Annotated in this window: 48 protein-coding genes and 2 pseudogenes; 24 read left to right on the forward strand and 26 right to left on the reverse strand. The window is 69.2% G+C overall.

Annotated elements, in window-relative coordinates:
* The coding region (locus tag J0695_RS16250) for a glycosyltransferase family 2 protein (protein WP_372445780.1) at positions 1–445 on the reverse strand (445 nt) is incomplete at its 3' end.
* Between the two features lie 104 nt (positions 446–549).
* Between J0695_RS16250 and J0695_RS16255 the strand changes: the two genes are divergently transcribed.
* From J0695_RS16255 to J0695_RS16285, 7 genes are all read left to right on the forward strand, one after another.
* The gene (locus J0695_RS16255; protein WP_206962766.1) at positions 550–1,977 is read left to right on the forward strand and encodes a tyrosine-protein kinase domain-containing protein; all 1,428 of its coding nucleotides are present in this window, start codon (positions 550–552) and stop codon (positions 1,975–1,977) included.
* Positions 1,974–2,933 carry a GDP-L-fucose synthase family protein gene (locus J0695_RS16260; protein WP_206962767.1) on the forward strand — a complete coding sequence of 320 codons (960 nt, stop codon included), beginning with the start codon at positions 1,974–1,976 and terminating at the stop codon, positions 2,931–2,933. Before J0695_RS16255 ends, J0695_RS16260 begins: the two co-directional genes overlap by 4 nt.
* Positions 2,900–3,418, forward strand: a complete 519-nt coding sequence (locus tag J0695_RS16265; RefSeq protein ID WP_206962768.1) for an arsenate reductase/protein-tyrosine-phosphatase family protein — start codon at positions 2,900–2,902, stop codon at positions 3,416–3,418. The genes J0695_RS16260 and J0695_RS16265 overlap by 34 nt, the downstream gene beginning before the upstream one ends.
* A 118-nt stretch (positions 3,419–3,536) precedes the next feature.
* Positions 3,537–5,396 carry a molecular chaperone DnaK gene (gene dnaK, locus J0695_RS16270; RefSeq protein WP_206962769.1) on the forward strand — a complete coding sequence of 620 codons (1,860 nt, stop codon included), beginning with the start codon at positions 3,537–3,539 and terminating at the stop codon, positions 5,394–5,396.
* Complete coding sequence (grpE, locus tag J0695_RS16275) at positions 5,393–6,064, forward strand: nucleotide exchange factor GrpE (RefSeq protein ID WP_206962770.1); 672 nt, start codon at positions 5,393–5,395, stop codon at positions 6,062–6,064. Before dnaK ends, grpE begins: the two co-directional genes overlap by 4 nt.
* Before the next feature lie 36 nt (positions 6,065–6,100).
* On the forward strand, positions 6,101–7,291 hold the full coding sequence (dnaJ, locus tag J0695_RS16280; protein ID WP_206962771.1) for a molecular chaperone DnaJ: 1,191 nt from the start codon (positions 6,101–6,103) through the stop codon (positions 7,289–7,291).
* Position 7,292: 1 nt separating this feature from the next.
* Positions 7,293–7,748, forward strand: coding sequence for a heat shock protein transcriptional repressor HspR (locus J0695_RS16285; RefSeq protein ID WP_206962772.1), 456 nt, complete (start codon positions 7,293–7,295; stop codon positions 7,746–7,748).
* An 82-nt stretch (positions 7,749–7,830) separates the two neighbouring features.
* On the opposite strand, the gene J0695_RS16290 is transcribed toward J0695_RS16285, so the two are convergent.
* Positions 7,831–10,203, reverse strand: a complete 2,373-nt coding sequence (locus tag J0695_RS16290; RefSeq protein ID WP_206962773.1) for a PA14 domain-containing protein — start codon at positions 10,201–10,203, stop codon at positions 7,831–7,833.
* Between the two features lie 318 nt (positions 10,204–10,521).
* Between J0695_RS16290 and J0695_RS16295 the strand changes: the two genes are divergently transcribed.
* Positions 10,522–11,628 carry a sugar ABC transporter substrate-binding protein gene (locus tag J0695_RS16295; protein ID WP_206962774.1) on the forward strand — a complete coding sequence of 369 codons (1,107 nt, stop codon included), beginning with the start codon at positions 10,522–10,524 and terminating at the stop codon, positions 11,626–11,628.
* A 41-nt stretch (positions 11,629–11,669) separates the two neighbouring features.
* Positions 11,670–12,347 (forward strand): DUF4232 domain-containing protein, encoded by a 678-nt coding sequence (locus tag J0695_RS45430; protein ID WP_206962775.1) that lies wholly within the window; start codon positions 11,670–11,672, stop codon positions 12,345–12,347.
* Here the strand turns inward: J0695_RS45430 and J0695_RS16305 are convergent.
* A complete protein-coding gene (locus J0695_RS16305; protein WP_242552742.1) occupies positions 12,322–13,335 on the reverse strand; it encodes an NADP-dependent oxidoreductase in 1,014 nt (337 codons plus the stop codon). The two genes, J0695_RS45430 and J0695_RS16305, sit on opposite strands and share 26 nt — an antisense overlap.
* 71 nt (positions 13,336–13,406) lie before the next feature.
* On the opposite strand from J0695_RS16305, the gene J0695_RS16310 reads away from it, so the two are divergent.
* Complete coding sequence (locus tag J0695_RS16310) at positions 13,407–14,414, forward strand: GlxA family transcriptional regulator (RefSeq protein WP_206962776.1); 1,008 nt, start codon at positions 13,407–13,409, stop codon at positions 14,412–14,414.
* A 64-nt stretch (positions 14,415–14,478) separates the two neighbouring features.
* Here the strand turns inward: J0695_RS16310 and J0695_RS16315 are convergent, their stop codons facing one another.
* The 9 genes from J0695_RS16315 to J0695_RS16355 all read right to left on the reverse strand — a co-directional run bounded on the left by J0695_RS16315 (position 14,479) and on the right by J0695_RS16355 (position 21,579).
* Positions 14,479–14,733: a hypothetical protein gene (locus J0695_RS16315; RefSeq protein ID WP_206962777.1), complete on the reverse strand. Its 255-nt coding sequence runs from the start codon at positions 14,731–14,733 to the stop codon at positions 14,479–14,481.
* Positions 14,720–14,944, reverse strand: a complete 225-nt coding sequence (locus tag J0695_RS16320) for a hypothetical protein (RefSeq protein ID WP_206962778.1) — start codon at positions 14,942–14,944, stop codon at positions 14,720–14,722. Before J0695_RS16320 ends, J0695_RS16315 begins: the two co-directional genes overlap by 14 nt.
* A 15-nt stretch (positions 14,945–14,959) precedes the next feature.
* On the reverse strand, positions 14,960–15,805 hold the full coding sequence (locus tag J0695_RS16325) for a peptidoglycan-binding protein (protein ID WP_206962779.1): 846 nt from the start codon (positions 15,803–15,805) through the stop codon (positions 14,960–14,962).
* 11 nt (positions 15,806–15,816) lie between these two features.
* Positions 15,817–16,461, reverse strand: a complete 645-nt coding sequence (locus J0695_RS16330; RefSeq protein ID WP_206962780.1) for a hypothetical protein — start codon at positions 16,459–16,461, stop codon at positions 15,817–15,819.
* Between the two features lie 63 nt (positions 16,462–16,524).
* Positions 16,525–16,686, reverse strand: a complete 162-nt coding sequence (locus J0695_RS16335; RefSeq protein WP_206962781.1) for a hypothetical protein — start codon at positions 16,684–16,686, stop codon at positions 16,525–16,527.
* Positions 16,683–19,061: a hypothetical protein gene (locus J0695_RS16340; protein WP_206962782.1), complete on the reverse strand. Its 2,379-nt coding sequence runs from the start codon at positions 19,059–19,061 to the stop codon at positions 16,683–16,685. Before J0695_RS16340 ends, J0695_RS16335 begins: the two co-directional genes overlap by 4 nt.
* Complete coding sequence (locus J0695_RS16345; protein ID WP_206962783.1) at positions 19,048–19,896, reverse strand: hypothetical protein; 849 nt, start codon at positions 19,894–19,896, stop codon at positions 19,048–19,050. The genes J0695_RS16340 and J0695_RS16345 overlap by 14 nt, the downstream gene beginning before the upstream one ends.
* Before the next feature lie 8 nt (positions 19,897–19,904).
* Positions 19,905–20,633 (reverse strand): hypothetical protein, encoded by a 729-nt coding sequence (locus J0695_RS16350; protein ID WP_307798658.1) that lies wholly within the window; start codon positions 20,631–20,633, stop codon positions 19,905–19,907.
* A gap of 358 nt (positions 20,634–20,991) precedes the next feature.
* The gene (locus J0695_RS16355) at positions 20,992–21,579 is read right to left on the reverse strand and encodes a hypothetical protein (protein ID WP_206962785.1); all 588 of its coding nucleotides are present in this window, start codon (positions 21,577–21,579) and stop codon (positions 20,992–20,994) included.
* A 52-nt stretch (positions 21,580–21,631) separates the two neighbouring features.
* Here J0695_RS16355 and J0695_RS16360 point away from each other — a divergent pair, with 52 nt between their 5' ends.
* A complete protein-coding gene (locus J0695_RS16360) occupies positions 21,632–22,021 on the forward strand; it encodes a DUF3592 domain-containing protein (protein ID WP_206962786.1) in 390 nt (129 codons plus the stop codon).
* Positions 22,022–22,086: 65 nt separating this feature from the next.
* Here J0695_RS16360 and J0695_RS16365 read toward each other — a convergent pair whose 3' ends face one another.
* The 6 genes from J0695_RS16365 to J0695_RS16390 form a co-directional block, all read right to left on the reverse strand.
* Positions 22,087–22,365: a hypothetical protein gene (locus J0695_RS16365; protein ID WP_372445781.1), complete on the reverse strand. Its 279-nt coding sequence runs from the start codon at positions 22,363–22,365 to the stop codon at positions 22,087–22,089.
* 113 nt (positions 22,366–22,478) lie between these two features.
* The gene (locus tag J0695_RS16370; RefSeq protein ID WP_206962787.1) at positions 22,479–22,787 is read right to left on the reverse strand and encodes a hypothetical protein; all 309 of its coding nucleotides are present in this window, start codon (positions 22,785–22,787) and stop codon (positions 22,479–22,481) included.
* 93 nt (positions 22,788–22,880) lie between these two features.
* On the reverse strand, positions 22,881–23,477 hold the full coding sequence (locus J0695_RS16375) for a phage tail tube protein (RefSeq protein WP_206962788.1): 597 nt from the start codon (positions 23,475–23,477) through the stop codon (positions 22,881–22,883).
* 124 nt (positions 23,478–23,601) lie between these two features.
* The gene (locus tag J0695_RS16380) at positions 23,602–24,003 is read right to left on the reverse strand and encodes a hypothetical protein (protein ID WP_206962789.1); all 402 of its coding nucleotides are present in this window, start codon (positions 24,001–24,003) and stop codon (positions 23,602–23,604) included.
* A 248-nt stretch (positions 24,004–24,251) separates the two neighbouring features.
* Positions 24,252–24,440 carry a helix-turn-helix domain-containing protein gene (locus J0695_RS16385; RefSeq protein WP_206962790.1) on the reverse strand — a complete coding sequence of 63 codons (189 nt, stop codon included), beginning with the start codon at positions 24,438–24,440 and terminating at the stop codon, positions 24,252–24,254.
* Entirely contained in the window at positions 24,437–24,943 is a 507-nt protein-coding gene (locus J0695_RS16390; protein WP_206962791.1) for a hypothetical protein, read from the reverse strand. Before J0695_RS16390 ends, J0695_RS16385 begins: the two co-directional genes overlap by 4 nt.
* A 593-nt stretch (positions 24,944–25,536) precedes the next feature.
* Between J0695_RS16390 and J0695_RS16400 the strand changes: the two genes are divergently transcribed.
* Positions 25,537–25,935 carry a helix-turn-helix domain-containing protein gene (locus J0695_RS16400; RefSeq protein ID WP_206962811.1) on the forward strand — a complete coding sequence of 133 codons (399 nt, stop codon included), beginning with the start codon at positions 25,537–25,539 and terminating at the stop codon, positions 25,933–25,935.
* Positions 25,936–25,978: 43 nt separating this feature from the next.
* Positions 25,979–26,383 (forward strand): hypothetical protein, encoded by a 405-nt coding sequence (locus J0695_RS16405; protein WP_206962792.1) that lies wholly within the window; start codon positions 25,979–25,981, stop codon positions 26,381–26,383.
* On the opposite strand, the gene J0695_RS16410 is transcribed toward J0695_RS16405, so the two are convergent.
* From J0695_RS16410 to J0695_RS16420, 3 genes are all read right to left on the reverse strand, one after another.
* Complete coding sequence (locus J0695_RS16410; protein WP_206962793.1) at positions 26,325–26,951, reverse strand: hypothetical protein; 627 nt, start codon at positions 26,949–26,951, stop codon at positions 26,325–26,327. The genes J0695_RS16405 and J0695_RS16410 overlap by 59 nt on opposite strands.
* Before the next feature lie 138 nt (positions 26,952–27,089).
* Positions 27,090–27,983, reverse strand: coding sequence for an RNA polymerase sigma factor SigJ (gene sigJ / locus J0695_RS16415; RefSeq protein WP_206962794.1), 894 nt, complete (start codon positions 27,981–27,983; stop codon positions 27,090–27,092).
* 26 nt (positions 27,984–28,009) lie between these two features.
* Positions 28,010–28,282: a hypothetical protein gene (locus tag J0695_RS16420; RefSeq protein ID WP_206962795.1), complete on the reverse strand. Its 273-nt coding sequence runs from the start codon at positions 28,280–28,282 to the stop codon at positions 28,010–28,012.
* 128 nt (positions 28,283–28,410) lie between these two features.
* On the opposite strand from J0695_RS16420, the gene J0695_RS16425 reads away from it, so the two are divergent.
* Together J0695_RS16425 and J0695_RS16430 are read left to right on the forward strand one after the other, a co-directional pair.
* Positions 28,411–29,571 (forward strand): sensor histidine kinase, encoded by a 1,161-nt coding sequence (locus tag J0695_RS16425; protein WP_242552743.1) that lies wholly within the window; start codon positions 28,411–28,413, stop codon positions 29,569–29,571.
* A complete protein-coding gene (locus J0695_RS16430; RefSeq protein ID WP_206962796.1) occupies positions 29,568–30,236 on the forward strand; it encodes a response regulator in 669 nt (222 codons plus the stop codon). The genes J0695_RS16425 and J0695_RS16430 overlap by 4 nt, the downstream gene beginning before the upstream one ends.
* 12 nt (positions 30,237–30,248) lie before the next feature.
* On the opposite strand, the gene J0695_RS16435 is transcribed toward J0695_RS16430, so the two are convergent.
* Together J0695_RS16435 and J0695_RS16440 are read right to left on the reverse strand one after the other, a co-directional pair.
* A complete protein-coding gene (locus tag J0695_RS16435; protein ID WP_206962797.1) occupies positions 30,249–32,228 on the reverse strand; it encodes a PA14 domain-containing protein in 1,980 nt (659 codons plus the stop codon).
* Positions 32,229–32,442: 214 nt separating this feature from the next.
* The gene (locus tag J0695_RS16440; protein ID WP_372445782.1) at positions 32,443–33,423 is read right to left on the reverse strand and encodes a helix-turn-helix transcriptional regulator; all 981 of its coding nucleotides are present in this window, start codon (positions 33,421–33,423) and stop codon (positions 32,443–32,445) included.
* Positions 33,424–33,842: 419 nt separating this feature from the next.
* Here J0695_RS16440 and J0695_RS16445 point away from each other — a divergent pair, with 419 nt between their 5' ends.
* Entirely contained in the window at positions 33,843–34,166 is a 324-nt protein-coding gene (locus tag J0695_RS16445; protein ID WP_206962799.1) for a Rieske (2Fe-2S) protein, read from the forward strand.
* Between the two features lie 116 nt (positions 34,167–34,282).
* Here the strand turns inward: J0695_RS16445 and J0695_RS16450 are convergent, their stop codons facing one another.
* Positions 34,283–34,678, reverse strand: a complete 396-nt coding sequence (locus J0695_RS16450; protein ID WP_206962800.1) for a pyridoxamine 5'-phosphate oxidase family protein — start codon at positions 34,676–34,678, stop codon at positions 34,283–34,285.
* A 103-nt stretch (positions 34,679–34,781) separates the two neighbouring features.
* Between J0695_RS16450 and clpB the strand changes: the two genes are divergently transcribed.
* Positions 34,782–37,397, forward strand: a complete 2,616-nt coding sequence (gene clpB / locus J0695_RS16455) for an ATP-dependent chaperone ClpB (protein WP_206962801.1) — start codon at positions 34,782–34,784, stop codon at positions 37,395–37,397.
* Positions 37,398–37,612: 215 nt separating this feature from the next.
* The gene (locus J0695_RS16460; RefSeq protein ID WP_206962802.1) at positions 37,613–38,155 is read left to right on the forward strand and encodes a type III secretion system chaperone family protein; all 543 of its coding nucleotides are present in this window, start codon (positions 37,613–37,615) and stop codon (positions 38,153–38,155) included.
* Between the two features lie 12 nt (positions 38,156–38,167).
* On the opposite strand, the gene J0695_RS16465 is transcribed toward J0695_RS16460, so the two are convergent.
* Together J0695_RS16465 and J0695_RS16470 are read right to left on the reverse strand one after the other, a co-directional pair.
* On the reverse strand, positions 38,168–39,313 hold the full coding sequence (locus J0695_RS16465) for a putative hexosyltransferase (protein WP_372445784.1): 1,146 nt from the start codon (positions 39,311–39,313) through the stop codon (positions 38,168–38,170).
* 138 nt (positions 39,314–39,451) lie between these two features.
* Positions 39,452–39,901, reverse strand: a pseudogene (locus tag J0695_RS16470) (aminotransferase class I/II-fold pyridoxal phosphate-dependent enzyme); the annotation flags it as partial.
* A gap of 23 nt (positions 39,902–39,924) precedes the next feature.
* Between J0695_RS16470 and J0695_RS16475 the strand changes: the two are divergent.
* The 6 genes and pseudogenes from J0695_RS16475 to J0695_RS16500 all read left to right on the forward strand — a co-directional run.
* Positions 39,925–41,370, forward strand: coding sequence for a recombinase family protein (locus J0695_RS16475; protein ID WP_206962803.1), 1,446 nt, complete (start codon positions 39,925–39,927; stop codon positions 41,368–41,370).
* 387 nt (positions 41,371–41,757) lie between these two features.
* Positions 41,758–41,934 carry a hypothetical protein gene (locus J0695_RS16480; protein WP_206962804.1) on the forward strand — a complete coding sequence of 59 codons (177 nt, stop codon included), beginning with the start codon at positions 41,758–41,760 and terminating at the stop codon, positions 41,932–41,934.
* A gap of 138 nt (positions 41,935–42,072) precedes the next feature.
* Entirely contained in the window at positions 42,073–43,611 is a 1,539-nt protein-coding gene (locus tag J0695_RS16485; protein ID WP_372445783.1) for a DnaB-like helicase N-terminal domain-containing protein, read from the forward strand.
* Positions 43,612–43,905: 294 nt separating this feature from the next.
* Complete coding sequence (locus J0695_RS16490; RefSeq protein ID WP_206962806.1) at positions 43,906–44,736, forward strand: DUF2637 domain-containing protein; 831 nt, start codon at positions 43,906–43,908, stop codon at positions 44,734–44,736.
* Positions 44,737–45,070: 334 nt separating this feature from the next.
* A pseudogene (locus J0695_RS43915) lies at positions 45,071–45,571 on the forward strand (MobC family plasmid mobilization relaxosome protein); the annotation flags it as partial.
* A gap of 94 nt (positions 45,572–45,665) precedes the next feature.
* Positions 45,666–46,243 (forward strand): relaxase/mobilization nuclease domain-containing protein (locus J0695_RS16500; RefSeq protein WP_242552745.1); only part of this gene is annotated, 578 nt, incomplete at its 3' end.

Raw genomic sequence — 46,243 nt, forward strand, 5'->3', positions numbered from 1 at the left:
GCGCGGCCGACGCCACCACGACGTACTCGGGCCGCGCCCGGGTCGCGCCGACGATCACCGCGTCCCCGCCGCCCGCCCCGCCGCCCGCCGAGCCGACGGCCGCCGCGGTGTCCAGGAGGACGGAGAGCGCGTCCGCGTCCAGCACCACGTCGTCGTTGAGCCAGAGCTGGTGGTCGAAGTGCGGGGCGCCCGACATCCGGCTGTTGCGGCTGGCCAGGCGCATGCCGTGACCCCAGTAGACGTCCGGGCCGACCTCCATCACCTCGACGCCGGGGTGCGCCGCGCGGACCGCTCCCGCCGTGCCGTCGCTGCTGCCCGCGTCCACGAGGTGGGTGCGGACCACCGCGGAGACGGAGTGCTGTCCGGCGAGGGCGGTGAGCGCGGAGAGGGTCTTCTCGCGCCGGTTGTGGCTGGTCATCAGTACCGCGATCTGGGGTGGCTCCACGGGGACTCCTCGCCTTGAGCACCCCATCATTGCCGGACAAATGACTCATAAGTGTCTAGCCTGGCCGGGCGCGCTCCCCCGAACGACCCGATGAGGTGCACAGCTTGGAACTCCGGAGCATTCTGCGAGCACTGGCCCGCAGCTGGCCCGCCGTCGTGGCCTGTGTCCTGCTCGGCGCCGCCGCCGGCTGGGCCGCCACCGCCATGACCACGCCCGTCTTCCAGGCGCAGGTCCAGCTCTTCGTCTCCGCCCGGTCGACCGGAGGAGGTGAATCGGGCAACGACACCGCCCAGCTCCAGCAGGGCAGCAGCTTCTCGCTGGCACGCGTCCAGTCGTACGCCGCCATCGTGACGAGCCGTCAGGTCACCGCCCCCGTCGTGAACACGCTCCACCTGGACGCCACTCCGGAGGAGCTGGCGGGCCGTATCACCGCCGAAGCGCCGCTCGGCACCGTCCTCATCGACATCACCGTCAGCGACACCGACGCCCGCAGGGCCGCCGAGACCGCCGACGCCGTGGCCGTCCGTTTCGGCGACGTGGTGGAGCGGCTGGAGACCCCGGACGGCTCGGACAAGTCCGCCGTCAAGCTGGGCGTCACCCAGACCGCCGCCGTCCCCACCGCCCCCGTCAGCCCGCGGCCCGGCCTCAACCTCGCCGCAGGGCTCCTCGTCGGGCTGCTGCTCGGCACCGGGCTCGCGCTGCTCAGGGAGATCCTGGACACGACCTTCAAGTCGGCCAACGCACTGGCCGAGTTCACCGGGCTCCCGCTGCTCGGATCGATCCCGTACGAGAAGCCGGACGACGGCCGGCCGCTCACCTCAGGCACGGTCGGGCACTCGGCGCGCGCCGAGGCCTTCCGTCATCTGCGCACCAATCTGCAGTTCGCGCAGATCGACGACCGGCCGCGGGTCGTCGTCGTCACCAGCTCGCTGCCGGGCGAGGGCAAGACCAGCACCGCCGCGGGCCTCGCGCTCTCCCTCGCCGAGACCGGCACCTCCGTCTGTCTGGTCGACGCAGACCTGCGGCGGCCGTGCGTGGCCCGCTCCTTCGGGCTCGTCCAGGACGCGGGGCTGACCAGCGTGCTCATCGGCCAGGCGCGCACCGACGAGGTGATGCAGCAGGCCGCGGGCCGCCTCGCCGTCCTCACCAGCGGACCGATGCCGCCCAACCCCACCGAGCTGCTCGCCTCCGAGCGGATGGGCGAGATCCTGCGCGAACTCGCCGACCGCTACGAGCTCGTGATCGTCGACAGCGCTCCGCTCCTGCCGGTCGCCGACACGGTGGGGCTCGCGCCGCTCGCCCAGGGCACGATCCTGGTCGTACGGGCAGGAAAGACGCCCCGCGACCGCGTCGTCGCCGCCGCCGAAGCCCTGCGTACGGTGGGCGGCCGCACCCTCGGAACGGTCTACTCCATGGCGCCGCTCACCAAGCGCGCCGGCTACGGATACGGCTACGGCGACCCGTCGGCCGGACAGCAGCTCGCCGCCCCGCCGCGCCCGCGCGCGGGCGCCGTGAAGGAGGAGGCCCGATGAGCGGTGCGACGGGGCGACTGGACCGGACCGCCCGCGTCCATGTCGCCGGTCACCGCGGCCTGGTCGGCTCGGCCGTCGTACGGGAGCTGCGCCGCGAGGGCTTCGGCGACCTGCTCCTGCGCACCTCGGGTGAGCTCGACCTGCGCGACCGCGAGGCCGTGCGCGCCCTGTACGCCGCCGAGCGCCCCGCCGTCGTCATCCTGGCCGCCGCCCGCGTCGGCGGCATCGCGGCCAATGCCGCGCGCCCTGTCGACTTCCTCTCCGACAACCTCCGCATCCAGCTGAACGTCCTGGACGCGGCCCGCGAGTACGGCGTCGGGCGGCTCCTCCTCCTCGGCTCCAGCTGCATCTACCCCAAGCACGCCCCCCAGCCGATCCCCGAATCGGCCCTGCTCACGGGCCCCCTGGAGCCCACCAACGACGCGTACGCCATCGCCAAGATCGCCGGCATCGTGCACATCCAGGCGGTGCGCCGCCAGTACGGCCTCCCGTACATCTCCGCCATGCCCACCAACCTCTACGGCCCGCACGACAACACCGACCCGCGCACCTCGCACGTCCTGCCCGCGATACTCCGGCGCACCCATGAGGCGCAGCTGCGCTCCGCCCCGTCGATCACCCACTGGGGCAGCGGCACCCCGCGCCGGGAGTTCCTGCACGCGGACGACCTGGCGCGGGCCTGCCTCTTCCTCCTGGAGCGGTACGACGGGGACGACCCGGTCAACGTCGGCACCGGCGAGGACCTGGCGCTGAGCGAACTCGCGGAGCTGGTCGCCGGGGTCGTCGGCTACCGCGGGACCATCACCTGGGACACCACCAAGCCGGACGGCACCCCGCGCAAGCTGCTCGATGTGACCCGCATCAGCGCCCTCGGCTGGAAGCCCGAGACCAGTCTGCGCGACGGCATCGAGGAGACATACGCATGGCTGAAGACCGTGACGACGCCCGTGGGCTGACGGTTCTCTTCGTCTGTACGGGCAATATGCACCGCTCCGTCCTCGCGGAGCGCCTGCTCGCCCCACGGCTCCCCGGCGCCCGGGTGAGCAGTGCGGGCACCGAGGCGGGGGAGGTGGTGGGAATGGACCCCGCCACCCGTTCTGTTCTCCGTCAACTGGGCGGGGACGACCGGGAGTTCGTGTCGCGGCGGCTGACCGCCGCGCTGGTGGCCGGGTCGGACCTCGTACTCGGGATGGAGCGGGAGCACCGGGAGGCGGCGGTGCGCCTCTCGCCCGTGTCGATGCGCCGGTGCTTCACGTTGAAGGAGTATCTGCGGCTGGACGGCGACGCGGGGCGCCGGGGCACGGTGGCCCCCGTACCGGCCGCGGCGGACGGGGTCGCGGATCCGTGGGGGCAGCCGTATGACGTGCTGCACGCCTGCGCGGAAGAGGTCGACGGGCTGACGGCGAACATCGCCGCCCTCCTGACCAGGGGAAACGCCTAGTTGCGCGTAAGGGATGAATAAGAGTTGAGTGGGGTCGACTCAGCTCTGTTGACGGGCGCGGATCTCTCGTGCATCCTTGAGTCAGTTCCACTCAAGTCAGTCAGCTGGAGGATTCACCATGGCACGTGCGGTCGGCATCGACCTGGGCACCACGAACTCAGTCGTCAGCGTTCTCGAAGGCGGCGAGCCCACCGTCATCACCAACGCAGAGGGCGCCAGGACCACGCCGTCCGTCGTCGCCTTCGCCAAGAACGGCGAGGTGCTCGTCGGCGAGGTCGCGAAGCGCCAGGCAGTCACCAACGTCGACAGGACGATCCGTTCGGTCAAGCGCCACATGGGCACTGACTGGAAGATCGAGATCGACGGCAAGGGCTTCAACCCGCAGCAGATGAGCGCCTTCATCCTGCAGAAGCTCAAGCGTGACGCCGAGGCGTACCTGGGCGAGAAGGTGGCCGACGCGGTCATCACCGTCCCGGCGTACTTCAACGACTCGGAGCGCCAGGCGACCAAGGAGGCCGGCGAGATCGCGGGTCTCAACGTCCTGCGTATTGTCAATGAGCCGACGGCGGCCGCCCTGGCCTACGGGCTCGACAAGGACGACCAGACCATTCTCGTCTTCGACCTCGGTGGCGGCACCTTCGACGTCTCGCTGCTCGAGATCGGCGACGGCGTCGTCGAGGTCAAGGCCACCAACGGTGACAACCACCTCGGTGGTGACGACTGGGACCAGCGCGTCATGGACTACCTGGTGAAGCAGTTCGCCAACGGTCACGGCGTGGACCTGTCCAAGGACAAGATGGCGCTCCAGCGTCTCCGCGAGGCCGCGGAGAAGGCGAAGATCGAGCTGTCGTCCTCGACCGAGACGTCCATCAACCTGCCCTACATCACGGCGTCCGCCGAGGGCCCGCTGCACCTGGACGAGAAGCTCACTCGCGCCCAGTTCCAGCAGCTCACGGCCGACCTGCTGGACCGGTGCAAGAACCCGTTCCACAACGTGATCAAGGACGCGGGCATCGCGCTCTCCGAGATCGACCACGTCGTTCTCGTCGGTGGCTCGACCCGTATGCCCGCCGTCGCCGAGCTCGTCAAGGAGCTCACCGGCGGCCAGGACGCCAACAAGGGTGTGAACCCGGACGAGGTCGTCGCCATCGGCGCCTCGCTCCAGGCCGGTGTCCTGAAGGGTGAGGTCAAGGACGTACTGCTCCTCGACGTCACGCCCCTGTCTCTCGGTATCGAGACCAAGGGCGGCATCATGACCAAGCTCATCGAGCGGAACACGACGATCCCGACCAAGCGGTCCGAGATCTTCACCACCGCCGAGGACAACCAGCCGTCCGTCCAGATCCAGGTCTACCAGGGCGAGCGCGAGATCGCGGCGTACAACAAGAAGCTCGGTATGTTCGAGCTGACCGGTCTGCCGCCGGCCCCGCGTGGTGTCCCGCAGATCGAGGTCGCCTTCGACATCGACGCCAACGGCATCATGCACGTCGCTGCCAAGGACCTCGGCACCGGCAAGGAGCAGAAGATGACCGTCACCGGTGGCTCCTCGCTGCCGAAGGACGAGGTCAACCGGATGCGCGAAGAGGCCGAGCAGTACGCGGACGAGGACCACAAGCGCCGCGAGGCCGCCGAGTCCCGCAACCAGGGCGAGCAGCTCGTCTACCAGACCGAGAAGTTCATCGCGGACAACGCGGACAAGGTCCCGGGCGACGTCAAGGCCGAGGTCGAGGAAGCCATCACCGAGCTGAAGGAAAAGCTCAAGGGTGAGGACACCGCCGAGATCCGTACGGCGACCGAGAAGGTTGCCGCCGTCTCGCAGAAGCTCGGCCAGGCGATGTACGCCAACGCCGACCAGGGTGCCGCCGCTGCCGGTGACGCCCCGGGCACCGAGCAGGCCGCCGACGCCGCGGACGACGTCGTGGACGCCGAGATCGTGGACGACGAGAAGCCCGACTTCGGTAAGGGTGGCGCCGCATGACCGAGGAGACTCCGGGCTTCGACGAGAAGTCCGACGTCCCCTCCGGCGCCAACCCCGGTGACGCCGAGTCGAAGGCTGCCGAGTCCGACCTCGCCTCCGCTGCCGCGGAGAAGGAGTCGGGCCCGGCGGCCCCGGCCGGGGACGTATCCCAGGACGTCGCTCTGACTGCTCAGCTGGACCAGGCACGCAGCGCGCTCGCCGAGCGCACCGCGGACCTCCAGCGGCTGCAGGCGGAGTACCAGAACTACCGCCGCCGTGTGGAGCGGGACCGGATCACGGTCAAGGAGATCGCTGTCGCGACCCTCCTGACCGAGCTCCTCCCGACCCTCGACGACATCGGCCGCGCCCGTGAACACGGCGAGCTGGTGGGCGGGTTCAAGTCGGTCGCCGAAGCGCTGGAGACGGTCATCGCGAAGATGGGCCTCCAGCAGTTCGGCAAGGAGGGCGAGCCCTTCGACCCGACGATCCACGAAGCCCTGATGCACTCGTACGCGCCCGACGTCACCGAGACGACGTGCGTCGCGATCCTGCAGCCGGGGTATCGCATCGGCGAGCGCACCATCCGTCCCGCGCGTGTCGCGGTGGCCGAGCCCCAGCCGGGCGCGGCGGCGAAGACGGACGAGGCTTCGTCGTCCGACGAGGACAGCAGTGGCTCGGACGAGGGCTGAAAACACAGCAGTTGACCGGAAGGAGGGACGTCGGGGATGAGCACCAAGGACTTCGTCGAGAAGGACTACTACAAGGTTCTCGGCGTCCCGAAGGACGCCACCGAGGCCGAGATCAAGAAGGCGTACCGGAAGCTCGCCCGCGAGTTCCACCCGGACGCCAACAAGGGCAACGCCGAGGCGGAAGAGCGCTTCAAGGAGATCTCCGAGGCGAATGACATCCTCGGGGACCCCAAGAAGCGCAAGGAGTACGACGAAGCGCGTGCTCTCTTCGGCAACGGCGGGTTCCGGCCCGGACCCGGCGCAGGCGGCGGGAACTTCAACTTCGACCTGGGAGACCTCTTCGGAGGCGCCCAGGGCGGGGGGCAGGGCCAGGGCGCCGGCGGCTTCGGCGGCGGCCTCGGGGACGTCTTCGGAGGCCTCTTCAACCGGGGCGCAGCAGGCGGTACGGGCACGAGGGTGCAGCCGCGCCGCGGCCAGGACATCGAGTCCGAGGTGACGCTCAGCTTCACCGAGGCGGTGGACGGGGCGACCGTTCCCCTCCGTATGTCCTCGCAGGCACCGTGCAAGGCGTGCTCCGGCACCGGCGACAAGAACGGCACACCCCGCGTGTGCCCGACCTGCGTCGGCACGGGCCAGGTCTCGCGCGGCAGCGGTGGCGGGTTCTCCCTCACCGACCCGTGCGTCGACTGCAAGGGCCGCGGCCTCATCGCCGAGAACCCCTGCGAGGTCTGCAAGGGCTCGGGGCGCGCCAAGTCGTCGCGGACCATGCAGGTCCGTATCCCGGCCGGCGTGACCGACAGCCAGCGGATCCGGCTGCGCGGCAAGGGCACTCCCGGAGAGCGGGGCGGCCCGGCGGGCGACCTGTACGTGGTCGTGCACGTCGACGCCCACCCGGTCTTCGGCCGCAAGGGCGACAATCTCACCGTCACGGTGCCGGTCACCTTCACGGAGGCGGCACTCGGCGGCGAGGTCAAGGTTCCGACGCTGGGCGGCCCGGCGGTCACGCTGAAGCTCCCGGCAGGCACCCCCAACGGGCGCACGATGCGCGCCCGCGGCAAGGGCGCCGTGCGCAAGGACGGCACCCGCGGGGACCTGCTGGTCACCGTCGAGGTGTCCGTACCGACCGAACTGGACGACAAGGCGCGCGAGGCGCTGGAGTCGTACCGCGAGGCGACCGCGGAGCAGGATCCGCGGGCGGAGCTGTTCGAGGCCGCGAAGGGAGCATGAGATGGACGGCCGACGACGTACCAACCCTTATGAACTGACCGACGAGTCACCGGTGTACGTCATCTCGGTCGCCGCTCAGCTCTCGGGTCTGCACCCGCAGACCCTCCGCCAGTACGACCGCCTGGGCCTGGTCTCTCCCGACCGCACGGCCGGGCGGGGTCGGCGCTACTCGGCCCGCGACATCGAACTGCTGCGTACGGTGCAGCAGTTGTCGCAGGACGAGGGCATCAACCTGGCCGGCATCAAGCGCATCATCGAGCTGGAGCACCAGGTCGCCGCCCTGCAGTCCCGTGTCGCCGAGCTTTCCTCGGCGGTCGACGGTGCGGCGGCGGCGATGCAGCAGCGCGAGGCGCAGGTGCACGCTTCCTACCGGCGCGATCTGGTGCCGTACCAGGATGTGCAGCAGGCGAGCGCGCTGGTGGTGTGGCGGCCGAAGCCGAAACGGTTGCCGGAGTAAGGCAGTTGGGCATGACATGGCATGGCTGAGGGCCGTCACCCGGGTGGGTGGCGGCCCTCAGCCATGTCTGCCGGACACCAGGTCAGAGCCAGGAGTCCCAGATGCCGTAGGCCTGCTGCCTGACGACCTTCTCGCTGCCCGCCGAGTCGGTGTACACGGCCCGGTAGTAGTACAGCCCGAGCCGGTTTCCGTTCACCGTCGCGTCCATATGGGAGGCCGGGGCGTCGACCTTGCCCGTGGCGAACACGGTCCAGGCGCCGGCGGCCGCGTCCCACCGCTCCCAGCGGTAGTCGGTGTAGTCACCGCAGGGGATGTCGTCGAAGGCGACCCCGCAGCGGACATGGAGATCCGGGTACTGGTCCTCGCGGACCTCCGTGCCGCTCCAGCCCGGCGGCCGGGTGTCGGGCAGCGTGACCGTGATGTCGGAGGTGTGGAATTTCTCCGGCCCGAGGTACTCGAGCTGGGCGTCGGTCGCGGCGATCCGGTAGACGTGCTCCTGCCCGTCGGGGACCGTCGGGCAGAGGATTTCGGTCGGGGCCAGTGACTGCCCCTGCCAGCAGTTCTTCGTCCAGACGGTTCCGCCGGTGTCCGGGTCGGTCGTGCCCTGCCACACGTAGTAACCCTGAACGTCGTCGTCGGCGGGCGGCGTCCAGGTCAGACGGACGCCGAGGGGGATCTGCTCGGCGGTCAGGTTCTCGACCGGGGCCGGGCGCACGGTGTCCAGAGTGGTGACCGCGGACGCCTCACTGGGCTGCGAGGCGTGTCCGTACGCGTCGAGTGTCACGATCCGGTAGGTGTACGCCGTCTCCGACTCGCCCGAGCGGTCGGTGCAGTCTCCGTCGGCGACCCGGCTACCGGCGGCGAGGGCGGGGTCCACGCCGTCGGCGAAGTGGGTATTGACGATCGGGGTGCACGGATCCATCGTCGTGCTCCCGGTCACCACGTCGGTGCGCAGGATCCGGAACGAGGGGGGTGCGGTGTCGCTGACCGACCAGGGGTCGGCGGCACGCCACTGCACATTCACGCCCGACCTGAAGGCAGAGGTGACGAGCCGGTACGGGGGAGCCGGCTCGGGGCGGTCGGCCATCGACAGGGCGATCTCCGCCGGGGCCGAGGCGTTGCCCTTGGCGTCCACGGAGCGCACCGCGTAGCGGTAGGTGTCGGTGACCGCGAGACGCTGGCGCGGCACGACGTCCGTCAGCGCGGTCGACGAGCCCTTCACGAGCGCGTCGAGATATCCGCCGGTCGCCGGGTCGTACTGGAGGACCTGGTACGAAGCGGCTCCTGACACGAGGGACCACACCAGGTGAGGCACGCCCGCCCGGTAGTCCACGCGCGCGTCGGCGACGGGCGCGGGCGGCGTCAGGTCGGAGGTGGTGAAGGTGGTGGCGGCCGAGTACGCGGACCAGTTCCCGGCGGCGTCGCGGGCCCGTCCCCGGTAGGTGACCTCGCTGCCGTCGGCCCGGTGACCGGTGTCGCAGATAGCGCCCTTGGAGCCGGTATACACGGTGGTCCAGGCGTGGGAGACGGGGTCGAGGCGCTGCATCTCGTACCCGGTGATACCAGCCTGGTTCGCGGCCGTGGTGACGAGTTCAGGGGCGGCGTACGGCTGGTCGGCCGGGCAGGAGTCCATCTCGACGAACGGTGCTGCGGGCGGGGTCTTGTCGATGGTGGTGACCGGCATGTCCGCCGTGCCGGCGGACTCGCGGCCCGCCTTGTCGTAGGCGCGGGCCTCGTAGTAGAAGACCTGGCCCGTGGGCGGCGGGGTGTCCGCGTACGACGTCGCCGTCGTCTGCGCGACCCTCGTGTACGCCGACGTGCCCTGGAGGCGGCGGTAGACGCGGTAGCCCGCCAGGTCCATCTCCGGGTTCTTCGCCCAGTTCACCGTCGCCTTGCGGGTGGTGGCGCTGTACGCCGCCTTGATCCCGGCGGGGGTGAGGGGCGCGGTCTTGTCGACCGTGGCCGAGGTGCGGGGCGCGTACGAGAACGTGACGTTCGCGTTGCCCGTCCATGCCGCGAAGTCGATCCGCAGGGTGTGCCTGCCCTTGGGGATCGTGAGGTTGAGCGTCTTCTTCTGGGTCGTCGAGACGTTCTTCCAGACGTCGATCTTGCGGACGCCGTCGACGTACACCCGTATACCGTCCTGTGACTGCGCGGTGAAGGCGAACGGGCCGCCGGAGCCGAAGTCGCGGGTGACGGTCCAGCGGATGGAGAAGTTGTCCTTCGCGATGCCCGAAAGAGGTGTGCCGGCGCGGTAGTTCTGGTTGATCGCGTCGTCGCAGTCGGTCTTCCTCGGCTTGCCCGACAGGCCCGTGTTGGCGAAGAAGTCGCGCTTGAAGTAGTTGGGCTTGCAGGTCAGGGTCGTTGCCGCGGCATCGGCGACAGCGGGCAGCGCGAAGCCTGCGAACGCCGTCACACCGGCCGTCAGCAGGGCGGTGCGGTAACGCCTGGTCATGGAGATGAGGGCTGCTCTCGACTGGTCAGGGTGGCACCAGGGTGTGGGGGGAGCGCCGGGATGCATGATTCCACGGGGTGTGACGTGCGGCAATGGCGTGATCGGAGGGTCACCCGGGGGTCACCCGGGCCTCCGGGCTCCTTTGTGTTCTCACAGAAGAAGCACAGAATGCTGTTGCCATCTCGTTAAGCGGATACTCATTGACGCTGGAGTGAAGGGCGCGTTGGCTTTCAGCCACCTGGGTCGCAGTGCTGCACCCTTGTCCGGAAGGCACGTGTTGTGAACACCTGTACCACCCATAACACCCATAAGGCCCGTATGCGCCGCGCGACCATAGCCCTGGCCTCCGCCATGGCGGCCGTCTCGCTGTCCGCGTGCAGTGTCGTCGACAGCATCGGTGGCGCCGACAGCTCGGCGAGCCCCAAGAAGGGCGACGACATCACGGTGGGCCTGCTCCTTCCGGAGAAGGAGAACTCCCGTTACGAGAAGTTCGACTACCCCATCATCAAGAAGCAGGTCGCGGAACTCACCAACCAGAAGGGCAAGGTCACGTACGCCAATGCCGAGGCGGACCCCGGCAAGCAGAACACCCAGCTCCAGCAGATGATCGACGCCAAGGTCGATGTGATCCTCCTGGACGCGGTCGACTCCAAGGCCATCGCGAGCGGTGTGAAGAAGGCGAAGGACGCGGGCATCCCCGTCATCGCGTACGACCGGCTGGCCCAGGGGCCGATCGACGCGTACATCTCGTTCGACAACGAGCTGGTCGGCGAGGTGCAGGGCAGGGCCCTCATCGAGGCGCTGGGCACCCGCGCGGCCAAGAGCAAGGTCGTGATGATGAACGGCTCGGCGTCCGACCCGAACGCGGCCCAGTTCAAGGCGGGCGCCCTCTCCCAGCTCCAGGGCGTGGTGCAGATCGTCAAGTCGTACGACACCAAGGGCTGGAAGGTGAAGTACGCCAAGGCCAATATGAAGGATGCGATCTCCGCCGTCGGCCTGGGTGACATCGATGCCGTGTACTCCGCCAACGACGGTCTGGCGGGCGCCGTGATCGACACCCTGAAGACCGCGGGTGTCAGCAAGGTCCCGCCGGTCACCGGCCAGGACGCGGAGCTCGACGGGGTCCAGCGGGTGATCTCGGGCGACCAGTACATGAGCGTGTACAAGTCGTACCCGGACGAGGCGTCCGCCGCCGCCGAGTTGGCCGTCTACAAGGTGCAGGGCCGCGGGATCGAATTCGAGGCCCTCACCGGCGACCTCGTCGACAGCCCCACGAACAAGGGCATCCCCTCGCGGATGGTCCCCGTGGTCACCCTCAAGAAGGACAACATCAAGGAGACCGTCGTGCAGGAAGGCATCTACACGGTCAAGCAGATCTGCACGGACAAGTACAAGTCGGACTGCGCCGCCATCGGTCTGAAGTAGCCCCATGACAGCGGCGGAGGCGTCGGGGGATGATCAGGGACGTGACTACTCCCGTACGCCGGTCCGTGCCCGCCTCCGCTGCCCTCGCCGCCCTCGCGCTGCTGACCGCCGTGGGTGCGACGGGCTGCGGGAGTTCGCCGAAACCGATGTCGGCGGTGGCGACGGACGGCGCCAGGCCCGCACCGTCGTCGTCCTACCTGGTGCATGCCGACAAGCTGCCCACTCCGGGCGGTACTTCGGCGACCCAGGCCCCCTACGGCAGCGCGACGCTGCCCGAGTACCGCCCCTCGGAGCAGCCGAAGGCCGACTGTTCCGCCGAGCCGGGGCTCGTGATCAAGACCGAGTTGGTGAACGCCGCCATGGGCCTGCGCTCCATGACCTTCACGCTCACCAACTGCAGCGGCCGCCCCCTCGCCCTCAACGGCTACCCGGACCTGCGGGTCCTGGACGCGGACCGCAAGCCGGTCACGCCCCGGGCCACCCCTTCGCCGTACGGGAAGAAGCCCGCCCCGGTCACCCTGCTCTCCGGCGAGACGGCGACGTCCTCCGTGATCTGGCGGAACACGGTGACCGACGCGAACGTCACCGCCACCGTCGGTACGTATCTCTTGATCGCCCCGGCGCGCGGCGACGCGACGCAGACCGTGAAGTCTGGTGAGCCGCTCGACCTCGGCAACACCGGGAAGGCGCAGGTCAGTCCGTGGGCGCGGCAGCAGTAGAAGTAGCAGTTGCAGTTGCAGTTGCAGTTGCTGCCACGGTGAGGACGATCTTCCCGGTCGTACGGCCCGACTCGCCGATCTCATGGGCCTTGGCCGCCTCCGCCAGGGGCAGCACGGTGTCGATGGCGACGCGCAGCTTTCCGGCCTCGACGAGTGCGGTGATCTCGCTGAGCCCGGCGTGGTCGGGTTCGACGATGCTGAAGACGGCCCGAAGCCCCAACTCGGCTGCCACCGGGCCAAGTGCGGCCTCTTCCGGGGACGCGATGGACAGCACGACGCCACCCGCGCGCAGCGTCTTCAGCGACCGAGGGCCGTACTCCCCTCCGACGGCGTCCAGCACGATGTCGATGTCCGACACGGCGTCCTCGAACGGCGTCTGCGTGTAGTCGACGACCTCGTCGGCGCCGAGCGCGCGCACGAAGTCGTGCTTGGCGGCGCGGGCCGTCCCGATGACGTACGCCCCCCGCGCCTTCGCGATCTGGACGGCGAGGTGTCCGACGCCGCCCGCGGCAGCATGGATGAGGACGCGCTGCCCTTCCTGTACGTCGGCCGACTCCACCAGCGTCTGCCAGGCGGTGAGCGCCGCGACGGGCAGTGCGGCGGCCTCCACGTGGGACAGCCCGGCGGGCTTGCGGGCGAGGTGGCGGGCGGGGGAGACGACGAACTCGGCGTAGGCGCCTGCCGGCCGGGGCAGCAGCGGCATGCCGTACACCTCGTCGCCCGCCTGGAATCTGGTCACCCCGAGGCCGACCTCCTCGATCGTCCCCGAGACGTCCCAGCCGAGCGGCACGGGCGCGCCCCCGGTCAGGCCGCCGCTGGCCCGGTGCCACCAGTCGGTCGGGTTGACGCCCGCCGCGTGGACGCGGACCAGCACCTCGGCGGGGCCGGGCGCGGGGCGCTCCACCTCGACGAGCTTGAGGACTTCGGGTCCGCCGAGGGTGTCCTGGCGGATGGCGTGCATGGTGGCGGTGGTCTCTGCGTTCGTCATGTGCACCAGCCTGCGGGAGAGATCACGCACCTTCGAGTGGCCAGATGGCCACAGTGTGGAAGGATCTGGCCATGCCTACCGTCGCTCCGCACCGCGTGGTCGTCCTCGCCCTCGAAGGCGTCTACCCCTTCGAACTGTCCATCCCGGTAAGGATCTTCGGCACGGCGGAGGCTCCGGACGGATCGCCGCTGTACGAGGTGATCACCTGCAGCGTCGATGGCGCCCCGGTCCGCACCAGCGCCGACTTCACGATCAACGTCGAGCACGGCGCGGAGGCGATCACGACCGCCGACACCCTCGTCATCCCGCCCTTCGCCTGCGGCTCGACGGAGGAACGCGACTGGCTTCCGGCCCCGGTCGCGGCAGCCCTGGCCAGCCTCCGTCCGGGCGCACGGATCGTCTCGATCTGCACGGCGTCGTACGTCCTCGCCACCGCAGGACTCCTCGACGGCCGACCGGCGACGACGCACTGGAACGATTCGGAGGACTTCCAACGCGCCTTCCCTCAGGTCAAGGTCGACCCGAACGTCCTGTTCATCGACGACGGCGACGTCCTGACGGCGGCCGGCGTCGCGGCGGGCATCGACCTCTGCATGCACCTGCTCCGCCGCGACCACGGCTCGGAGGTGGCGAACCGGGTGGCCAGGCTCTGTGTCGTACCGCCGTGGCGGGAGGGCGGCCAGGCCCAGTACATCGAACGCCCGCTCCCTGAACCGGCCGCCGCGAAGACGACGGCGACCCGGGCCTGGGTGCTGGGCGAGCTCCAACGCCCCATTGCACTGGGCGAGTTGGCGTCCCACGCCCGTATGTCCGTCCGCACCTTCACGCGCCGTTTCCGCGAGGAGGTCGGCATGACCCCGGGGCAGTGGCTGACCCAGCAGCGGGTGGAGCGGGCCCGCCGCCTCCTGGAGACGACGGACCTGGGCGTGGACCGGGTGGCGGAGGAGGCGGGCTTCGGCACGTCGGCGTCGATGCGGCAGCATCTGGTGGCGGCGATCGGGGTGTCCCCGATGGCGTACAGGCAGACGTTCAGGGCGGCGAACGACCGGGTTGCGGTCTCGGTGCCGGTTCCTGTGTGAGGTCACGACGAAAGGGGCCGGGCGCGGGGATCCCCCGCGCCCGGCCCCTTCGGGTCCGTGCCCCTCACCTTCCTCCGGCCTGCCACAGGGTCACTGCCAGTGCCGCGCACGAGGTGGCCGCCGCCAGGGAGGGCAGCGGCCACCGGGCGCGTTCGAGGGCGTCGAGACGGTCCTCGTGTTCGCTCAGCGTCTTGTCGGTCTGGTCGGCGCGCTGGAGAAGCAGCGCCAAGTCGCCCCGGGTGGTGGCGAATCCGACGTCCACGGAACGGCGCAGCCGCTCCAGCTCGATGGCGACGCCGGTCGCCTCAATCCCCGACATTCGCACCTTCCTTCCGCAGCCAGCCGGGCAGCAGGCGCTCCACCGCCGGGACCGCCATCAGCCGGCTGACCGCAGCGGAGACCGCCACCGCGACGGCGATACCCGGAAGGCCGGCGGCCGCAGGGTCCTGTGCGAGCAGTGGCACGGCTGCCACCAGGGCGAAGAGGGTCTGTACGGCGGTGCGTACGGCCCTGCGCGTGGGCTCGGTCATGGGCGGTGTCCCTTCTCAGAGGTGCGGGACGCGCAGCTTGTCCCAGCTGGCGCGCCCCGGAATGCCGTCGGCCGCGCTGCCCGTGTAACCGAGCCTGCGCTGCCAGGCGGCATACGAACGGCGGTCGGCCTCGCCCCACACAGGACCGGGGCCGACCGTGTAGAGGCCGCACCCCTCTGCGTTCAGCCGTCTGCCGACGGCCGTGATGAGGGGGCTGTTGCGGCCGGGGCGGAAGAACGCGGCGCCGGGGAATGCGACGTACGGCGGTGGTGTCGAAGGCGCGGTGCCGATGCGCGCGCCGATCCTGTCGCGCATTCCCGGCATCGAGAACGACGGGTCGATCTTGCGCCGGGTCCACTCCTTGTGGCCGATGACGCTCGCCGCCGACCAGCCGTGCGCGCGGCAGAGAGCAGCCGACAGCCTTTCCACGGCGTCGAGTTGGGCCGTCGGATACGGGTCTCGGCCATCACCCCGGTTCTCGATCTCGAACCCGTAGAAGCGGGAGTTGCCGTCCACGGTGTCGGGCCCGGTGGACGGCAGCGGCTTCTCGGCCTGTACGGCTGCGAGGACGGCGGAGGAGCCCGAACCGGCGTGGTTCGTGCGCCCGTACCCGACGAGATGGATGGTGCCGTCCTTGGTGATCAGCCCGATGCAGAGCGGACCGGGAAGGTCCGGAGTGCCGGCCCGGCAGAGCGCGAGGCTGTCCGTGCCCGCTGTGTGGTGCAGCATGACTCCGGCCACCGGACCCCAGGCGCCCTTGTGATTCCGGTTGTGGGTCTGCCAGTTGCCGTGTTCGGAAACGCGGACGCCCTCGCCGCGCAGTGCGCGGGCGAGGGCGTCGGCGGACAGAGGTGTCGCCATCGGACCAGTCCTCACATCAGGGGGGTGACAGTGACGAAGCGGTTGGTGAAGGTGACCGTGGAGGTGGCCACGGACGAGCGGGCGGCGAGGGTCGCGGTGTACGCGCCGCCCGCGCCGAGGCCGGTGACCTGGAACTCGGTGGAGGCCGAGCTCTGGTTCGTACCGCTGACGATCGCTGCGCGGGTGTCGGCGGCGGCGAGCACGGACGTCGTACCCGACTTGAGGACGGCGGAGAGAAAGGACGAGGCCGTCGCGACACTGTTGCTGATCCGGCCACCGACCCGGACCAGGACGGATCCGGACGGCGGTGCCGTGAAGGAGGCGATGGTGGGGTCTCCCGTCGACCCGGTGAGCGTCTCCGCATACGTGATGGACGTGGTGGTGCCGGTGGTGGTGTTGGCCTTGTGGGAGGGGCCGGGCGCGACCAGGGCCCAGTTCGTGCCGGTGTAGTAGAAGAGCCGGCCGGGGCTCGCCAGCCAGGCGATCATGCCGGCGACCGGGGCGTTGACCTTGGCGTCGCGGGTGGCGGCGTCGGCGAAGCGCAGGACGGTGCGGCCGTCCACGGCTTCGGCGAGCGACTGGAGGTGGAGCGGGACGTTGGCTGCGTCGGTGGGCTGGGGGTAGGGAAGGTTTCCGAGCAGCGTGAGCTGGGCCATGGCGAGGGCCTCCTGGGCGAAGGAATGATTAGGTACGAATGCGGCGGAACGAAGAGGGACTGGTCAGGCGTCCATCGGCGGAGGCAGGACGTCGAGCGGCGGGCCGTCGTCGCCCTCCCTGGCTGCCGGGCTGTCGACGAGAACGGGCAGAGCGGCGTTCTCGCTCCCGCCGGTGTCGTCAGCCACGGGCAGGTCGTCGACCGGTCCTTGCGGTTGCTCACTCACTGCACACCCCCGGGCGTGTCCACCAGCTCGCGATAGCTGATCTTCGTGACGGTCAGGGCGTCGAGCGTGGTGTACTGCGCGGTCACCTGGCTGTAGGTGCGCTGGGTCCCGTAGCGGGGATCGACCGGTGCGTCAGGTGTCAGTCCGCTGTCGAGCGGGACACCGTTGTACGCGGTTCCGCGCAGCGTCAGGGTCTGCTGAGGGGCAGCGCCGGCCTGGCAGGTGACCTTTGAACCGACCACCCAGGCAAGGGTGTTGAGTCTCGCCCCGGCCGAGTCGATCACCCGTACGGCATCCCCGAGCTGGATGCGCGGATCATGGAGCACCTCCACCTCCCCGAGCACCGGGACCGGAAAGCGTCCGGCATCGAGCATCGCGTGCGAGAGGTCGGAGGCGGCCGTCGCGCTCTGCACCCATTCACTGGCGGGCGCCTGGTACTGCTGCTTTCCGTAGTAGTACTGGCTGGTGGTGTTCCACCACGCCCAGGTGCGCTGCCTGGGATCGGCGCCGCGCTTGATGGGGATGATCTGCACCGACGGCTTGCCGTCCTTGGTGACCGTCCAGACGGTCGCCGTGCCGTAGTTGATGAACCGCACGATGTAGTACGGGCCTTCGTGCCGGGCGCTGACCGTGACACTGCCCTTCACCGAGGTCCCGCCGGTGGCCGCGCTGCCGAAGCGGACCCGATGGCCGGTGATCGGAGCGGCATCGTCGTCGATCTGCAGGGGGCCGATGTCGCACTCGTCCTCGGCGAGCGCATAGGTGACCTCCACGATCTGTCCGGCGCCGATCTGCCGTATCGAGGTGTCGGGCACCGCGTCCCCGGCCACGGCGCCGATGCCGGACCAGTCCTGATAGGGCTGTTCGCAGTAGTTCCGGCAGGCGTCGATCTCTTCGCCGACGGTCAGCGCCGCGATGCTGCGCCGGGTGGTGACCGTGACGTCCGGTTCGGCGGGTACGGACGCGAATCGTCCCGGCCCCTTCCATCGGAAGATGCCCTGCTCGTCGAATTCGGCGGTGGAGAGGGTGGCACGCGCGATCTCCGTGATCGCGTCCCACTGGGAGCCGGCGATCTTCGGCACGTCGAAGAGCGGCACCCCGGCACCGTCCAGCACCGCGCCCTTGGCCCAACGGCCGGTCTGCTCCCACTCGTTGCGGGTGTACGAGTCCAGATCGGGCCAGGACTGATCCGTGACCTGCAGGCACTCGACAGGCATGTCGGTCTTGAGGTCGACACGCTGAAGCTCCGAGGCGGGCTGCGCGGCGGACGCGTCCACATAGGTGTTGGGAGTACCGGCGATGTACTCCCCGTCCGGTGCGGTCAGCCGCGGCTTCACCGTGGCCAGCACGCCCCCGCCGGAAGCAGCTGCCCGGGTGTCGACCGCGAAGCCGATGTGCCAGGCGCCGCGGAGAGCGGCGAGTTTGCTGAAGGTCCACTGGAAGTACCAGGCGGCGCCCCCGGTCTTGCCCGCCTCGATCCGGATGATCCCGGTGGAGATGTCGAAGGTCCCCTTGTAGTAACCGGACGCCCCCGCACTCCGGTCGAAGACCAGGGTGAGCTCGACCAGACTGTCCTTCGCGAGTGCCGTGTTGACCCAGCACTCGGCCTGGAACACCTTCCCCTGGACGACGAAGCGCGAGCGCGGCATCCAGGAGACCGCGAGACCGGCCGCCTTGGGCCGGAGGGCCATCTCGTACGGTGCGCCGTCCCGTATCCAGTCGTACGCGGAAGGGGAGGGCAGCGTCTCCGGCTGGCCGTAGCTGGCGTTGAACCCACCGTGCAGCGACGCGTACAGCACCGTGAACTGCTTGGACGTGTCATTGCTGACGGAGGGCGCGCGAGGCGGCGGGCAGGAGTGGATGTCGCCTTGGCGCAGCAGCTCGTCCACGCACCAGGTCGCGGTGGCGACCGGCTGCCCGTAATAGAAGCCGTGGTACGGCCGCGGCAGCGCGGCGGGCCCGCGCAGCCGCTCCGCCCCGTCCAGCGCCTGCACGGTCACGGTGTCGCTGCCGGAGGCGGCGGTGCGCGAGCGCACGGTGCCGCGGAAGGCGGGCAGGGTGCGCTCGCCGACACCGGCGGCGTGGACGACGGACTGGCCGGGGCGTACGGCGTCCCCGGTGGCGCGGCCGGCCCACGCCGAGTACAGCTGGGGCGCGGGCACACCGTCCGTACCGCCGAGCTGGATCTCCAGCTGGGCGGATGCGCTGCCGGAGACGGCGCGCATGGCTTCGGGGAGGTCGGTGCTGTAGGCGCGCTCGACGGTCCAGGCCTGGACCTGGCCACCAACCTCCTTTCCCCCCACCCGGGTTGAGTGCGAGATGGACCGATCGGGAGCGTCGAGTGCCGCGTCGAGCACTTCGTCAGAGGACTGCACTGTTCACCTCCACCAGATCGATGCTGATGCTGCGGTACGGGAGCCGGGCGGCGGGCGTGTCGGTGTATCCGGTGACGGACATCGCCGGGCACCCGTCACCGAGCGCGAAGGCCACCGGCTGCTCGCCGATGGTCAGGCAGGCCCCGGCAAGTCCGGTCATCCCGGTCGCCCCCGGTCCGCCGACGGGGGTCACGAAGGCGGCGCCCGCAGGGGCGGTGGCGGTGACGACGGAACCGGTGACGGAATCGGTGCTCAGATACGCCCCGTCCACGTCCTTCCAGTCCAACTGGGCGGTCGCGACAGCCGAAATCCAGTCCGGCGGCACCATCCACGAGACCTGCATCCCGGGCACGACGGGCCACCCGGTCCAGACGCCGTGCCGCCAGCCGATCCGGGTGGCCGGGTCCTGGCAGTCGCCGACGACGGTGTCCCCGATGAAGGGGCTGATGGTGATGGCCCCCTGCACGGTGAACCACTGATCGGCCCCGCCGGCCTCACTGCTCTGCCCGGCGGCCTGATACGGATCGAGGAGATTGACGGAAGCGGGATCGAGCACGACGACGGGCCCGGCTCCCGCGTTACGCGAACTGCCTGTCATCCCAGGCCCGTTGATGCGGCGCGCGATCCGTACGAGATGCTGTGCGTCGGCCGGCTCCATCGAGTCCCACGACAGCTTCAGCCGACGTGAGGAGCGAGCGGGCGCGACGGTGGTGATCCGCCCCTCCAGAGACTTGAACTCACTCACATTGAGCTCGGCGCTCCGGTCCCAACTACGGGCCGCCTGCGATATCTCCCGCAGCAGCCCGGGCTTGCCTATCCAAAGATTCCTGGCCATGTCTGCTCTCACCTCCGGGCGAGCTGGCGCTGTCCGTTGAAGACGGCGCGAGCGATGGTCTGGGAGTCCACATCGACGTGCACGGGCCGCTCGGCGAGCTGCTCGACGGCTGCCGCGAGTCGGTGCAACGCGGCACCGCCGCCCGGGTGCTGGCCGAGCATGCGCTCCAGCTTGGAGAGCGGGATGACGGCCTCGTCCTCGCCGCCCTCGCCGATGAGCGAGAGCATGCCGCCCGAACGGGCGCGTACGACACCGCCGTTGGCCAGATGCGGCACGGGCACCTGCGGCAGGTTGAACTCGAACTTCCTGCCGCCGTACTTCGGGATCCAGCTCGGGACCGAGACATGGATCGTGCCCAGCGAGGAGGCGAGGGCGTTGTACGCCCTCGCGATGCCGGCGATGGGCATGAGCATCGCGTTCCCGTAACCCTTGACGATCGGCAGGATCGTGTTGACCGCGTTCTTGGTCGCGGACACGATGGCCTTCCAGGCGATCACCGCGCCTTTCTGCACCAATGCAATGATCTTGTCCATATTGACGAACTTGCTGATCAGCGGGGCGAGCAGCGTCATGATCAGCCCGAAGGCATTGGCCTTCATGGCGGTGTTGAGCCCCTTCTGGGCGAGGGACGCCCCCTTGAGTCCCTTCCCGAGCCCGCCCATGGACTTACCGGTCCCGTCCGCTCCCTTGCCGGCCTTCCCGACGGATTTCTCGACCGCATCGGCTTGGGACTTCACATCCTTGAGCGCCTTGTGGGCTCCTCCTGCGGCACCCTTGAGCTTGTCGAGCGAAGCCTTGAACTTGTCGGTTCCGCTTCGGGCCTTCCCTATTCCGCTGTCGGCCTGGGACGCTGCGGTCTTGACGTTGCGGAGCCCAGCTGTACTTTGGCCGGCAGCAGTTTTCAGCTTCCCGAATGTGGGGCTGAGCCTGTCCGTTCCAGATTTCAATCGACTGAGTGCTGGAGTGGTCTGCCCTACGGAATCCTTTATCTCGCGAATCGCTGTCTTTGCGCCTCGGGAGCCGCTGGAGAGTTGGCGAAACGCACTATTTGCGTTCTTGATGCTCTGCACGAGTGACATGCGGGTGTCTCCTCTCCTAATTTATGCGTCGTTCGATATCTGTCAGGAGGTCCAGGAAGGCGTCCATATCGGAAACAACTCTTCGAGTGCCGGTCTGGAGTGACGTAATCTCGCGGTTGGTTCGGACTACTGCATCGTTCTGCCTGGCCATCCGAACGTGAAGGCCTTCGAATTGCGCCCTGACTCGATGGTCGAGCTGGCGAACGGAATCCTTGGCCTTTGATGCCGATTCCTTCGCTGTGGACGCGGAATCCCTCACCTTGGCGAGTGCTTCCTCGGTGATCGGTGCTGGACTCTCGACAGGGGGTTTGACCTTTTTGATCATATTTGTTACATAAGGGCCGATGATTGTGTTAAGCGAGGGGACGCCTGGTATTTGGACCCCTGCAACCGTAAGGCCCTTTTCGTCATATTTTATGAGCGATGGGTCAAATTTGAAAGCTTGCATTGAGGCTGCTGATGCCTGAATGCCGGCGGTCTTGTGCACCTGGGCTTCGCCCAAGAATTTGGTGACGGTGGATCTGGCTTCTCGGGCCGCGGTATCTTGAACCTGCTCCATTAGGGCAGATAGTGGCTGTAGTGTTTGTGTGGGCTGATAGGACATGGGATCTGCCTTCTGTCTGCAACATTGATCCGTTTATCCAGTGGGGGGGCCGATGGGTGTATGGGTGCTGTTCTTGCTATTCCTCAGCGTGACGCTGCGATCTCTGTTGAAGGAACGGGCGATTGATCAACTGATTGCGAACGGACTGCGCGCGGATGCGGTATGCGAATTCATTAAGTGGGACGAGGGGAATGCGTCCAGTGTTTGCTATTTCACGACGGTAAACGGAGCTCGAGCAGAGGTTGCATCTGCCGCGAGCGACAGGCCGCTTTTGCAGCCCGGAGAAATGGCAGAAGTTGCGTACGACGCAGACAATTCACGCCATGCCGTTCTGCTCGCCGACAGGAATAACCGGCGTGGTGAAATGAGGGTTGTCGCGGCCTTGTTCGGACTCGCCAGCGTGGTCACTGCGGTAGTAGGGTTGATCAAAGCGTTTGTTTGAGGACTCCGAACCGGAGCCTCCGGGCAGGCTCCGGCCGGTGGGCAGGCGGAGGATGACTCCGGGAGTCAGCCCGCGAAGAACTGGGACAGTTCCGCCGGGCTGGGGTTGCGCGGCACGGCCTTCGGCGCGGATCCGTCGAGCGGGGGAATCTCCTCCGTGATGCCCGGACGCCGCAAGGGTGCTGGGTACTCCAGCGGTTCCTCGTCCTCGTCCCGGTTGACTGTGGCGAACATCCAGTTGGCCTCTGCCAGTTGGTCGACCACGTACGCCAGCAGGTGATCGGTAGCGGTCCAATCGGCGGCCTCGCCGTGGATCGCCCGGGCCAGCGCGCTGTCGCGCGGCATGTGCTGCACCAGCACCGCGAGCCGGCGTGAGCTCAGCCGGCCGCGGTGCCAGTCCAGCAGGTCGACGCCGTAGTGGCGGAGCAGATCCGCCTCGAGCGCCTCGGCGTGCTCGTCTACGAGCTCACCGAGGCCGAGTCTTCCCCCAGGCCGAGCCCGGTCTCCTTGCCGTACGCCTCAAGGATCGCCCCGATGTCCTGCATCGTGACGGCGTGGCGTCCGAAGCGGGCGAACTGCTGCTCACCCAGGAGGAGTCGGAGCAGGCCGTCGACGTCGTTGTCGTCGAGGGCGCGCAGCTGGTGGGCGACGGTGCGGTCGAGCTCGGTGGGCAGCTCGAAGCTGTCCTCGTCGAGCTCGAAGGTCCATGCCCGGCCGAGCGCTTCGAGGCGCTGGGCGCGGGCCGCGTTGACGTTGAATCCGGCCATCGTGGGCTCCAGTTCGTGGGCGGGTAGGCGAGAGGGGGCGGGGGTCCGGCACGCGGCACGCGCGCCGGACCCCCTGATCGTGCGGGCCGGGATTTAGGCGTACGACCCGTCCTTCATCAGCCAGTACGCGAGCGGCTTGGTCGGGTCGTCCTGGCCGACGGCCGTGAAGGTGACCCCGAGCTTGATCGCACCGGACCGGGTGAGCGACAGCTCCTCGGTCTCGGTCACCTGGCCACGGGGGACGATGAAGCGGTACGCCACCGCCGTGGTGCCGTTGTAGTCCGTGAACTCGAAGCCGAGCTGGCGCTCGTCGGACTGCGGGTTGGTGGCGAGGTCGTAGCGGTAGGTACCCGCCTCGGCCGGCGTCGCGGCAACGGCCGCCGCGCCACCGCCCATGAAGAACGGCAGCGTGTCCTTGTTCAGCTGGAGCAGCTGGAACTTCACGGTCAGGTCGCGGTCGGAGTAGATGAACCGCGCCGGGCTCACCGACTGCCAGGTGTCGACCGGATCGATCTTGTCCTTCTTGTTGAACTTGATGCCGTCCGTGGTGGTGTACCCGAGCTCGACCCACCCCGTGGGCCACGGCACGGTGGTGTCGACCGGAGCGGCCGACGGGGTGGCGCCCGCCTTGCCGACCAGGACCCTGCCGGTGCCAGCTACGCGGATTTCCTTGCCACTGTTGCCTGCCATGCGAACTCCCAATGATTCAGCTGGATATGTGGATACGCGGATACGCGGTGGTGCGGTGGTGCGGACATGACTCAGGCCCCGCCTTGCGGCAGGGCCCGTATGCGGGGTGTGCTCTGTCGCCGCCTCAGCCGAGGTGGAGCAGCAGTCGCACGGTGAAGAGGTAGCGGTTGCCGGCGGGCCGGTTGTAGTCGGGCAGCCAGCGCGGACCGTCCGTCTCGATGACGTCGGATACGGCCGAAGTGCCGTACACCGTGCCCGCGAGCTCCATTACGCAGGCCCGGGCGGCCAGGGCGACGGCGTGCGCCGTCGTCTTGTCCGGGCCGTACACCTCCAGGTCGAGCAGCGGCTGGTCGAGATGCTGGTCGTCGACCCAGGCACCGCCGACGCGGGAGACGAGGACGGCCTTCTGGGTGCCGTCGAACCCGGCGGGCGGGCGGTTGTCGACCACCGAACCGGCGAGCTCTGCCCGGTTCTTGAGGAAGTCGACGACGAGCCGTTCCGCGTCGGGGAAGGTCAGGATGCTCACATGGACGCTCCCTGTCTGTCTGAGGGGCGGATGGGGTGTGTGCGGGTGTGTGCCGTACAGCGACGAGGGCAACACAAAGCGGCAGGTCCGCCGCCCGTTTCGTGGGCGCAGCTCTGCCGCTGCTCCAAGTGTGATCCAGGTGCGCCGATCCCGCAACTCGCTTGAGTCCAGGGGAAGTTGAGAGTCCTGAGACACAAAAAGAGAGGGCCCCGCCGCAATGGCGGGACCCTCTTTCGTCGTCGGCCGACTCAGCTGCTCGTACCTCTCCGGCGGACTGCCCGCTCGGCGGCGAACACGTCCTCCAGCCGGTACAGGAGCCGCCGTCCTTGCCGGCCGGCGGCCCGCAGGTGTCCCAGCTGCACCCACTTGCGGATGGTGGCGGGTGAGACGTCGACCTCGATCGCTGCGAGGTCCCCGGAGATCAGTGCCGTGCTCACGCGGCGTCCCCCTCCACCGTGTGCCGACACGAGGGGTTCACACACATCACGGCGGCCCGCTCGGGGAACGCCCGCAGTGATACGGAGTCGCATGCCGGGCACCGCCCCGGCAGCCGCACCATCTGCTCAGGGTCCCCGAGGAGCCGGGCGCAGCGCCGGGCCATGCGGCGGGTCTCCTCCTCCACATGGGCGGCCAAGTCCGGGTGTTCGTCGATCCGGTCGAGGAGGCCGGCGATCCGGCGAAGCCTGTTCGGTACGAGTGCCGGGGTCGCGGGGCGCAGGCCGAGGCGTTCCCGTACCGCCTCTTCCAGCTCCACCACCCCGTCGGTGATGTCGCGCAGCGCGTCCGACACGTGCAGTCGCACCGGCGCGATCGTGCCTCCGACCGGACCTCCGCCGTGCCGCTCGCGCAACCGGCGACCGGTGCTGGGCACGAGCTCTTCCAGGAGTTCGGGGAACCGCTGTATCAGCGAGTTGATCCACACGGCACTGCCCGCGCTCATCGTGCGACCTGCTTGACCTCGCGGCCGTTGCGCCACAGGCGCCCGCCGCTCACTCCGTCGAACCAGGTGTGCGCGGGGTCGACCACGGCCTCGCACTCCCTCTTGATGGGGCACTGATTGCAGGCGCGCAATACGGGCTCGGCCTCGGAACGGAGTCGTGAGAACACGGAACGTTCGGGAAGATTGGCGCAGGCGGCTGCTCTGCGCCAGTCGAGCTGGGTATTCGTATGGGAATAAGCCCTGGTCGTAGCCATTGTGGAAGCTTTGGTCTGCGTAGACATGTGCAACCCCTCCCCGCTCATGCGAACATAAGTTCGAACGTTGCGAATGCGTGATCAGAGTTACATGGTGCGAGCGCGTACGCAACTAACTACGGACTGTTGGTGGTGTCGATGTGAGGACCCAATTGCCCTTCTGTGTGGGTATGTTGACCAAATCTTCACTGCTGCGCGCGAGCGCGCACTTCGTTACGTGCGTGCACGATCGATACGATGTCCCCGCGACGAGGGGAGAGCGGTCATATGGGTTCCAGCGCGCGGGCCAGCGCTCGCAACGACCAGAGCGTCCGAGGGGACGATGTCCGAAATCGATCGATGGAGCTCGAGGGGTTCGCCGACTGGATAGAGAGCCTGATGCGACTGCGGCAGTACGACATCGACAGCCCGCGCGGGGGCGGGAAGTCGAAGCTGGCCGACGACGCAGGGGTGCACAGGGCCGCCGTGAGCCGGCTGCTGCAGCGGCAGAGCATGCCGGACCTGGAGACGATGCGGCGGCTGGCAGCGGTACTTGGGGTGCCGCTCCGGGACATGCTGATCAGGTCCGGACGGCTCTCGGAGTCCGATCTCCCGATTGCCGGGGGAGGCCGAAGGGAAGAGGGGGAGGAGCCCCGGCGTCTTACTCCGGAAGAGGCCGCACGGAGAATGGGCGTGCCTGCTGAGTTGCAGGAGACATTCGTGAAGGTTGCGAAGCAGTTCCTGCCGGAGGCCGGATAAGCGGCTGCGCACGTCATGGGGGTGCTTTGAGGAGTGGGTGGGGATGGCGAACGAGGGGGGCGGCGACCCGGAACGGCTCGCTCAGCTGGTGGGGGACCTGCTGATCGAACTGGGGCGCAAGGTCCAGGAGGCGGGCCCGGACGGCGTGCGCATCCTCACTGAATCGACCCTCCAGGAACAGCAGTTGAGCTGGTACCGCGCCGGCTGGAGCGAGCACGCCCGCGCGGCCGACCCCGAGCGGCGTTCCCCCATGGGCCACCCGGACGGTGAGGACTCGCTGCCGCCGCCCGAGGGGCGCCTCCTGCGCTTCCCGCCGCAGCCTCAGGAGGACATCGGATCGCACCCGCTGCCCATAGTCGGCGCGAGCGAGGCGGGCGGCGAGAGCGAACTCATGCCCCATCGCCGTCGCACGGCGCGGCCTGAACGGCGGCGTAGAGGCGAGGACTGAGCGCTGCCTGCGGGGCGGCCCGTCGGTAGAGCGGGGCGAAGGAGATCAGCAGGAGCACCGCGCCCAGGGGGATGAGGTCCTTGTCCGCGAAGGGCAGAGTGGTGTCGATCAGTACGAGGACCGGGGCCCACGGCTTCAGCGTGCGGCGGGTGGCCAGTTGGACGACCAGGATGAGCTGGCCGACGAAGAACAGCATCGGGCCGAAGCTGTAGAAGGCGGGCTCGATGCCCGGAACCCCCTGGATCTTCGTGAAGAGGTCCTCCATCGCACCCCGGTCGGCCGACATGAAGCCCACCACGATGTCGATCACGAACTGCCCGCCCACCGCCACGACTCCGGCGGTCCCGGCCCAGAATCCGACGGCGGCCAGTCGGCCCCGGCCGGCGATGGCGCGCATCTCAGCGAAGCCACGGACGAAGAACGCCAGCGCCCCGAGGAAGCAGAGGTGGCCGGTGGTCCAGGCGAGGCCGGGGCCGTGGCTGCCGTCCAGTCCGTCGAGGATGCGGATGATGCCGTAGGCGCCCATCAGGACCGGGGCGGCGACGAAGGCGGAGCGGGGTATTTGCATGGACATGACGCTAGGGCGGCGCCAGGGGTCGGGGTATCGGGTGAAGACCCTGACGCCACCCTGAAGTTGATCAGTGCGTACCCCTGGGGGTTCAGCTCGGCTGGGACTTGAGGTGGTGGAACAGGGCGGGCGGGGGCGTCAGTCGGTGAGGTGGAGCGAGGCGGTGATCGCGGGCAGGCGGTCCGGGTCCGAGATGAGGTTGATCTCGGCGACCCTGCCGTCCGCCACCGTGAACGACATGACGGAGACGGGGCGTCCGTCGACGGCCGTGAACAGGCCCACCGCGCCGTTGATGAGGACCAGGCGTGCATGCGGTGCGTGCCGCGAGAAGGTGATGGCGCCGCTCGCCACGGTTGTCGCTCCCCGTACCAGCTTCGACAGCGCGTCCGGGTCGGAGCCCGCGTCCACGCGGAAGACGATGTCCGGGTCCAGGACCGAGACCAGCGCCTCGAAGTCGCCGCCGCGTGCCGCCGCCATGAACGCCTCGACCACCTCGCGCTGACGCGTCTGGTCCGGGTCGGGGGACGGGGCCGAGCCCTCCACCTTGTGACGGGCGCGGCTGGCGAGCTGGCGGGTGGTGGCAGGGGTGCGGTCCACGATCGGGGCGATGTCGTCGAAGGGGACGGCGAACATGTCGTGGAGTACGAAGGCGAGACGTTCGGCGGGGGGAAGGGTCTCCAGGACGACGAGCAGCGCCAGTCCGACCGCGTCCGCCTGGAGCACCTCCTGCTCGGGGTCGACCGCCGGGGCGTCGAGACGGCTGACCACGGGGTCGGGGACGTGCGTGTCCAGGAGGTCCTCACGGAGGGCCTTGCGGGTACGGAGCATGTCCAGGCAGACCCGGCCCACGACCGTCGTCAGCCAGCCGGGGAGGTTCTGCACCGAGGAGAGGTCCGTACGGTCGGCCCTGAACCAGGACTCCTGGACCGCGTCTTCAGCCTCGGCGATCGAGCCGAGCATGCGGTAGGCGACCGCCCTGAGATGGGTGCGGTTCTCCTCGAAGCGCTCGGCCAGAAGATTCTTCTCGTCCACCTGTCACATTCCTTCGTCGGGATCCGTCAGTGCTGCGTACGGACGGAAACGGGCTGCTCGCAGGTACGGGACTGACCCGAGCAGAGGTGGTCCTCGTTCGGGGGCGGGTCGTCGAGTGCGGTCCAGCCCACTACGGCTGCCCATCCGGCCCAGAGGACGAACGCGACGCAGGCCGTCATCGTCGCCCAGAGCGCGGTCCTCTTGAGCGTACGGCGGTCCTTCGCCGGGCCGGGGGTCGCCCGATCCCGGAGCGCGCTCGGTCTGCTGCCCGTGTGGCGTCCGGTGTAGCGCTCGCTCATGCCGTCGTGGTCATCTCGTCCGTGGTGCGGGCATCGTCGACTCCACCGTACGGGCGCCCGGGATCAGCCCGTGGGCTTACGTCCTCAGGCCAATGTCCCGCCGCAGGTCAGATGGTTACGCTCGGCCCATGGCGATGACGCGAGAGCAACAGGGACGGGTTCGGACCGTACTGGCGTGGTGCGGGGCGCTGCTCTATCCGCCGCTCATGATCGCTGCGGTGCCGGTCGGACCGACATTCCGCTCCGACGGCTCGGTGGTCGTCCTCGCGGGCGCCCTCACGGTCCTGTGCGTCGGGCTGCTGCGGCGCAGGCCGCTGGTGGCTCTGGTGCTGCTGCTCCTCGGGTCGGCCGGCGCGGGGGCGTCGCATTCCGTCTGGGCGGTCACATATCTGCTGCTGTTTGTGGACGACGCCGCCGTCGCGTACATCGTGGCGACCCGGTCGCGTCGCACCGGGATCGTGGCCGTCGTCCTCACCTTCCTCGTGCAGCTCTTCAACACCTCTCGGGACAGCTCTCCCCTGAGCTCCGCCGCGATCCCGGCGCTCGCGCTCCTCGCCGCCTGGCTGCTCGGCTACTCGGTCCGTGAGCGCCGGGAGCATACGGCGGAGCTGGCCGCGCGGGCCTCTGAGCAGGCCGTCACGGCCGAACGGCTGCGTATAGCAAGGGAGTTGCACGACATGATCGCCCACAGCATCGGGGTCATCGCCATTCAGGCGGGCGTGGGCAGCCGGGTCATCGACACCCAGCCCGCCGAGGCCCGCAACGCGCTCACCACCATCGAGGCCACCAGCAGGGAGACCCTCGCCGGGCTGCGTCGCACGCTGGGCGCGCTGCGCCGTACCGACAGGGGTGCGGGCGACGGCGGTGGCGAATCCGTACCCCTCGATCCCACCCCCGGGCTCGCCGACCTCGACCGGCTGATCGCGTCCACCCGGGACGCGGGGGTGCGCGCCGACGTCGAGTGGCTCGGCGAGCGGCGCGAACTGGCCGCCGACATCGATCTGGCCGCGTTCCGGATCGTCCAGGAGGCGCTCACCAATGTCGTACGGCACGCGGGCACCCGGGAGTGCAGGGTGACGGTCGACGCACGCGATCCCGCGGAGCTCGCCCTGTCCGTCGTCGACGAAGGCAAGGGCGGCCTGGTGTCCACCACCGGCTTCGGGCTCATCGGGATGAGGGAGCGAGTGGCCCTGCTGGACGGCGAGTTCACGGCGGGCCCGCGTCCGGAGGGCGGGTTCCGGGTGGCTGTACGGCTGCCGGTGCCCGCCGGGATCGAGGTCGGCCGATGACGGCGATCCGTATCGTCCTCGCCGACGACCAGCCCCTGGTCCGCTCGGGGCTCCGCGTGCTCATCAACGACACCCCGGGGATCGAGGTGGTCGGCGAGGCGGGCACGGGCGCCGAGGCGGTCGAACTGGCCGCGTCCGTCGCCCCCGACGTCGTCATGATGGACATCCGTATGCCCGGCATGGACGGCATCGAGGCCACCCGCCTGATCACTGCCGCCGGCGCGACCCCGCACGTCCTGGTCCTCACGACCTTCGACGACGACGAGTACGTCTACGCCGCCCTGCGCGCGGGCGCCTCCGGCTTCCTGGTGAAGGACATGGCCCTGGAAGAGATCATCGGCGCGGTCCGGGTGGTCGCCGCGGGCGACGCCCTGATCGCGCCGAGCGTCACCCGCCGCCTGATCGGCGAATTCGCGTCCCGCCCCGAACCGGCCCCGCCCGGACGGGAGTTGAACGCCATCACCGAGCGCGAACGCGAGGTGCTCGCACTGGTCGGCCGGGGTCTGTCGAACTCGGAGATCGGCGACCGCCTGCACATCACCGTCGCCACGACGAAGTCGCATGTGGCCAGACTGTTCACGAAGCTGGACGCGCGCGACCGCGTCCAGCTTGTGATCATCGCGTACGAGACGGGACTGGCGGTCCCGCCGCGCGGCGGCCGATGAGCCGATGAGCGGTCAGGCCTTGGGCGGGAGGATCTCCCAGGCCGCGCCGGGCGCGGACTCCCTGCCGTCCGCGTACACGGCGCTCACCCAGTAGAAGTGGGTGGTCCCGGAGCCGGCGGCGGTGTCCATGTACGTGGTGTCCGTGAACGGGTCGGCGGTCAGCTTCTCGTACGTGAGCGTCGTCGGGTTCCAGCGGTAGACGCGGTATCCGGTCGCGTCCTGGACCGGCTGCCAGTCGAGGCGGATCGCGGTGCCGCCCTCGTCGCTCATCGCGCTCGCCGTGACCGGGGAGCCCTCGGGAGTGGCGACGGACGGGGTGAGGTCCAGCTCGGTGACGACCGCGACGTTCGCGTCGCCGGTCCACTTGAAGCTGGAGTTGCCGGACTGGTCGATCGCGTCGACGAAGTAGCAGACCTCTTCACCGTCCGGCAGCCTGTCGTCGAGGTACGACGTGGTGGCCGGGGAGAGGAAGTCGTACTGGCCGGCGGAGCAGACCTGCTCGCCGGGATCGCCGATCACCTCGCCGCGGTAGATCTCGTAACGCTTGAGATCCGCCTCGGTGTTGGCGTTCCAGTGCAGGACGATGCCGTACTCGGTCGCCTCGGCCCGCAGCCCGGCGACCGGTGCGGGCGGGGTGCGGTCCTCGCCGAGCGTGGTGACGGTCACGGGGGCGGAGGCGAGTGACTCGTCGCCGGTGTCGTCGTACCCCTTCACCACGTAGTGGTACGTGGTGTTCATGGCCGCCGAGGTGTCGGTGCAGACGGACGGCTCGCGGGAGTACGCGCACTTCACGGGCTCGGCCGTCGTGTCCACGGGGAGCGTCGTCGACCGGTAGACGTGGAAGGCGAAGTAGTCGCCTCCGGTGGCAGCGTCGGTCGCCCAGTTCAGGACGACCTTGCCCGTCGCGGGCACGGCGGTGACGTTCCGGGGCGCGGCGACGAGACGGCGGGCCTCGACGCTGTGTGCGTCGTACTGCGAGAAACGGCCGGCCCCGTCCCTGGACGAGACCCGGTACGACCACTTCACCGACCGTGCGACTTTGGTGTCGGTGTAGGACCCGGTGCTCTTGGTGGAGAAGTAGGCGTTTTCGCCGTGGTCGTCGAGGCGCACGATGTCGTACATGACAGCCCCGGGCACGGGCTTCCAGGCCAGCGCGATGCCGGCGTCCGTGCCCTTGGCGGTGAGGCCGGTGGGGCTGGTGACCGCGTACGTGGTGATGGGCAGGTCCGCGGTGCCGGTGGATTCGCGGCCGGCCTTGTCGTAGGCGCGGACCTCGTAGTAGTAGGTGCTGCCCGGCATGGACGGGACCTGGGCGAAGGAGGTGCCGGTGGTCTGGGCGACCCTGGTGAAGGCGGTGGAGCCCTTGAGGCGCCGGTAGACGCGGTAACCGGCGAGGTCCATCTCCTTGTTGGCGGCCCACGAGACCCTGGCCTGCGCGGTGGCGTTGTCGAGGACGGCCTTGGCGCCGGTGGGGGTCAGGGGTGCGGTCTTGTCGACGGTCGCCGAAGTGCGGGGTGCGTAGGCGAATTTGACGTTCGCGGAGCCCGTCCAGGCGACGAAGTCGACGCGGAGGGTGTGGGTGCCCTTGGGGACGGTCAGGTTGACGGTCTTCTTCTGTGTGGTGGAGACGTTCTTCCACACGTCCATCTTGCGTACGCCGTCGAGGTAGACCCGTATGCCGTCGCGCACTTCGGTGGTGAGGGCGAAGGGGCCGCCGGAGCCGAAGTTGCGGGTGGTGGCCCAGCGGACGGTGAAGTTGTCCTTGGGGAGGGTGACTCCGGCCGGGTCGCCGGTCCCGTAGTTCTCGCTGATGGACGAGTCGCAGACGGTCCTCTTCGGCGTACCGCTGAAGGAGGTGTTCGCGTAGTACGTCGCCTTCCACCCGCCTGCCGCGCAGTTCACGGTGGTGGCGGCTTGGGCGGTGGCAGGCAGGGCGAGGCCCGCTGCGAGCGCTGTCGCGGTCAGCAGGGCAGCGCTAAGACGCTGAGGCATGAAGGGTGAGCCCGCTCTGGTGAGAGGAATGAGAGGAGGAATGAGAGAGGGGGGATACCGGAGCGTATGGCGGCGGCAGGTGTGAGGGGAGCGTGAAGACGATCACGGATCCATCACAAAGCCGTCTGCTCTGCGGTTCTCGCCCGCGCAGTCCTTCTGTCAGCCCTTCGGGCAGTCCTTCCGGGCGTCCTTCTGTCAGCGGCCGCTCGGCCTGTCAGCGGCCGCTCGGCCCCAGAATCCCCGACTGGGCGATCAGATAGCCGAGTTGGGCGCGGCTGTTGGCGCCCAGTGCGGCGGAGAGCTTGGCGACGTGCGAGCGGCAGGTCCGTACGTTCATGCCGAGCCTGCGGGCGATGGCCTCGTCGACATAGCCCTCCACGAGGAGCTGGGCGATGGAGCGCCGTACGCCGGAGATCCCCTCGGGGGTCGGGTCGTACGGGATCTGCTCCTGCAGCGGGACCGCGCGCCGCCAGAACTGCTCGAAGACCTTGACCAGGTACTCGACCATGCCCGGGTGGCGGAGTTCCAGCGCGACCTGGCGGTCGTCCGTGGCGGGGATGAACGCCACCGTGTGGTCGAAGATCATGAGGCGCTCGATGAGCTCCTCCAGGGTGCGTATCTCCACCTTGCCGTCGGCTATCCGGTCCACATAGGTGAGCGTGCCGCGGCTGTGCCTGACGGTGTGCTGGTAGAGGGTCCGCATGCTCACGCCGCGGTCGACCAGCGGCTTGCCCCGCTCCAGGGCCTGGGTGAGCTCGTGCTCGCTGCGGGCGCCCCCCGGCTGGATCGTGAGCACCTCGGTGTGGCACTCGGCGGTGGCGAGATCCAGTGCCGCGTTGATCCGGTCAAACCCTTCCAGAACGGTAATGGCGTGGGTCGGCGCCGGGTTCTGTGCGCTGATCGCCATGAACGGCTCGAAAGCATCGGTCAGTTCGACGGAGAGTCGTCTACGGTCCTGGATCTCACGTTCGATCGGATGGAGCCGCTGCGTGAGCGCTGCGGCCGGAGTGACCGGCCGGAGCCATGTGGCGTCGTCGGGGTCGGGGTGGAGCAGTGCGAACTCCAGCAGGCAGGGAGTGCTCTCGACTTCGCCGCGGGAGATCCGTCCGACGCTCAGGGCGCTGGCGTAAAGCCGTGCTCCCTCATCGCACAAAGCGGTGATGGGGTGGGGATGTGTCTCGTTTGTGTAGTTCATTGGCATTTCTCCACCCCCCAGGAACATGAATGTGCAGGAACATGATGCATCGCTCCTGTGGCCTTGACGTGCCTGAATGAGCCATCGTCTCTTAAGACGCGGGGGAGAGGAATCCATCAAGTGAGGACGAAGCCGGCTATGAAGAAGAAATTGCTTCGCTCGGTGCTTGCGGTTGCTTTCTCCGCAACTGTGCTTTTCGGGGCAGCGACCACCGCGGACCTCGGCTGGGGGAGCTCGCAGGCAGCAGGCCCGCCTGACCTCGGCTGGGGCAGCGTGCAGGCGGCAGGCCCGCCGGACCTCGGCTGGGGATTCGCGCAGGCGGCTGACCCGTCGGACCTCGGCTGGGGCAGCGTGCAGGCAGCGGGACCTTCGGACCTGGGCTGGGGCATTGCTCCTGCGACTTCGACCTCCGCAGACGCATGACAGTCCCGCCGGACGACAGAGTCTTCCAGCGCGAGATGGCCGTGGCCTATCGCTCCGGATGGCACTTCATCGACCTTGCCACGGCCATCCCCCACCGTGGTGACTCGTTGATGGTCACCCTGTTCGGGGAGCCGATCGTCGTCGTACGCGAAGAGGACGAGGACGTCCGCGCCTACCGCTGTCTTCGCAAGCCCAGGGGCGCCCCACAGCCCGTGCGCTGTGCCATCAGGTACGGCATGGTTTTCGTCAATCTTGACCGGCGCGATCACGAACTGATCGAGCCGAGTCCCAAACAAGCCATCACCCCCCGCAGCGCCTGAAGCGATTCCCCCGTCGTTGTAGATCGCTCAGGTGCTTCCCCCACACAGCGGCGCCACCGTGACCTGAACACGGTGGCGCCGCTGTGCTGTCCCCGTGCGTGACGTCCCCGTGCGGGTCATGTGTTGCCGAGGGTCCGGTCCACCGTGATCTCGACCAGGACCCGGTCCGGGTTCGGGGCCGGCGTGCGGCCGTAGCGCACCGCGTAGCGGCTCACCGCGTCGGCGACGGCATCCGGCTCCGTCCGTACGCGTGCAAGCCCTTCCAGTGTCGCCCAGCGGGCCCGGTCCACCTGGCAGAGTGCGACCCGTGCGCCCTCCGGACCCGCCGCCAGGATGTGGGCGATCTTCCGTGTCGCCTTGTTGGTGATGATCCGGGCCACGCCCTCCTCCGGTTCGTACGTCACGCCCACCGGCACCACATGGGGTGTGCCGTCGGAGCGGAGGGTCGTCAAGGTGCAGAGGTGGTTCTCACGCCAGAAGCTGGTCGTGGTGCTGGTCATGGTGCTGGTCATGGGGCCGAATGTACTCATCTCACCTTGAGTGGAATAGACTCAACTTTGTACAGGTTGCTCCAGTCAAAGACAGAGCTGAGCCCGCTAGGAGGAGAGAGCACACGTGGAAGCCGAGCTGACGAACAAGAGCCGGGATGCGATCAACGCGGCCACCGGCCGGGCCGTGTCCGACGGACACCCGGATCTGACCCCCGCACACCTGCTGCTGGCCCTTCTCGCGGGCCAAGGCCAACAGGCGAGCGCGAACATCACCGACCTGCTGGCCGCTGTGGAGGCGGACCAGGCCGCCGTACGCGCGGGAGCCGAGCGGATCCTGTCCGAGCTGCCCACCGTGACCGGCTCCACGGTCTCGCCACCGCAGCCCAACCGTGAACTGCTCGCCGTCATCAACGACGCGGCACAGCGCGCCAGGGAGCTCGGCGACGACTACATCTCCACCGAGCACCTGCTCATCGGCATCGCCGCCAAGGGCGGCCGGGCCGGTGAGCTGCTCTCCGGGCAGGGCGCCGGTGCCAAGAAGCTCCTTGAAGCATTCGAGACCAGCAGGGGAGGGCGCCGGGTGACCACTCCCGACCCCGAGAGCCAGTACAAGGCACTGGAGAAGTTCGGTACGGACTTCACCGCCGCGGCCCGTGAGGGCAAGCTCGACCCGGTCATCGGGCGGGACCAGGAGATCCGCCGGGTGGTCCAGGTGCTGTCCCGGCGTACCAAGAACAATCCGGTGCTCATCGGTGAGCCCGGCGTCGGCAAGACGGCCGTCGTCGAAGGCCTCGCGCAGAGGATCGTGAAGGGCGACGTACCCGAGTCGCTCAAGAACAAGAAGCTCATCTCGCTCGACCTGGGGGCGATGGTCGCGGGCGCCAAGTACCGCGGCGAGTTCGAGGAGCGGCTGAAGACCGTCCTCTCCGAGATCAAGGAGAGCGACGGGCAGGTCATCACCTTCATCGACGAGCTGCACACCGTCGTGGGCGCGGGCGCCGGCGGCGACTCCGCCATGGACGCGGGCAACATGCTCAAGCCGATGCTGGCCCGCGGCGAGCTGCGGATGGTCGGCGCGACGACGCTCGACGAGTACCGCGAGCGCATCGAGAAGGACCCGGCGCTGGAGCGGCGCTTCCAGCAGGTGCTGGTCGCCGAACCGTCCGTCGAGGACACCATCGCGATCCTGCGCGGGCTCAAGGGGCGGTACGAGGCGCACCACAAGGTGGTGATCGCGGACTCCGCGCTGGTCGCGGCGGCCACCCTCTCCGACCGGTACATCACCTCGCGCTTCCTCCCCGACAAGGCCATCGACCTCGTCGACGAGGCCGCCTCCCGGCTCCGTATGGAGATCGACTCCTCGCCGCTGGAGATCGACGAGCTGCAGCGCTCCGTCGACCGGCTGCGTATGGAGGAACTCGCCCTCAAGAACGAGTCCGACCCCGCCTCCAAGCAGCGGCTCGACAAGCTCCGCCGCGACCTCGCCGACAAGGAGGAGGAGCTGCGCGGTCTGACCGCACGCTGGGAGAAGGAGAAGCAGGGCCTCAACCGGGTCGGTGAGCTGAAGGAGAAGCTCGACGACCTGCGCGGCCAGGCCGAGCGCGCCCAGCGCGACGGAGACTTCGACACCGCTTCCCAGCTGCTGTACGGGGAGATCCCCGGTCTGGAGCGGGAGCTGGAGGAGGCCGCCGAGGCCGAGGCCGAGGCGCGGACCGACACCATGGTCAAGGAGGAGGTCGGCCCCGACGACATCGCGGACGTGGTCGGCTCCTGGACCGGCATCCCGGCGGGACGCCTCCTGGAGGGCGAGACGCAGAAGCTCCTGCGCATGGAGCAGGAGCTCGGCAAGCGGCTCATCGGGCAGAGCCAGGCCGTGCAGGCGGTGTCGGACGCGGTCCGGCGTACGCGCGCAGGGATCGCCGACCCGGACCGGCCCACCGGCTCGTTCCTCTTCCTCGGCCCGACCGGTGTCGGCAAGACCGAGCTGGCGAAGGCGCTCGCGGACTTCCTCTTCGACGACGAGCGGGCGATGGTCCGCATCGACATGAGCGAGTACGGCGAGAAGCACTCCGTGTCACGTCTCGTCGGTGCGCCCCCTGGCTACATCGGCTACGAGGAGGGCGGCCAGCTCACGGAGGCCGTGCGCCGGCGACCGTACAGCGTGGTGCTCCTCGACGAGGTCGAGAAGGCCCACCCGGAGGTCTTCGACGTGCTGCTGCAGGTCCTCGACGACGGGCGGCTCACGGACGGGCAGGGGAGGACGGTGGACTTCCGTAACACCATCCTCATCCTGACCTCCAACCTCGGCAGCCAGTACCTGGTCGACCCGCTGACCAAGCCGGAGGAGAAGAAGGCGCAGGTCCTGGAGATGGTGCGGGCGTCCTTCAAGCCGGAGTTCCTCAACCGGCTCGACGATCTGGTCGTCTTCTCGGCCCTGAGCAGGGACGAGCTGGCGCACATCGCCGACCTTCAGATCGGCCGCCTGGCGAAGAGGCTCGCGGACCGTCGGCTCACGCTCGACATCACGCCCGAGGCGCTGGCCTGGCTGGCGGACGAGGGCAACGACCCGGCCTACGGAGCGCGCCCGCTGCGCCGCCTCATCCAGACGGCGATCGGGGACCGGCTGGCCAAGGAGATCCTGGCCGGCGAGGTCACGGACGGTGACACGGTGCGTGTGGACCGGGTGGGGGACGGCCTGATCGTGGGCCGGGCGGAGACGAGCGACACGGACGGCGAGTAAGCCCGCAGCGGGCTGTGTCTCCCGGGGGACGCTGTACCCGATTGCGGCTGCGCCGCGGGCCGGACCCCCGGCCGGAGAGGCGGGGGCGGGGCTGGTCCGGGGCTCTGGCGCGGCGCCGCGAGTAAGCCCGCAGCGGATAGTGCCCGGCGGGGGTTGCCAGCCCCCGCCCGGCATGGGGGAGACTGGCGGGACTCGTACGAAGGGCAATCCAAGACATGAGCATCGACCCGTCCTCCATTCCGAACTTCGGGGGCCAGCCCGATCCGCAGGCCGGACCGGCGGGCCCCGTCGTCCCCGACCAGGATCTGGTCAAGCAGCTTCTCGAGCAGATGGAGCTGAAGTACGTCGTCGACGACGAGGGTGACCTCGCCGCGCCGTGGGAGGAATTCCGTACGTACTTCATGTTCCGCGGCGAGGACGACCAGCAGGTCTTCTCGGTCCGGACGTTCTACGACCGCGAGCACAAGATCGAGGAGAAGCTGCAGCTCCTTGAACTGATCGACGACTGGAACCGCCGCACCCTGTGGCCGAAGGCGTACACGCACACCCACGACGACGGCTCCGTCCGTCTCATCGGTGAGGCGCAGATGCTGATCGGCACCGGCGTGAGCCTTGAGCACTTCGTGTCGTCGACGGTGAGCTGGGTGCGCGCCTCGATCGAGTTCGACAAGTGGCTCGTCGAGCAGCTCGGCCTGGAGCAGGACCTGGAGTCCGGCTCCGAGCAGCCCGACATCGACGGCGACGAGAACAACGCCTAGTACCGCAGCGTTCTACAGAGGCATGTGCGCGCTGGTCAGCAGGTAGGCGCCGAAGCCGAACGACAGCCCGGCGAGGGCCGTGATCACCACGATCGCGGTCTTCGGCCGGGCTTTCGTCATGGCGAGCGCGAGCGGGATCAGCAGCGGGAAGGCGGGAAGCAGGAAGCGCGGCTTGGACTCGAAGAAGCCGGTGCCGCCGACCGCGACGAGCAGCAGCGCCCCGGTGTAGATCAGCAGGGGGAGCGGCGGGCGCTCCAGCGCGAGGAGTACGTACAGGAGCACCGCGGCGGCGACGATCAGCATGCTCACCGTGAGGACCACGGGGGCGGGGCGCAGCAGCAGGTCGCGGCCGAGCCGCAGCCAGCCGGCGCCGAAGTCGAAGCGGGAGCCCCATTTGTCCTGCACGGCGAAGTAGCCGCCGAGCAGGTCGCCCTTGCGGGCCCCGACCCACAGCACGAACCCGGCCCAGCCGAGCGGCGCGAGCAGCCCGGCCGCCCAGACGCGGGTGGTCGCCCGGCCGCGTACGGCCTCACAGAGCGCCGCCACGCACACCGCGGCCGCGACCGCGTAGCCATTGGGCCGGGAGAGTCCGGCGAGCAGCGCCAGGCTTCCCGCCCAGAGCCAGTGCCGGCTGAGCAGCGCGTAGAGCGACCAGGCGGCGAACGCGGTGAGCACCGGCTCCGTGTACGCCATCGACAGCACGACCGCGTGCGGCAGCAGCCCCCAGAGCAGGACGAGCAGGGTCGCCGCCCGCCGTCCGTACAGCCGCTCGCCCACCGCGTAGATCCCGCAGGCCGCGGCCGCGGCGCCGGCCCAGGAGACGAGGAGCCCCGCGCCGCCGCCGGTCACCGGGAGGACGGTCGTGACGACCTTGATCAGCGCCGGGTAGAGCGGAAAGAAGGCCAGGTCGCTCTGGACGTCGCCGCCGGGCCAGCGGAAGGTGCGGGCGCCGTACCCGTGTGCGGCGATCGAGGTGTACCAGCGCGAGTCCCAGCTGTCGCCGATGACGGCCAGCGGACTGTGCCCCAGGTGCCAGGACCAGAGCGCGAGCACCACGAGCCCGGCCAGCCGCACCGCGGCGAACAGCCCGAGCGCGGGGGCCGCGCGGCGCAGCAGGGCGGGGCGGCGGGTGGTGACGGAGGCCGGCCGGGTCTCGATGGCAAGGTCGGCGGACAGGGGGAACCTCCGGGCGGCGTACGGGGTCGGTCAGACCGACTTTCCGTGCTGACCGGGGAGCGCGCGAGCCGAGGCGGGCCGTCCGGGTGGTGCGGTGCCCCACCGGGGGCAAATCCCCTGTCAGGCAAGTCCCTTGAGGCGGTCCACGGCATCCTGGAGCACCTCGGTCCGCTTGCAGAAGGCGAACCGTACGAAGGGGGCGCCCTGGTCGCGGTGGTCGTAGAAGACCGCGTTGGGGATCGCGACCACGCCGATGCGCTCGGGGAGCGAGCGGCAGAAGGCGAAGCCGTCGCCGTCTTGGGAAAGCACAGCTCCCAGCGGGCGGATGTCGGTGGTGACGAAGTAGGTGCCCGACGGGCGGTAGACCTCGAAGCCGGCCGCCGCGAGGCCGTCGCTCAGCAGGTCGCGCTTGGCGCTCAGGTCGGCGCGGAGGTTCTCGTAGTACGCGGCGGGGAGGCGCAGGGCCTCGGCGACCGCGTACTGGAAGGGCCCCGCGGAGACGTATGTGAGGAACTGCTTCGCCGAGCGGACCGCGGTGATCAGGGCGGGGGAAGCCGTCGCCCAGGCCACCCCTTGTTCATACACTCATTCGTATGCGACGCAACAAGGACACCACAGGCACCTCCGGCACCATGGCTGGCGAGCCTGCGGCGATCTACTGCCGGATCTCCCAGGCGGAGGACGACGACCAGACGGGCGTCGACCGCCAGGAGCGGATCTGCCGCGAGATCGCCGAGCGCCGCGGGCTCGTCGTGAACCAGGCTCACGTCTACGTCGACAACAGCCGCTCCGCGTGGAGCCGGCGGCGGAAGCGACCGGGCTGGGACGAGCTGCTGAGCCAGGCGCGCGAGCGCGGCTTCCGGCACATCATCGCCTATCACCCGGACCGGCTGATGCGTCAGCCGCGAGACCTGGAGGAACTGCTGCAGGTCTCCGACGACCACGCGATCACGCTGCATGGGGAGGCGAATCGGCGGGACCTGTCGGACCCCGACGACCGGTTCATCCTGCGCATCGAGGTCGCGCACGCCTGCCGGTCGTCCGACGACAGCTCGCGGCGGCTGAAGTCGGCGATGCAGGACCGGGCCAGGGAGGGCAAGCCGCAGGGCGGCGTCCGGCGGTTCGGGTACACCCCTGACGGGATGACGATCGTCGTGGAGGAGGCGGAGGTCGTACGCGAGGTGTTCGACCGCTACCTGAAGGGGGAGGGGGCGTCACCGATCGCGAAGGATCTCCACAGCCGGGGGATCAAGACCGCCGGAGGCAAGGCGTGGAACAGCGGGACCATCCGTGCCCTGCTGGATTCCCGGCATGTGGCCGGCATTCGCATGCACCAGGGCGAGGAAGTCGGCCCCGGTACCTGGCCCGCCATCATCGACGCGGGCATATGGGAGGAGACCCGGGCGCGTCGCGAGTACCGCTCCGCCGCCCACCAGCAGCTGCTCAGCCAGCCCCCGCAGCGCTACTACCTGCTGCGGGGGCTGGTGATGTGCGGGCGCTGCGGGACGCTGATGTCCGGCACGCCGAAGCAGAAGGGACCGACCTACCAGTGCAACCGCCGGGGGCGGAACGACGACAAGAAGTGCGTCCGGTCGATCAGGGCGGAGTCGCTGGAGGGCTTCGTCACCGACGCCGCGATCGAGCTCCTCAGCAGGCTCACGGTGGATGGCCAGCTCGCCAGCAGCAGCCTGTCCGAGGAAGCGACACAGTCGCTGGAGGACGACCAACAGCAACTCGCCGAGCTGAACGAAATGTGGACGGGCAAGGAGATCTCCACGGCGGAGTATCGCAAGATGCGCAAGGAGCTCACCGACCGCATCGGCAAGACGCAACGCAAGGTCGTAGTAAGGCCGTTGGTGCTGCTCGACGGCCTGACGGGGGCGGGCGCCAAGGCCGCATGGAAGGCCGAGACGATGACGGACGAGCGGCGCAACGCAGTGCTGCGGTTCCTGTTCTCCGGGGTGGTCATCGCCGAGCCGAAGAAGGCCGGCCGCTACATGGACTGGGACCGGATCAGCATCGAGCAGAACCCGCTGTAGCGGACGAGGCGACGACGGCAGCGAGGGCTTATACCACCGAAGTCCGGTTCGGCCTGGACGCGATCGCATGCCAACGTACGTCGCGCACCAGCAATTTGTGTGTGGCGAGCCTGCGGATCGAGCTGCCCGCTCGCAGGTGAGATGCCCCCTGTCCAGAGGGCAAGGGTGCGGGGAGGAGGGGGCAACATAGCCGAACATCGCCGGTTACCGAAACCGGCGATTCTCCAGACACTTGATCTACGCCTCCGGGGCCTGCCAGCCCACGGGTGTGCGTCGCGCGTGGCTTGGGCGTTGGAGCGCCTGGGCTGTCGCGTGTGAAACGACCGCCCATCGATCGACGGACGGTGCGGAGACTGCCATCCCCGCACCGTCGGCAAGGACCTGCCCATGTCTGTGCTGCCCGGCTCCCGTACGACCTCGACCAGCCCGCGTGACGCCCGAAAGGATGCCAGGGCGCAGGCCCTGGCGCGTGTCTGCGCGGGCTTCACCACGACGATCAGTCCGCAAAGTGCTGCGCGGCTGGCTGACCTGATGACGGTCACGACGTACGCGAAGGCCGCATAGAGCCGGCTGCAGAAATGGGAGCGGCCCCCGGTGTTGGAGCACCGAAGGGCCGTAGCGACTCCCAGATGACCGCCCATAAACGATCTGTCCCGGTGCCAGGGCCTGCCAGCCTTGTACGGCACCGAGTGAGGAAGCTCTGTGCCCCAGGGTACGACGCCCCGCCCCGAAACCGCATCCCCGCATACCAGCGCCCCACAGGCGCCTGGATGGCGCGACCTGCCCCCGCCGCCCCACGACGCTGAAGCCGAGCAGGCGGTACTGGGTGCCTGCATGTTCCAGAGTGCGGCCATCGACGTGGTCCGCCAGATCCTGGAGCCCGTCGACTTCTTCCGACCCGCGCACGCAACTATCTGGCACACCTTGCTTGAGCTGCGGAAACGGGGAGCGCCGACCGATGTGATCGCGCTGACCCACCAGCTGCGGTCAACGGGTGATCTGACACGCGTCGGCGGCCCTCCGTACCTCCACATCCTCGCCTCAGCCGCGGTGGCGGGTTCCGGCGAGTACTACGCCGAGATCGTGCGTCACCATGCCGACCTCCGAGTGCTACAGGCCACGGCGATCCAGGTTCTGCACGGTGCTGGTGCACCCGGCGCAGACCCCGGCGAGGTCCACGGCCTGCTGACCGCGTCGCTGAACGAGCTCGCCGAGCGAGCCCGCCGCAGCTCGGGTGGGCGGCTCCACCAGTACGCCACGGACGGCTGGTCCTTCGTGAACGACGCCCCGACATGTACGACTCCTATCTGGGGCACACCGGGCAAGGCGGCCTGGGCATCGGGCGAGAGTCTGATGCTGGTCGGCCCACCCGGAGTGGGGAAGTCCACAATCGCCCAGCAGATCGTCCTGGCCCGCCTCGGTCTCCTCAGCATGGTCCTGGACATGCCCGTACAGGAGGGCAAGAAGGTCCTCTACATCGCAGCGGACCGTCCCAGCCAGCTCGCCCGCGCCTTCAACCGCGTCGTGCACAAAGCCGACCGCGACATCCTGCGACAGCGCCTGGTGTTCTGGTCAGGACCGCTGCCCGCCTCGCTCAACGCCGAGCCCCAGCTGCTCGCGGAGCTGGCCGCCGAGCATGGCGCGGACACCGTGGTGATCGACAGCCTCAAAGACGTGGTCGGCAAACTCACCGACGACGAGGCGGGCCTCGCCTACAACAACGCTCGCCAGCAGCTCCTGCGTGGCGGCGCCGAACTGCTGGAACTGCACCACCAGCGCAAGCAGGGCGCCGACGTCTCCCGGACCCAACGCCCCGTCCTGGACCAGGTGTACGGCTCCGCCTGGTTCACAGCCGGAGCCGGAAGTGTCCTGTTCCTCAGCGGCGCGGCAGGCGACCCGGTGGTTCAGCTCCACCAGCTCAAGACCGTCGACGATGAGATCGGCCCGTTCCCGGTCCTCCACGACCACGAACGCGGACTCTCACAGGTGGACACCAGCCTGAACCCGCTCACGCTGCTGAGGCAGGCGGTCCCTCACGGTCTCACCGCCCGCCAGCTCGCCCAGAGGACGACCGGCGAGGACAAGCCCAGCCCGGCGGACATCGCCAAGGCCCGGCGACGTCTGGAGACCCTCACCAAGAGCGGCCACGCCGCCCAGGAGACCGGGGCCGGCGGCGGCACAGGGGGCGGCCAGGCCACCCGCTGGAAGGCCACCACCCGCCACATGACAGCCGTCTCCTGACCCGCGCAGGTCCCGTACGCGCTCGCGTAGGCGCCCCACACCGCTGAACCGGCCGACGCACCGCCCACACCGCGTACGAATCTCACAAAACCACAGGTCAAACGCCTACGCGTGCCCGTACGGCGCCTACGCGTCCAAGCGCCTACGCGCGGCCCCCTCCTTGGAGAGGGGGCCGCGTAAGCGCCCCGCCTCCCAGACCCAGGAGAACCTCGCTTGACTGCCTTGTCTCCGCCTCCCGTCTCTCCTCCTCCGCACCATGAGCCGCCGGACAGCCGGCGGGAATGGTGGCGGACGATGACCAAGCAGGATGCCGAGCGGTACGCGCTCGGTGCGGCCGGCATCGTCATCATCGCCCTGACCGCGGGAGCGTTCTGGCTCTCCTACGCCCACCTTGCCGGTGTTGCCGGCCAGCACGGGCTGGGAGGATCACGGGCCCGCCGCTGGGCGTGGCCGGCGACCCTGGACGCCTTCATCCTCGCGGGCGAATTGCTCATGCTCCGCGCGGGCCTGCGCCACGTCACTGACATATGGGCTATCGGCGTGACCGCCATCGGGTCGGCCGGCTCGATCGCGCTGAACGTCGCCGGGGTCAGCGGCACGAACAACGGCCATGAGGTACCGCTCCTCGGCTATGTGGTCGCCGCGGTACCTCCTGCCGCCGCGATGGTGGCCTTCGGTGTGCTGATGCGCCAGATCCACCAGCTCGTCGAGGAACCTGGCGAGCGCTCGGACCAAGGCTCCCCGCGGGGGCCGAAACCCCCGGCCACCACATCCGTCCAGCCCGCGGAGGTTTCGGTCGAGCGCGTTGGGCCCGCCGGGCAACGAGTTGAGCCCGGCCAGGTCGCGGAGCTGCCAGCCGCCGTATCCGGCCAGCACCCGCAATTGCCCGCCGAGGCTGCGGAAGGCAAACGGCGCGGTGGCCCCCCGCCCGGCGCCCCGCTCGAAGACCTCGTGGAGATCGGCCGGATCGCGGCCGCTGAGCAGGGCGGACTCACCCGAGCCGTTGTCCGAAAGGCCGTTACGGCCAAAGGGCTCACGGTCGGCAGCAAGCGGCTGACTGAGGTGATGGAGGTCCTTCGAGCCGAGTTCGAAGCCGACGCCGATGTCGGACCGGCCGACGGCTAGCTGGAACCCCAGCGGGTGCCCGGAACCCTTCCGGTCACCCGCCCAGTCGGCCACTGCCCCGCTTATCCACACCGGTGGACAAGGCGGCGATCGCCCACCCTCTGTGGGACCGCCGCACGCCACACCTCCTACCTGACGCACCCTGCCCGGAGAGCCGACCATGCAGCACGACCCACATCACCGCCAAGACGACCCCGACGAGCCGTCGACGCCCGCGGAATCTCTTACGCTGAAGGAGCGTTGGGGCCGGGCGTTCGGACGGGTAGCTCCTGGCGGAGCCAGTAGTACCCCGAGTCCGACTCATGGCCGGTCTTCGGGAGTCTCCGCCCCGGGGGTGGCGGAGACGGCCCAGCGCCAGGGGGCGCCGGACCAGGAGGCCGTGGCCGAGGGCGGCCTCGACCTGGACACGCTCCACGCTGTCCAGCGAGAGATCCTGCGCCCTGTCCACGCCGTTGAGACCGCTGACGGCGAGCCCGCTGTGAAGAGCTTCCAGCCAACGATCCGCCGGTTCACCGGCGACAAGCGTGACCAACGTGTCGGTCCGCTGCGGTTCCTTGGAGGAGAGCGCGCTCTCCTCCAGGAGACCGCCGAACAGCATGGATACAAAGGGGAGTCCGGGTTCGCAGCAGACATCGTTCTGGCCTTTCTCACTGATCGGTTCACCGCCAACCTGCCGTTGTCTGAAGACCGTCGCCGCACGCACATGTTCCGCGCCCAGGTCCTGCGCCAGCTCAACCGCATCGGCGTGAACGTCAACCAGATCGCCCGTGCCCTCAACAGCGACCTCACCCCACCCGACATCCGCCAGCACCTGACCGAACTCCAGCAGCTGCTGGANNACCCGGGGCCTGCTCGCCTATCTCTACGGACCTGGCCGCCAGGACGAACACCTCGACCCGCACCTCGTCGCCGCCTTCGCGATGCTCGGCATGCCCGACCCCGGCCGCGACGAGAACGCCACCCTCACCCAGCTCGGCCATCACCTCGACGAACCCGTGCATCTGCGGAACAGCGAGTTCGGCCGGACGGTCACCGACCATGTCTGGCACTGTCCCGTGCGCGCCGCACCCGAGGACCGCCACCTCTCCGACGCCGAGTGGGGCGAGATCGCCCAGCGCATCGTCGAAGCCGCCGGCATCGCCCCGCCCGGTGACGACCTGGCCTGCCGCTGGATCGCCGTACGTCACGCGGACGACCACATCCACATCCTCGCCACAACCGTCCGCGAAGACGGCTGCCGACCCAAACTTCACGACAGTGGCGTCCGCGTCGGAGACGCGTGCCGCCAGATCGAAAAGGACTACGGGCTAAGGCAGTTGAAGAAGGGAGACCGCACTGCCGCCCGTCGCCCCACCCAGGCCGAGATGCACAAGGCCGAACGCCTCGGCTGGGAGCAGACCAGCAGGGAATGGCTGGAGGGCCGCATTCGGGCCGCTATCCCGCACGCCGGGGGACCGGAGGAACTTCTGGCCTATCTCGATGCCGGTGACGTGCTGGTCAAGGCCCG

The organism is Streptomyces beijiangensis (assembly GCF_017315755.1).
In the GTDB taxonomy this organism is placed as follows: domain Bacteria; phylum Actinomycetota; class Actinomycetes; order Streptomycetales; family Streptomycetaceae; genus Streptomyces; species Streptomyces beijiangensis.

Bases quoted from the DNA above. Each gene is read 5' to 3' on its own strand.
- J0695_RS16400 (WP_206962811.1), top strand. From the start codon at position 25,537: ATGGAGCTCGAGGGGTTCGCCGACTGGATAGAGAGCCTGATGCGACTG.
- J0695_RS16330 (WP_206962780.1), bottom strand. From the start codon at position 16,461: ATGGCCCAGCTCACGCTGCTCGGAAACCTTCCCTACCCCCAGCCCACC.
- grpE (WP_206962770.1), top strand. From the start codon at position 5,393: ATGACCGAGGAGACTCCGGGCTTCGACGAGAAGTCCGACGTCCCCTCC.
- J0695_RS16425 (WP_242552743.1), top strand. From the start codon at position 28,411: ATGGCGATGACGCGAGAGCAACAGGGACGGGTTCGGACCGTACTGGCG.
- J0695_RS16360 (WP_206962786.1), top strand. From the start codon at position 21,632: ATGGGTGTATGGGTGCTGTTCTTGCTATTCCTCAGCGTGACGCTGCGA.
- J0695_RS16295 (WP_206962774.1), top strand. From the start codon at position 10,522: ATGCGCCGCGCGACCATAGCCCTGGCCTCCGCCATGGCGGCCGTCTCG.
- J0695_RS16310 (WP_206962776.1), top strand. From the start codon at position 13,407: ATGCCTACCGTCGCTCCGCACCGCGTGGTCGTCCTCGCCCTCGAAGGC.
- J0695_RS16365 (WP_372445781.1), bottom strand. From the start codon at position 22,365: ATGCCGCGCGACAGCGCGCTGGCCCGGGCGATCCACGGCGAGGCCGCC.
- J0695_RS16320 (WP_206962778.1), bottom strand. From the start codon at position 14,944: ATGACCGAGCCCACGCGCAGGGCCGTACGCACCGCCGTACAGACCCTC.
- dnaJ (WP_206962771.1), top strand. From the start codon at position 6,101: ATGAGCACCAAGGACTTCGTCGAGAAGGACTACTACAAGGTTCTCGGC.
- J0695_RS16315 (WP_206962777.1), bottom strand. From the start codon at position 14,733: ATGTCGGGGATTGAGGCGACCGGCGTCGCCATCGAGCTGGAGCGGCTG.
- J0695_RS16440 (WP_372445782.1), bottom strand. From the start codon at position 33,423: ATGAACTACACAAACGAGACACATCCCCACCCCATCACCGCTTTGTGC.
- J0695_RS16475 (WP_206962803.1), top strand. From the start codon at position 39,925: ATGCGACGCAACAAGGACACCACAGGCACCTCCGGCACCATGGCTGGC.
- J0695_RS16390 (WP_206962791.1), bottom strand. From the start codon at position 24,943: ATGAGCGCGGGCAGTGCCGTGTGGATCAACTCGCTGATACAGCGGTTC.
- dnaK (WP_206962769.1), top strand. From the start codon at position 3,537: ATGGCACGTGCGGTCGGCATCGACCTGGGCACCACGAACTCAGTCGTC.
- J0695_RS16325 (WP_206962779.1), bottom strand. From the start codon at position 15,805: ATGGCGACACCTCTGTCCGCCGACGCCCTCGCCCGCGCACTGCGCGGC.
- J0695_RS16345 (WP_206962783.1), bottom strand. From the start codon at position 19,896: ATGGCCAGGAATCTTTGGATAGGCAAGCCCGGGCTGCTGCGGGAGATA.
- J0695_RS16490 (WP_206962806.1), top strand. From the start codon at position 43,906: ATGACCAAGCAGGATGCCGAGCGGTACGCGCTCGGTGCGGCCGGCATC.
- J0695_RS16430 (WP_206962796.1), top strand. From the start codon at position 29,568: ATGACGGCGATCCGTATCGTCCTCGCCGACGACCAGCCCCTGGTCCGC.
- J0695_RS16265 (WP_206962768.1), top strand. From the start codon at position 2,900: ATGGCTGAAGACCGTGACGACGCCCGTGGGCTGACGGTTCTCTTCGTC.
- J0695_RS16420 (WP_206962795.1), bottom strand. From the start codon at position 28,282: ATGAGCGAGCGCTACACCGGACGCCACACGGGCAGCAGACCGAGCGCG.
- J0695_RS16375 (WP_206962788.1), bottom strand. From the start codon at position 23,477: ATGGCAGGCAACAGTGGCAAGGAAATCCGCGTAGCTGGCACCGGCAGG.
- J0695_RS16285 (WP_206962772.1), top strand. From the start codon at position 7,293: ATGGACGGCCGACGACGTACCAACCCTTATGAACTGACCGACGAGTCA.
- J0695_RS16460 (WP_206962802.1), top strand. From the start codon at position 37,613: ATGAGCATCGACCCGTCCTCCATTCCGAACTTCGGGGGCCAGCCCGAT.
- J0695_RS16480 (WP_206962804.1), top strand. From the start codon at position 41,758: ATGTCTGTGCTGCCCGGCTCCCGTACGACCTCGACCAGCCCGCGTGAC.
- J0695_RS16355 (WP_206962785.1), bottom strand. From the start codon at position 21,579: ATGTCCTATCAGCCCACACAAACACTACAGCCACTATCTGCCCTAATG.
- J0695_RS16405 (WP_206962792.1), top strand. From the start codon at position 25,979: ATGGCGAACGAGGGGGGCGGCGACCCGGAACGGCTCGCTCAGCTGGTG.
- J0695_RS16445 (WP_206962799.1), top strand. From the start codon at position 33,843: ATGACAGTCCCGCCGGACGACAGAGTCTTCCAGCGCGAGATGGCCGTG.
- J0695_RS16435 (WP_206962797.1), bottom strand. From the start codon at position 32,228: ATGCCTCAGCGTCTTAGCGCTGCCCTGCTGACCGCGACAGCGCTCGCA.
- J0695_RS16370 (WP_206962787.1), bottom strand. From the start codon at position 22,787: ATGGCCGGATTCAACGTCAACGCGGCCCGCGCCCAGCGCCTCGAAGCG.
- J0695_RS16410 (WP_206962793.1), bottom strand. From the start codon at position 26,951: ATGCAAATACCCCGCTCCGCCTTCGTCGCCGCCCCGGTCCTGATGGGC.
- J0695_RS16260 (WP_206962767.1), top strand. From the start codon at position 1,974: ATGAGCGGTGCGACGGGGCGACTGGACCGGACCGCCCGCGTCCATGTC.
- J0695_RS16305 (WP_242552742.1), bottom strand. From the start codon at position 13,335: ATGACGAACGCAGAGACCACCGCCACCATGCACGCCATCCGCCAGGAC.
- J0695_RS16450 (WP_206962800.1), bottom strand. From the start codon at position 34,678: ATGACCAGCACCATGACCAGCACCACGACCAGCTTCTGGCGTGAGAAC.
- J0695_RS16290 (WP_206962773.1), bottom strand. From the start codon at position 10,203: ATGACCAGGCGTTACCGCACCGCCCTGCTGACGGCCGGTGTGACGGCG.